The organism is Sagittula sp. (genome assembly GCF_052825245.1).
Genome location: NZ_JBRBWD010000055.1, coordinates 55,964 through 111,316, shown reverse-complemented (window position 1 = coordinate 111,316; position 55,353 = coordinate 55,964). Strand labels below are relative to the sequence as shown.

Annotated in this window: 54 protein-coding genes and 1 tRNA gene (1 of these 55 running past the window's edge); 16 read left to right on the top strand and 39 right to left on the bottom strand. The window is 66.2% G+C overall.

The features are described from left to right. Positions 1-239, top strand: partial view of a transcriptional repressor LexA gene (lexA, locus tag ACU0DV_RS22575; protein ID WP_446242992.1) — the end only. It extends 457 nt beyond the left edge of the window; 239 of the gene's 696 nt are visible here — the last part of the coding sequence; its start codon lies off the left edge, out of view; it ends in the stop codon at positions 237-239. Here lexA and ACU0DV_RS22570 read toward each other — a convergent pair. Then, positions 233-2,323, bottom strand: a complete 2,091-nt coding sequence (locus tag ACU0DV_RS22570; RefSeq protein WP_446242991.1) for a ComEC/Rec2 family competence protein — start codon at positions 2,321-2,323, stop codon at positions 233-235. The two genes, lexA and ACU0DV_RS22570, sit on opposite strands and share 7 nt — an antisense overlap. 93 nt (positions 2,324-2,416) lie before the next feature. Between ACU0DV_RS22570 and gltX the strand changes: the two genes are divergently transcribed. Continuing rightward, positions 2,417-3,838, top strand: coding sequence for a glutamate--tRNA ligase (gene gltX / locus ACU0DV_RS22565; protein ID WP_446242990.1), 1,422 nt, complete (start codon positions 2,417-2,419; stop codon positions 3,836-3,838). Between the two features lie 83 nt (positions 3,839-3,921). After that, positions 3,922-5,217, top strand: coding sequence for a citrate synthase (gene gltA, locus ACU0DV_RS22560; protein WP_100930773.1), 1,296 nt, complete (start codon positions 3,922-3,924; stop codon positions 5,215-5,217). Between the two features lie 87 nt (positions 5,218-5,304). On the opposite strand, the gene ACU0DV_RS22555 is transcribed toward gltA, so the two are convergent. From ACU0DV_RS22555 to ACU0DV_RS22535, 5 genes are all read right to left on the bottom strand, one after another. Next, positions 5,305-6,081 (bottom strand): enoyl-CoA hydratase-related protein, encoded by a 777-nt coding sequence (locus tag ACU0DV_RS22555; protein ID WP_446242989.1) that lies wholly within the window; start codon positions 6,079-6,081, stop codon positions 5,305-5,307. 257 nt (positions 6,082-6,338) lie between these two features. Next, entirely contained in the window at positions 6,339-6,791 is a 453-nt protein-coding gene (locus ACU0DV_RS22550; RefSeq protein WP_446243060.1) for a cytochrome c-type biogenesis protein, read from the bottom strand. Between the two features lie 38 nt (positions 6,792-6,829). Next, complete coding sequence (locus ACU0DV_RS22545) at positions 6,830-8,797, bottom strand: heme lyase CcmF/NrfE family subunit (protein ID WP_100930776.1); 1,968 nt, start codon at positions 8,795-8,797, stop codon at positions 6,830-6,832. Between the two features lie 194 nt (positions 8,798-8,991). Continuing rightward, positions 8,992-9,552 carry a holin family protein gene (locus ACU0DV_RS22540; protein ID WP_446242988.1) on the bottom strand — a complete coding sequence of 187 codons (561 nt, stop codon included), beginning with the start codon at positions 9,550-9,552 and terminating at the stop codon, positions 8,992-8,994. Further along, positions 9,543-10,163 (bottom strand): holin-associated N-acetylmuramidase, encoded by a 621-nt coding sequence (locus ACU0DV_RS22535; protein ID WP_446242987.1) that lies wholly within the window; start codon positions 10,161-10,163, stop codon positions 9,543-9,545. The genes ACU0DV_RS22540 and ACU0DV_RS22535 overlap by 10 nt, the downstream gene beginning before the upstream one ends. 85 nt (positions 10,164-10,248) lie before the next feature. Between ACU0DV_RS22535 and ACU0DV_RS22530 the strand changes: the two genes are divergently transcribed. Next, on the top strand, positions 10,249-10,680 hold the full coding sequence (locus ACU0DV_RS22530; protein ID WP_446242986.1) for a cupin domain-containing protein: 432 nt from the start codon (positions 10,249-10,251) through the stop codon (positions 10,678-10,680). Between the two features lie 102 nt (positions 10,681-10,782). Here the strand turns inward: ACU0DV_RS22530 and ACU0DV_RS22525 are convergent, their stop codons facing one another. The 4 genes from ACU0DV_RS22525 to zwf form a co-directional block, all read right to left on the bottom strand. Next, positions 10,783-11,655, bottom strand: a complete 873-nt coding sequence (locus ACU0DV_RS22525; protein ID WP_446242985.1) for a PRC-barrel domain-containing protein — start codon at positions 11,653-11,655, stop codon at positions 10,783-10,785. A 140-nt stretch (positions 11,656-11,795) separates the two neighbouring features. Beyond that, positions 11,796-13,376: a glucose-6-phosphate isomerase gene (pgi, locus tag ACU0DV_RS22520; RefSeq protein ID WP_446242984.1), complete on the bottom strand. Its 1,581-nt coding sequence runs from the start codon at positions 13,374-13,376 to the stop codon at positions 11,796-11,798. Positions 13,377-13,454: 78 nt separating this feature from the next. Continuing rightward, positions 13,455-14,132, bottom strand: a complete 678-nt coding sequence (pgl, locus tag ACU0DV_RS22515; protein WP_370311293.1) for a 6-phosphogluconolactonase — start codon at positions 14,130-14,132, stop codon at positions 13,455-13,457. A gap of 156 nt (positions 14,133-14,288) precedes the next feature. After that, complete coding sequence (zwf, locus tag ACU0DV_RS22510) at positions 14,289-15,743, bottom strand: glucose-6-phosphate dehydrogenase (RefSeq protein WP_100926851.1); 1,455 nt, start codon at positions 15,741-15,743, stop codon at positions 14,289-14,291. A 184-nt stretch (positions 15,744-15,927) separates the two neighbouring features. On the opposite strand from zwf, the gene ACU0DV_RS22505 reads away from it, so the two are divergent. The 5 genes from ACU0DV_RS22505 to ACU0DV_RS22485 all read left to right on the top strand — a co-directional run bounded on the left by ACU0DV_RS22505 (position 15,928) and on the right by ACU0DV_RS22485 (position 20,951). Continuing rightward, positions 15,928-16,875, top strand: a complete 948-nt coding sequence (locus tag ACU0DV_RS22505) for a radical SAM protein (RefSeq protein WP_446242983.1) — start codon at positions 15,928-15,930, stop codon at positions 16,873-16,875. A gap of 150 nt (positions 16,876-17,025) precedes the next feature. After that, positions 17,026-17,970: a nucleoside hydrolase gene (locus tag ACU0DV_RS22500; protein ID WP_446242982.1), complete on the top strand. Its 945-nt coding sequence runs from the start codon at positions 17,026-17,028 to the stop codon at positions 17,968-17,970. Between the two features lie 8 nt (positions 17,971-17,978). Further along, a complete protein-coding gene (locus ACU0DV_RS22495; protein ID WP_446242981.1) occupies positions 17,979-18,965 on the top strand; it encodes a restriction endonuclease in 987 nt (328 codons plus the stop codon). Then, positions 18,962-19,408 carry a GNAT family N-acetyltransferase gene (locus ACU0DV_RS22490; protein ID WP_100930777.1) on the top strand — a complete coding sequence of 149 codons (447 nt, stop codon included), beginning with the start codon at positions 18,962-18,964 and terminating at the stop codon, positions 19,406-19,408. Before ACU0DV_RS22495 ends, ACU0DV_RS22490 begins: the two co-directional genes overlap by 4 nt. A gap of 115 nt (positions 19,409-19,523) precedes the next feature. Next, complete coding sequence (locus ACU0DV_RS22485) at positions 19,524-20,951, top strand: protein adenylyltransferase SelO (protein ID WP_446242980.1); 1,428 nt, start codon at positions 19,524-19,526, stop codon at positions 20,949-20,951. A gap of 328 nt (positions 20,952-21,279) precedes the next feature. Here ACU0DV_RS22485 and ACU0DV_RS22480 read toward each other — a convergent pair whose 3' ends face one another. Further along, positions 21,280-22,197: a DMT family transporter gene (locus ACU0DV_RS22480; protein ID WP_446242979.1), complete on the bottom strand. Its 918-nt coding sequence runs from the start codon at positions 22,195-22,197 to the stop codon at positions 21,280-21,282. A 204-nt stretch (positions 22,198-22,401) separates the two neighbouring features. On the opposite strand from ACU0DV_RS22480, the gene ACU0DV_RS22475 reads away from it, so the two are divergent. Then, positions 22,402-22,818, top strand: coding sequence for a Fur family transcriptional regulator (locus ACU0DV_RS22475; protein WP_005861016.1), 417 nt, complete (start codon positions 22,402-22,404; stop codon positions 22,816-22,818). Positions 22,819-22,910: 92 nt separating this feature from the next. Here the strand turns inward: ACU0DV_RS22475 and ACU0DV_RS22470 are convergent, their stop codons facing one another. Genes ACU0DV_RS22470 through ACU0DV_RS22445 form a run of 6 tightly spaced genes read right to left on the bottom strand, consistent with a single transcriptional unit; the run spans position 22,911 to position 29,948 of the window. Next, a complete protein-coding gene (locus ACU0DV_RS22470; RefSeq protein ID WP_446242978.1) occupies positions 22,911-23,627 on the bottom strand; it encodes an alanyl-tRNA editing protein in 717 nt (238 codons plus the stop codon). Next, entirely contained in the window at positions 23,628-26,084 is a 2,457-nt protein-coding gene (locus ACU0DV_RS22465) for a DUF3772 domain-containing protein (protein WP_446269988.1), read from the bottom strand. After that, positions 26,081-27,109 (bottom strand): cysteine synthase A, encoded by a 1,029-nt coding sequence (locus ACU0DV_RS22460; protein ID WP_283983153.1) that lies wholly within the window; start codon positions 27,107-27,109, stop codon positions 26,081-26,083. Before ACU0DV_RS22460 ends, ACU0DV_RS22465 begins: the two co-directional genes overlap by 4 nt. A gap of 60 nt (positions 27,110-27,169) precedes the next feature. Next, positions 27,170-28,291 carry an NUDIX domain-containing protein gene (locus tag ACU0DV_RS22455; RefSeq protein ID WP_446242976.1) on the bottom strand — a complete coding sequence of 374 codons (1,122 nt, stop codon included), beginning with the start codon at positions 28,289-28,291 and terminating at the stop codon, positions 27,170-27,172. 4 nt (positions 28,292-28,295) lie between these two features. Further along, complete coding sequence (locus ACU0DV_RS22450) at positions 28,296-28,736, bottom strand: TrgA family protein (protein ID WP_446242974.1); 441 nt, start codon at positions 28,734-28,736, stop codon at positions 28,296-28,298. 3 nt (positions 28,737-28,739) lie between these two features. Then, positions 28,740-29,948, bottom strand: a complete 1,209-nt coding sequence (locus ACU0DV_RS22445) for an SAM-dependent methyltransferase (protein WP_100926861.1) — start codon at positions 29,946-29,948, stop codon at positions 28,740-28,742. A gap of 145 nt (positions 29,949-30,093) precedes the next feature. Between ACU0DV_RS22445 and ACU0DV_RS22440 the strand changes: the two genes are divergently transcribed. After that, on the top strand, positions 30,094-30,510 hold the full coding sequence (locus ACU0DV_RS22440; RefSeq protein ID WP_157814877.1) for a hypothetical protein: 417 nt from the start codon (positions 30,094-30,096) through the stop codon (positions 30,508-30,510). A 117-nt stretch (positions 30,511-30,627) separates the two neighbouring features. On the opposite strand, the gene ACU0DV_RS22435 is transcribed toward ACU0DV_RS22440, so the two are convergent. From ACU0DV_RS22435 to ACU0DV_RS22355, 17 genes are all read right to left on the bottom strand, one after another. Beyond that, positions 30,628-32,046 (bottom strand): cryptochrome/photolyase family protein, encoded by a 1,419-nt coding sequence (locus ACU0DV_RS22435; protein ID WP_446242973.1) that lies wholly within the window; start codon positions 32,044-32,046, stop codon positions 30,628-30,630. Positions 32,047-32,113: 67 nt separating this feature from the next. After that, positions 32,114-32,527: a hypothetical protein gene (locus tag ACU0DV_RS22430; protein WP_446242972.1), complete on the bottom strand. Its 414-nt coding sequence runs from the start codon at positions 32,525-32,527 to the stop codon at positions 32,114-32,116. After that, positions 32,520-33,515 (bottom strand): acryloyl-CoA reductase, encoded by a 996-nt coding sequence (gene acuI, locus ACU0DV_RS22425; protein WP_446242971.1) that lies wholly within the window; start codon positions 33,513-33,515, stop codon positions 32,520-32,522. Before acuI ends, ACU0DV_RS22430 begins: the two co-directional genes overlap by 8 nt. Positions 33,516-33,573: 58 nt before the next feature. Beyond that, positions 33,574-34,092: a DinB family protein gene (locus tag ACU0DV_RS22420; protein ID WP_446269987.1), complete on the bottom strand. Its 519-nt coding sequence runs from the start codon at positions 34,090-34,092 to the stop codon at positions 33,574-33,576. A gap of 395 nt (positions 34,093-34,487) precedes the next feature. Continuing rightward, positions 34,488-34,564, bottom strand: a tRNA-Arg gene (locus tag ACU0DV_RS22415). Positions 34,565-34,633: 69 nt separating this feature from the next. Then, positions 34,634-35,854, bottom strand: coding sequence for a cysteine desulfurase (locus ACU0DV_RS22410; protein ID WP_446242969.1), 1,221 nt, complete (start codon positions 35,852-35,854; stop codon positions 34,634-34,636). Beyond that, positions 35,847-36,437 carry a YIP1 family protein gene (locus tag ACU0DV_RS22405; RefSeq protein WP_446242968.1) on the bottom strand — a complete coding sequence of 197 codons (591 nt, stop codon included), beginning with the start codon at positions 36,435-36,437 and terminating at the stop codon, positions 35,847-35,849. The genes ACU0DV_RS22410 and ACU0DV_RS22405 overlap by 8 nt, the downstream gene beginning before the upstream one ends. Then, the gene (locus tag ACU0DV_RS22400) at positions 36,434-36,964 is read right to left on the bottom strand and encodes a YIP1 family protein (RefSeq protein WP_446242967.1); all 531 of its coding nucleotides are present in this window, start codon (positions 36,962-36,964) and stop codon (positions 36,434-36,436) included. Before ACU0DV_RS22400 ends, ACU0DV_RS22405 begins: the two co-directional genes overlap by 4 nt. A 3-nt stretch (positions 36,965-36,967) precedes the next feature. Further along, on the bottom strand, positions 36,968-38,245 hold the full coding sequence (locus ACU0DV_RS22395) for a SufB/SufD family protein (RefSeq protein ID WP_446242966.1): 1,278 nt from the start codon (positions 38,243-38,245) through the stop codon (positions 36,968-36,970). Beyond that, on the bottom strand, positions 38,245-39,000 hold the full coding sequence (gene sufC, locus ACU0DV_RS22390; protein WP_100926871.1) for a Fe-S cluster assembly ATPase SufC: 756 nt from the start codon (positions 38,998-39,000) through the stop codon (positions 38,245-38,247). Before sufC ends, ACU0DV_RS22395 begins: the two co-directional genes overlap by 1 nt. Positions 39,001-39,145: 145 nt before the next feature. After that, on the bottom strand, positions 39,146-39,748 hold the full coding sequence (locus tag ACU0DV_RS22385) for a hypothetical protein (protein ID WP_100926872.1): 603 nt from the start codon (positions 39,746-39,748) through the stop codon (positions 39,146-39,148). Between the two features lie 71 nt (positions 39,749-39,819). Next, the gene (locus ACU0DV_RS22380) at positions 39,820-40,131 is read right to left on the bottom strand and encodes a heavy metal-binding domain-containing protein (RefSeq protein ID WP_100926873.1); all 312 of its coding nucleotides are present in this window, start codon (positions 40,129-40,131) and stop codon (positions 39,820-39,822) included. Next, positions 40,128-40,331 (bottom strand): hypothetical protein, encoded by a 204-nt coding sequence (locus ACU0DV_RS22375; protein ID WP_446273601.1) that lies wholly within the window; start codon positions 40,329-40,331, stop codon positions 40,128-40,130. The genes ACU0DV_RS22380 and ACU0DV_RS22375 overlap by 4 nt, the downstream gene beginning before the upstream one ends. Then, positions 40,331-40,531 carry a hypothetical protein gene (locus ACU0DV_RS22370; RefSeq protein WP_100926875.1) on the bottom strand — a complete coding sequence of 67 codons (201 nt, stop codon included), beginning with the start codon at positions 40,529-40,531 and terminating at the stop codon, positions 40,331-40,333. Before ACU0DV_RS22370 ends, ACU0DV_RS22375 begins: the two co-directional genes overlap by 1 nt. Before the next feature lie 66 nt (positions 40,532-40,597). Then, complete coding sequence (gene sufB / locus ACU0DV_RS22365; protein ID WP_100926876.1) at positions 40,598-42,130, bottom strand: Fe-S cluster assembly protein SufB; 1,533 nt, start codon at positions 42,128-42,130, stop codon at positions 40,598-40,600. A 14-nt stretch (positions 42,131-42,144) separates the two neighbouring features. Beyond that, positions 42,145-43,188, bottom strand: a complete 1,044-nt coding sequence (locus ACU0DV_RS22360; protein ID WP_446242965.1) for a cysteine desulfurase family protein — start codon at positions 43,186-43,188, stop codon at positions 42,145-42,147. Positions 43,189-43,260: 72 nt separating this feature from the next. Then, positions 43,261-43,725, bottom strand: a complete 465-nt coding sequence (locus tag ACU0DV_RS22355; RefSeq protein ID WP_100926878.1) for an Rrf2 family transcriptional regulator — start codon at positions 43,723-43,725, stop codon at positions 43,261-43,263. Positions 43,726-43,941: 216 nt separating this feature from the next. Between ACU0DV_RS22355 and ACU0DV_RS22350 the strand changes: the two genes are divergently transcribed. The 3 genes from ACU0DV_RS22350 to ACU0DV_RS22340 all read left to right on the top strand — a co-directional run bounded on the left by ACU0DV_RS22350 (position 43,942) and on the right by ACU0DV_RS22340 (position 45,689). After that, positions 43,942-44,595: an alpha/beta hydrolase gene (locus ACU0DV_RS22350; protein WP_100926879.1), complete on the top strand. Its 654-nt coding sequence runs from the start codon at positions 43,942-43,944 to the stop codon at positions 44,593-44,595. A 52-nt stretch (positions 44,596-44,647) separates the two neighbouring features. Further along, entirely contained in the window at positions 44,648-44,929 is a 282-nt protein-coding gene (locus ACU0DV_RS22345; protein ID WP_446242964.1) for a hypothetical protein, read from the top strand. A 145-nt stretch (positions 44,930-45,074) separates the two neighbouring features. After that, entirely contained in the window at positions 45,075-45,689 is a 615-nt protein-coding gene (locus ACU0DV_RS22340; protein ID WP_446242963.1) for an HD domain-containing protein, read from the top strand. Positions 45,690-45,713: 24 nt separating this feature from the next. On the opposite strand, the gene lpdA is transcribed toward ACU0DV_RS22340, so the two are convergent. The 5 genes from lpdA to ACU0DV_RS22315 form a co-directional block, all read right to left on the bottom strand. Continuing rightward, positions 45,714-47,093: a dihydrolipoyl dehydrogenase gene (gene lpdA, locus ACU0DV_RS22335; RefSeq protein ID WP_446242962.1), complete on the bottom strand. Its 1,380-nt coding sequence runs from the start codon at positions 47,091-47,093 to the stop codon at positions 45,714-45,716. A 106-nt stretch (positions 47,094-47,199) separates the two neighbouring features. Then, the gene (locus ACU0DV_RS22330; protein WP_100926883.1) at positions 47,200-47,787 is read right to left on the bottom strand and encodes a DUF924 family protein; all 588 of its coding nucleotides are present in this window, start codon (positions 47,785-47,787) and stop codon (positions 47,200-47,202) included. Positions 47,788-47,903: 116 nt separating this feature from the next. Further along, positions 47,904-49,151 (bottom strand): MFS transporter, encoded by a 1,248-nt coding sequence (locus tag ACU0DV_RS22325; RefSeq protein ID WP_100926884.1) that lies wholly within the window; start codon positions 49,149-49,151, stop codon positions 47,904-47,906. 157 nt (positions 49,152-49,308) lie between these two features. After that, positions 49,309-50,373, bottom strand: coding sequence for a tRNA preQ1(34) S-adenosylmethionine ribosyltransferase-isomerase QueA (queA, locus tag ACU0DV_RS22320; RefSeq protein ID WP_446242961.1), 1,065 nt, complete (start codon positions 50,371-50,373; stop codon positions 49,309-49,311). 32 nt (positions 50,374-50,405) lie between these two features. Continuing rightward, positions 50,406-53,633 (bottom strand): YhdP family protein, encoded by a 3,228-nt coding sequence (locus ACU0DV_RS22315; RefSeq protein WP_446242960.1) that lies wholly within the window; start codon positions 53,631-53,633, stop codon positions 50,406-50,408. Positions 53,634-53,774: 141 nt separating this feature from the next. On the opposite strand from ACU0DV_RS22315, the gene ACU0DV_RS22310 reads away from it, so the two are divergent. Then, positions 53,775-54,224: a peroxiredoxin gene (locus tag ACU0DV_RS22310; RefSeq protein ID WP_446242959.1), complete on the top strand. Its 450-nt coding sequence runs from the start codon at positions 53,775-53,777 to the stop codon at positions 54,222-54,224. Positions 54,225-54,361: 137 nt separating this feature from the next. Beyond that, a complete protein-coding gene (locus tag ACU0DV_RS22305) occupies positions 54,362-55,186 on the top strand; it encodes a ferritin-like domain-containing protein (RefSeq protein ID WP_446242958.1) in 825 nt (274 codons plus the stop codon). Positions 55,187-55,353 lie beyond the last annotated feature (167 nt).

Genomic DNA, 55,353 nt, shown 5'->3' with positions numbered 1-55,353 from the left:
TGATCGACGCGGGCATCAACGACGGCGACGTGGTTGTGATCCGAGAAACCGGCGATGCGGCGGATGGCGACATCGTCGTTGCCCAGATCGAAGGCTACGAGGCGACGCTGAAACGCTTCCGCCGGAAGGGTGATATGATCGTTCTCGAAGCGGCCAATCCGGCGTATGAGCCGCGCGTGCTGCCCCGGGGAGCGGTCAGCGTGCAAGGCCGTCTGGTCGGACTGATCCGAACCTACTGAGCTGACGGGAAACGGAAAAGCGCCAGCCTGGGCCGCGCAGGGCTGGCGCCAAGCCACAGGCGTTGCCCGGCGCGCTCCCTCGCCGTCTCCACCCGCAATCCGTCCGACGTGCTCCAAAGCGCGACGGACCCGGTAACACCGAGCATGACAGGATCGAAGACGCGGCATTCGCCGGTGATGGCGATCTCGACGCTGCTGACGACAATCTGGCCGGCCTCGCAGCCGGTCAGCAATTCGGCCGCGCGTTTGCCCTGAACGTGGATCATCGGGCCGACATCGCTCGCCGCTTCTGCCAGCCTATTGGCGACCGCACCCGGCCACCGCTGCGCCGCATCCGCCTGCGTGCCACCGCGTCCGTCGTTCTCTAGCCAGTTGTCAGCGATGAAGCCCGCCCCCTGATCGCGCGACAGGCCCCGGCCCTCAACCGTCATGACACCGACCAGCGTGCCGTTGTCGGCGATCAGCACATCCGGCCTCTGGGTTTGGGACCAGAGCGCGACGGCCACCGCCATGGGGATCAGCCCGGCGAGCCGCGCCCGCCCCCGCCACAGGCAGAGGAACAGCCCGCCCGCCGCGATCATCGGCAGAACCGCCGGGCCGGGCGCCACGACAGGGCGCACCGATCCGGGCCAGTCCGCGACGACACGCGCGACCCCGAGGATCCAGTCCAGCCCAAGCGCCATGACATGCAACGCCAACCAGTCCAGACCGAACGGCATCAGCAGCCCCGCGACCACGCCCAGTGGCACGACGGCCACGCCCATCACCGGCACCGACACGAGGTTCGCCAGCAGTCCGTAGACCGACGCCTGGTTGAAATGCGCCATGCCGACCGGTGCCGTCGCCGCGCCCGCGACGGCGGACGAGACGATGACGGACAGCACCGGGCCCAGCCAGCCGGGCCATTTCCTGCCCGCGCGCGCCGCGCTCAGCCGTTCGAAGACCGCAACCAGCGCCGTCGTCGCGGCAAAGGACATCTGGAAACCCGGCCCCAGCAACGCCTCGGGCTGCAGGATCAGCACCACCAGCGCCGCGATGGCGACGGAGCGCAGCGATAATGCCCGCCGGTCCAGCAGCAGCGCGGTCAGTGCGGCGGCCACCATGATGAAGGCGCGCTCGGTCGCGACATTGCCGCCCGAGAGCGCGAGGTAGGCCGCCGCAGCCACAAGCGCACCGACAGCAGCGATCTTCTTGACGGGCCAGTGGTGGCGCGCGCGGGGCACCAGCAACAGCACGAGGCGCAGTGTGCCAAAGACGAAGCCCGCCAGCAGCCCCATGTGCAGCCCGGAAATAGCCAGCAGATGTGCGAGGTTGGTGTCCCGCAGGTCCTGCAGCGTCTCCTTTCCCATGCCCGCACGATCCCCGGTCATGATCGCGGCGGCAAAGGCGCCGGTCTCCCCCTCCAGAACGGATTGCACATGCGCCGACAGCGCCATGCGCGCCCGGGTGATGGGCAGGCCGGAGTGCAGCCCTTCGGGTGGCGGTTCCAGCATCAGGACCGGCGTGCGCGTGTAACCCACGGCTCCGATCTGCTGAAACCAGGCATGGCGGCGGAAATCGAAGCCACCGGGCTCCACCGCGCCGCCGGGCGCACCGAGATGACCGGTCAGGATCACCGTCATGCCGGGCAGCGGATCCAGCGGTTGCAGGTCGCCATGCAGGGACACCCGGACATGGCGCGGCACGTCACCGGGGTCCATCCGCTCCAGCACCACCTGGTCCAGCGTCAGGCGCATGGCGTCGGAGGCGGAGCGGTCGATCTCCACCACGCGGCCTTGGATGGCGCCGTAGTAACGGAAGTCGATTACCGGGCCGGCAACAGCATGGGCGCGCAGCCAGGCGAGGCCGAATCCCACACAGATCAGCCCAAAGGCCGCCAGCAGCGGGCCGGCCACCTCGCCCCTTGCGTGCAGCACGATCAGCCCGCCCGGCAGGAACGCCAGCCACAACATGAGGACCGGCGGTTCCCACTTGATCTGGAAGTAGAGGCCGATCCCACAGCCCAGCATGACCGGCACCCATGGAAAGAGGCAGCCGCGCTGCGCCCCCATCGCTTCGGCGAACCGGCGGAAAAACCACGTCATCGGCAGGCAGACCCCTGCTTGCCCCGGCACCGGGGGCCGGGTTAGGTACGCGCAAACTCTATTCCCGCCATCCTTAGGATAAGGTTAACCAAGATGTCCGCCGCTCCGTCCCGGGTCGTCACCCGCTTTGCCCCTTCGCCCACCGGTTTCCTTCACATCGGTGGAGCGCGCACGGCCCTGTTCAACTGGCTCTACGCGCGTGGGCGGGACGGTTTGTTCCTGCTGCGGATCGAGGACACGGACCGCGCCCGCTCCACCCCCGAGGCGACGGAGGCAATCCTGAAGGGGCTGGCCTGGCTCGGCCTCGACCACGACGGCGAGCTCATCAGCCAGTTCGAGCGCGCCGACCGCCACGCCGAGGTCGCGCATGAGCTGCTGGCGAAAGGCGCGGCCTACAAGTGCTTCTCCACGCAGGAAGAGATCGAGGCCTTCCGCGAGGCCGCCCGCGCCGAAGGACGCTCCACCCTGTTCCAGAGCCCGTGGCGCGACGCCGATCCCGCCACGCACCCGGATCTCCCCTATGTCGTCCGCCTGAAGACCCCGCAGGAGGGTGAGACCGTGATCCGCGACGAGGTGCAGGGCACGGTGAAGATCCGCAACGACCAGCTCGACGACATGGTGCTGCTGCGGTCCGACGGCACGCCGGTCTACATGCTGGCGGTAGTGGTCGACGATCACGACATGGGCGTGACCCACGTGATCCGCGGCGACGACCACCTCAACAACGCCGCGCGCCAGATGGGCATCTACACCGCGATGGGATGGGACCTGCCCGTCTATGCGCACATCCCGCTGATCCACGGACCGGACGGCAAGAAGCTCTCGAAGCGGCACGGCGCGCTTGGCGCGGACGAATACCAGAAGATGGGCTACCCGGCCGCAGGTATGCGCAATTACCTCGCCCGGCTCGGTTGGAGCCACGGCGACGACGAATTCTTTACCGACGATCAGGCAAAAGAATGGTTCGATCTGAATGGAATCGGCAAGTCGCCTGCACGTTTCGACTTCAAGAAACTCGAAAACCTGTGCGGTCAGCATATCGCCGTCGCGGAGGATGCCGCGTTGCTGCAAGAAATCGAGGCTTTCCTCGACGCAACCGGGCGTGAACCGCTGTCCACGGAACAGCACGACGGCCTGCTGCGCGGCATGTACAGCCTGAAAGAGCGCGCAAAGTCCTTCCCGGAACTTCTTGAAAAAGCGGAATTTATCCTTGCATCCCGGCCCATTTCGCCGGACGAGAAGGCAGAGAAGGCGCTCGACACGGTATCCCGTGGTATACTGGGCAAGTTGACGCCGCACTTGCAAAATGCTAGCTGGACGCGAGATGAATTGGAGGCGGAGATGAACCGCTTCTGCGAAGAACAAGGGACCAAGTTCGGCAAGCTTGCAGCGCCGCTTCGCGCGGCCTTGGCGGGCCGGTCCGTGACTCCTTCGGTCTTCGACATGATGCTGGTCCTGGGACAGGAGGAGAGCCTCGCCCGTCTTCAGGACCAGGCGGCCGACGGGGGCGCGTAACGCGCACCTCGGCCATGTGAGACCTACCCGGTCGGGCCGTCCGATGCGGCCCGGCTCCACCATTTAAGGCAAGGATGACAAGCATGGCTGACGCCCAGAAGACTGCGACTCTGACCCTGGAGGGCAAGAGCTACGAGTTGCCCGTCCACTCCCCGACCGCCGGCCCCGATGTCATCGACATCCGCAAGCTCTACGGTCAGGCCGGTGTGTTCACCTACGATCCGGGTTTCACTTCCACCGCTTCCTGCGATTCCACCATCACCTTCATCGACGGTGAGAAGGGCGAATTGCTGCACCGCGGCTATCCCATCGACCAGCTCGCCAGCAAGTCGCACTACCTCGAAGTCTGCTTCCTGCTGCTCTACGGCTACCTGCCGAAGGCCGAGGAGCTGGAGCATTTCGAAAGCACCATCACCCGCCACACGATGCTGCACGAGCAGATGCAGTACTTCTTCCGCGGCTTCCGCCGTGACGCGCACCCGATGGCGGTCATGGTGGGCGTGGTCGGTGCCATGGCGGCCTTCTACCACGACTCGACCGACATCAACGACGAGCGGGAGCGCGAGATCGCCTCGCACCGCCTGATCGCCAAGATGCCGACCATCGCGGCTTGGGCCTACAAGTACTCGATCGGCCAGCCCTTCGTGTACCCGCGCAACGACCTCGATTACGCGGCGAACTTCCTGCACATGTGTTTCTCCGTCCCGGCGGAACGCTATGACGTCGACCCGATCCTGTCGCGCGCGATGGACCGGATCTTCACGCTGCACGCCGACCACGAACAGAACGCCTCCACCTCCACGGTGCGCCTGGCGTCCTCGTCCGGGGCCAACCCCTTCGCCTGCATCGCCGCCGGTGTGGCCTGCCTCTGGGGTCCGGCCCACGGTGGCGCCAACCAGGCCTGCCTCGAGATGCTCAAGGAAATCGGCAGCCCGGAGAAGATCCCGGAATACATCGCCCGCGCCAAGGACAAGAGCGACCCGTTCCGCCTGATGGGCTTCGGCCACCGCGTCTACAAGAACTTCGACCCGCGCGCGACGGTGATGAAGCAGTCCGCCGACGAGGTGCTGGACCTGCTGGGCGTGGAGAACAACCCGATCCTCGCCACCGCGAAGGAGCTCGAACAGCAGGCGCTGGCCGACCCCTACTTCGCCGAGAAGAAGCTGTTCCCCAACGTCGACTTCTATTCGGGCATCATTCTCGAGGCGATGGGCTTCCCGACCTCCATGTTCACCCCGATCTTCGCGCTGTCGCGCACCGTCGGCTGGGTGTCCCAGTGGAAGGAAATGCTGGCCGATCCGCAGAACAAGATCGGCCGTCCGCGTCAGCTCTACCTCGGCGAAACCGCACGCGACTACGTCGATATCGAGAACCGCTGACATCGGTCAGATCAACAAGAAACCCCCGGAGCCTGCGCTCCGGGGGTTTTGCTTTGCAGTCGTCAGCGTGCCGTCAGGCCGCCCGGATCAGCGCCCTTCGTAGACCGCGGGCCGCTTCTCCATGAAGGCCACGACACCTTCCTTGAAGTCCCGCGTCTTGCCGCATTCCCCCTGCAGGCGCGACTCGACCGCAAGCTGCTCTTCCAGCGTGTTGTCCGTGGCGGCATAGAGCGCCTGCTTGACCCGCGCATAGGCCGCCGTCGGCCCCTTGGCGAGCGCTGCGGCACGTTGGGCCACGTGGTCGCGGAACGCGTCGTCCGGCACGGCCTCCCAGATCATGCCCCATTGGTCGGCCTGCGTGGCGGTCACCTTCTCGGCGAACAGCGCGGCGCCCATGGCCTTGGCCAGACCGATCTGGCGCGGCAGGAACCACGTCCCCCCCGCATCCGGAATCAATCCGATCTTGGTGAAGGCCTGCATGAAGAAGGCGGACTCGGTGGCGATCACAACGTCGGCGGCCAGCGCGAGGTTGGCCCCTGCCCCCGCCGCCGCGCCGTTCACCGCGCAGATCGTCGGCACCGGGCAGTCGTAGATCGACTTCAGCATCGGCACGTATTCGTCGCGCAGCACCCGTTCCAGATCGAGGTTGGCTGCCGTCTCCCGGTCGCCGAGGTCCTGGCCAGAGCAGAACGCCCGCCCCTCGCCGGTCATCACGACCACACGCGCCTCGCGACCGCCCGCACCGAAGGCGTCGGCAATCTCGGCACGCATCTGGGTGTTGAGCGCGTTCATGACCTCGGGCCGGTTCAGCGTGATCGTCGCGATATCGTCCTGAACGGCGTAATTGATCGTTTCGTATATCATCGGGCATCTCCTCTGTCGGAGCGCATCAAACACCGGGGCGTGGGGATTGGCAAAGTGAAACGCCACGTCCCGAAGTCAGGATTTTCATGCGTGTTTGCCGCCCGGCTTGGCCTGAGCGTTGAAGGCGATGAGGACGACCGAACAGGGGCCGGTTTGATCGGATGAAGTACCCGGACAGTCCGATACCCAAGGGCGCCTGCAAACACGGCTCAGACATGGGCGTGGCACGCCCGCACTCCACGTCAGCCGCAGTTACGTCAGTTGTCCAGCAGTTCTTCCAGCCGCCGTCGCTCGTCGTCAGACAGCCCGTCCTGAACGGTTTCGGGGGCCTGCGACCGACGCCGGATATAGGCCACGCCCATCCCCATGGCGATCAGGAACATCAGAGGTCCGGCGGCCCAGAGCAGCCAGTTCCACCCGCCCGTTGTGGGCTTCAGCAGCACGAACTCGCCATAGCGGTCGACGATGAAGTCCACGGCTTCGGCATCGGTATCGCCCGCCACAAGCCGTTCGCGCACCAGCAGCCGCAGGTCCCGCGCGAGCGAGGCGTTGCTGTCGTCGATGCTTTCGTTCTGGCAGACGAGACACCGCAGACCGGCCGAAATCTCACGGGCGCGGGCCTCAAGCGCCGGATCGTCCAGGACCTCGTCCGGTTGCACCGCAAGCGCCACGCTGGCGACAAGGGCGAAGACCATGGCCAGCAGACCCAGCGGGACCGTGAGCCGCAGCTTGATGCCAGACACCACGCTCATTCTGCCGGAACGCCCTGAATGCGCGCCGTCTTGCGGGCGCCTGCCGCAACGCGGTACCGCCGGTCGCTCAGGCTCAGCAGGCCGCCGATGGCCATCAGGATGCACCCGCCCCAGATCCAGTTCGCCAGGGGCTTGATGTACGACCGCATGACCCAGCCGCCGTTGTCCTGCGGATCGCCGATCACGACGTAGACGTCACGCAGGAAACGGTAGTCGATGGCCGCTTCGGTGGTGGGCATCTGCTGCACCGGGTAGGTCCGCTTTTCGGGGAAGAGGCGCGCGACCTCGGTGCCGTCCTGCGACAGGATCACCTCGCCCGTCGTGGACATGTAGTTCGGCCCCTGCACGCGCTGCACGTCCGCCAGTTCGAGGGTGTAGGCGCCGACCTCGAAGGGCTCGCCCACCTGTGCGACACGGATGTCCTCCTGCTGCCAGGCCAGAAGGCCCGAGACGCCGAGGATCGTGATGCCAAGCCCCGCATGGGCTACGGTCTTGCCCCAGTCGGCGCGCGGCAGACGCAGAAGGCGGCTGACTTCCCGCTTCTGCCCCGTGCGGCTCCAGAGGTCCGTCAGAGCACCGGCAATGACCCATGTGCCGAGGAAGACCCCCACCGGGCCAAGCAGGGTGCGTCCGGTCTGCATCGACCAGACGAGCCCTGCCAGCGCCACGGCAAGCACGAAGGCCGGGACCAGTTGCCGCGTGACACGGCTGAGCGACCCGCGCTTCCATGCCAGCATCGAGCCCACCGGCAGGATCAGCCCCAGCACGATCATGAACGGGGTAAAGGCCATCTCGAAGAACGGCGCGCCGACCGACAGCTTCCGGCCGAATGCCATCTCCGCGACCAGCGGCCACATCGTGCCCACGAAGACCACGAAGGAAGACACCGCCAGCAGAATATTGTTCGCCACCAGCGCGGATTCCCGGCTGACGACGCCGAAGATGCCCTTCGCGTCCATGGTCGATGCGCGCGCCGCGAACAGCGTCAGCGCCCCGCCGGTAAAGAACACGAGGATGCCAAGGATGAAGACCCCGCGTTCGGGATCGTTGGCAAAGGCGTGCACGGAGGTCAGGACCCCCGACCGCACGATGAACGTCCCGATCAGCGAGAACCCGAAGGCCAGGATCGCCAGCAGCACCGTCCAGCTTTTCAGGGCCTCGCGCTTCTCGACCACGATGGCCGAATGCAGCAGCGCCGCCGCGAAGAGCCAGGGCATGAAGGAGGCGTTCTCGACCGGGTCCCAGAACCAGAATCCGCCCCAGCCCAGCTCGTAATAGGCCCACCACGATCCCAGCGCGATGCCGATGGTCAGGAAGACCCATGCGGCCAGCGTCCACGGCCTCACCCAGCGACCCCAAGCGGCATCCACGCGCCCCTCGATCAGGGCGGCGACGGCGAAGCTGAAGCAGATCGAAAGACCCACGTAGCCGAGGTAGAGGAACGGCGGATGGAAGGCGAGCCCGGGGTCCTGCAGGAGCGGGTTCAGGTCCTGCCCGTCCAAGGGCGGTATCGCCATGCGCAGGAAGGGGTTGGAGGTAAACAGGATGAAGGCGAAGAAGGCCGCGGCGATCAGCGACTGGATGGCCAGCACCCGCGCACGGAGCGTCGGCGGCAGGTTGCCCCCGAACCACGCGGCCATCGCTCCGAAGAGCGCCAGGATCAGCACCCACAGCAGCATGGAGCCCTCGTGGTTGCCCCAGACGCCGGAGAACTTGTAGAGCAGCGGCTTGGCCGAATGGCTGTTCAGCACCACGAGCCGCAGCGAGAAGTCGGACACCACGAAGGAATAGGTCAACGCTGCGAACGACCCCGCCACCAGCAGGAACTGCGCGGTCGCGGCGGGTTCGGCCACGGCCATCCATCCCGGCCACCTTCGATGCGCCCCGATCAGCGGCACGGTCGCCTGCACGAGGCTGACGAGAAAGGCGAGGATGAGGGCGAAGTGTCCGAGCTCTGCAATCATACCGCCGGTTATAGGAGGCGGGCCAAGCCGGGCCAAATGAAATCGCGCGGATCGGGCGTTCACTTTGTCGCGGGGGCCCATCACCCTCCGCCTGTCCGCCGTCGCAAACAGGTGCCCCGCCAACACGGAAACAGGCGCCGGACCGCAGCCGACGCCTGTCACGTTTCTATCCGCTGGGACGGCAAAGGGCGCCGTCAGGACGCCTGTCGCCAATCGTTCAAGGCGGCGTTGTCGCCGGGGGTCTCGAACGCTTCGGGCTCTTCGGCACCGGCGTTCACCTGCGCCCCGCCCCTCAGGGCCTCCACGTCGCGCACGGTCTGCACCACCTGCGGCACGGCGGCCATGGTCACCGCGATCTCGCGCTGGAACTCCTGTCCCTTCGCCTGATGGCGGGCGCCGAAATAGAAGCTGACGATCGCCCCCAAAAGCCACCACAGCGGCTCCGGCACCAGTGCGATCCCGGCCATCCGCGCCGCGAACCACACCGGATCGACCATCGCCGCCACGAAAAGCCCCATGGTGCCAAGCGCCATGGCGGGGCGCGGGATGCGGTTCAGCGCATCCATCAGGCGGTCGAACCAGCCGCGATCCGCAACCCGGAACTCCGTCCCGAACTGGCCGAGCGCGGCCTGCTGGGCGACCGCCTCGCGCACCGCGTCCTTCTCCGCGTTCACCCGGAAGACCTCGGCGGTGTCGGCGATCACGTTGCGGCCGCTGCCGAACAGCGTCGCCAGAAGGCCCTGCACTATCCCCATGCCGCCACCCGCGCCTGAAACTCGGCATCCGTCATGTGATAACGGGCCGAGATGAACTCCTCCGCGCGGCGGATCCAGCCGCCCTTCCCGCCTGCGCGGGTCCTCGCGTACTTTCGCGACGCCGGCCGCTGGTCCGCCAGGCGGAAGTAGTAGTTCCGCCGGGCGATCCCGTAGGCATCGGCCATGTGGTGCGGCGCCTTCGCAAAGGCGCGCGCGCAGGCGGCGATTGTTTGCGGACCAATGGCGCCGTCGACGCCCACCCGTTCGCCCATCTCCGCCAATAGCCGCTGCAGGATGCGCACCGCGTTGGCCCCGGCGTTGACATACATGTCAAAGACCGTCGCCTGCAGCGCCTCGGGCAGCTCCGCGATCCGCGGGCGCAGGAAATAGTGGTCGAGGTAGATTTCCACCGCCTGCGCCCGGGTGATGCGCTTGACGTCTTCGGCATCGACCGTGCCGTCCCGCGTCAAATCGAGACCCAGCCGGCGCATCGTGTGCACCGTTACCCCGTGTTTCGTCGCGCCGCCCGGATCGTCCGGGTCGTTGACATAACCACCCTCGCGCGCGACGATTTGCTCGGCCATCTGCCGGACATGCCGTGCTGTTGCCATCGTTCTTGCCTCCTCATGAGAGCCACTCGATGCGGCAACCCTGCTGCGGTTTGGTTAACAGCCTTTGAGAGGAGCGCGCGCCGCCATGACGGAACTCACCGCCGAAGACATCATCGCGCGACTGGATCTCGCACCACACCCCGAGGGCGGGCATTTCCGGCAGACGTGGATCGCCGCGGCGGAGGATGGGACACGGCCCGCCGGCACCTGCATCTACTTCCTGCTCGGTCCCGACGAGAAGAGCCATTGGCACGCGGTCGATGCGACAGAGATCTGGCATTTCTACGCGGGCACGCCGCTGGTCCTGTCGGTGTCGGCCACAAAACAGGGACCGCGCCAGGACATCCTTCTGGGACCGGACCTGCTGAACGGCGAAACGCCTCAGGCGATCGTTCCCGAAGGGCATTGGCAGGCCGCGCGGGCGGGGGCCGGCTGGGCGCTCGTGGGCTGCACGGTATCGCCGGGCTTCCGTTTCGAGGGCTTCGAACTGGCGCCGCCGGACTTCGACATTCCCTGACCGCCCCGGCCTGCGAATACGGGTTCATGGATCACGGACACATTCCGGAATCGAAACGACCCGGGACAATGCCCGGGCCGTTCCTTGACCTGTGAAAGGCGGTTACTGCATCTGCGTCGTTTCGTACGCCTGCATCTCCGTCAGCTGGTCGTTGGAGTACCAGGTCACGACGTCGTAGCCACCACCTTCGAGCGGCACGAGCTTGGCTTCGCCGGACTCGAGCAGCACGAACTTGTCGCCGATGCCGAGGAAACCGCCGACTTCTGCAACGATACCGGCGATGCCGCCGTCATCGCTGATGACGATGTCCTGCACGGAACCCACGCGGGTCCAGTCTTCGGCCACGGTGTTGAAGGACGCGGTCTTGTCCCATTCGCCTTCGATCACGTAGACGCGGTTGCCGATGATGGCCTTGGCCGACACGTCGCCGGTCACGCCGAGACCCTCTTCGCCCGAGGCCATCTCGCTGGACATGTCCGCGTCACCGGCCATCGAGTCGGTGCCTTCAGCGGCTTCCATGGTGTCGGACTCTTCCGCCATCGGATCGGCTGCGTCAGCCGTGTCGGTCGCGTCTTCTTCCTCTGCCATCGGGTCGGCTGCGTCGGCGGTATCCGTCGCGTCCTCTACCTCTGCCATCGGGTCGGCTGCATCGGCGGTGTCCGTCGCATCCTCTTCCTCGGCGGCCGGGTCGGCTGCATCGGCAGAGGCGGTTGCGTCTGCATCGGCGTCAGCCGCGTCGGTGTCGGCTTCGGCATCGGCGGTCGCTTCACCTTCGACGGAGGTGGATTCGTCGGAGGTCGAGTCCACCATGTTCTGGCTGTCGGCATCGGACTCTTCGTTCGTCGCCTGATCCGTCTGATCGGTCTGCTGCGCCTGGTCCTGCGGCAGGATCGTGGTGCTGTCGCTGTCCTGCTGCGCAATGGCGAAGGCAGGAATGAGGGCGGCGGCCGCGGTCGTCAAAAGAAAGCGTTTCATAGGAATTCTCCTTATCCCATCCAGATGACCAGAAAACGCCACCTCCCCCTTTCTGTTCCGCCCAATATTTTCGCATCGGCGCGGAACATTCCGCGCACACCTGCGTTTCACGCCGCTCTCAGCGATGTTTCACGCCGCTCTCAACCCTGATTTGCATGCACAAATCGCAGCAATTGTTCGGTCGAGCCGTCCTTTCCGGCAATCGGCGCGTCTCCGCTCACCAGCGGGCCAAGCGCCGTCGCCAGTTCCTTGCCCAGCTCCACGCCCCACTGGTCGTAGGAGTTGATCCCGAGGATCACCCCCTCCACGAACACCCGGTGCTCGTACAGTGCCACGATCTTGCCCAGTGTCTCCGGGTCCAGCGTCTCGTACATCAGCGTGGTCGAGGGCCGGTTGCCCGGGAACACGCGGTGCCGCGCCTGCCGTTCCAGTTCCTCGCCCTCGAACTTGCCCGCGACCTTGCCGCGCGCCTCGTCCAGGCTGCGGCCCCGCATCAGCGCCTCCGATTGCGCAAGGCAGTTGGCCACCAGCAACTGGTGGTGATGCGCCAGCTCCGGCTCGTGTCCCTTCGCGGCGACCATGAACTCGCAGGGGATGACCCGCGTGCCCTGGTGGATCAGCTGATAAAAGGCATGCTGGCCGTTGGTGCCCGGCTCGCCCCACACGACCGGACCGCTGTCATAGGGCAGATCGGCGCCGTCCATGCTGACGCCCTTGCCGTTGCTCTCCATCTCAAGCTGCTGGAGGTAGGCCGGCAGGCGCATCAGCCGGTTGTCGTAGGGCAGCACCGCACGCGTGGCATGACCCAGCCCCTGGTTGTGCCAGATCCCCACCAGCGCCAGCATCACCGGCAGGTTCGCCGACCATTCCGCCTCGCGGAAGTGCATGTCCATCGCGCGCGCGCCCGACAGGAAGGCACGGAAGTCCTCCGGCCCGACAGCGATCATCACCGACAGCCCGATCGGCCCCCACATGGAATAGCGCCCGCCGACCCAGTCCGCGAAGCCGAAGACCCGCTCCTCCGGAATGCCGAAGGCGCCGGCCTTCTCAGCGTTCGACGACAGCGCGATGAACTTTCCCTCGTCCGACACGCCATGACCTGCGAGCCAGTCCTTGGCCGATTGCGCGTTGGTCATGGTCTCGATGGTGGTGAAGGTCTTCGACGCGACGATGAACACGGTCGTCGCCGGGTCGAGCCCCTTCAGCGTGTCGGCGATGTCCGCCCCGTCGACGTTCGACACGAAGTGGCAGCGCGGCCCGTCATGGTAGGGCGCCAGCGCCAGCGTCGCCATCACCGGACCCAAGTCGGAGCCGCCGATGCCGATGTTCACCACGTCGGTCACGTCCGAGGCCCGCAGTTCACGGGCCAGAGCCTCCATCCGGCCGAGCGTTTCCAGCACCTCCGGCATCACGTCCTCGCCGTCGACCAACACCGGGTCGCCGTCGAGGTTCCTGAGGGCGGTGTGCAAGACCGCGCGCCCTTCCGTCTCGTTGATCTTCGCGCCGGTGAGCATCGCCTCGCGCCGGTCCGCGACCTTGGCCGCGTCGACAAGCGCCAGCAGCGCCGCCTCGACCTCCGCGTCGATCTGCGTCTTCGAATAGTCGAAGAGCATCCCAAGGGCGGTCACGCTGAACCGTTCGGCCCGCCCCGTTTCGGAGAACAGATCCTCGATCCGGCGATCCCCGATGCGCGCTGCCTGCGCCTTTACAGCCTCGAACATTCCCGCTTCTCCGCTCATCGCCGCACGTCCGCGTCCGGCCTTTGAAATTCTTTCAACCCTAACCCCGCGCGTGGCGGGTCAGAGCGCCCAATGCACCTTGGCCTCGTCGAGAACCGCGTTGATCGGCGCCTCGATTCCCGGCTTGCCGCGGGCGCCCTCAAGCACCGCGCGCTTTTCCTCGCCGAAGATCAGGACGTGTTTCGACATGGCCCCGTTCAGCACGTGCGCCGACAGGGTGATCCGCGGCTCCGGCGCGCCGGGTGCGCGCATCGCCATCAGGATCGGCGCGTCGGGCTTCAGTGCCTCTTCGAGGCGGTCGGCCTCAGGGAAGATCGACGCCGTGTGCATGTCGGTGCCCATCCCCAGCAGCACCACGGCCAGGGGAAGTACCTCCGCGATGGGTTTGCTCAGTTCCTCAAGCGCGTCTTCCGGCGCATCGAAGGGGGCGTACAGGGGCAGAAAACGGGCCTTTGCCGCACGCTCGACCAGCAGACGCGACTTTACCAGCGCGGTGTTGGACCGCGGGCTGTCTTCGGGCACCCAGCGTTCGTCGCCCAAAAGAACGTCCACCCGGCTCCAGTCCAGGTCGGCGGCGCAGAGATCGTCGAAGATCGGCCCGGGCGACGTTCCGCCCGGCACCACAAGCGCCGCGCGCTCCTCGTGCTGCAGAGCGGAGCGCAGGTCGCCCGCCAGCCGCTGCGCCAGTTCGATCGACAGCATTTCGCGATCCGGATACTCGATGAATTCGTAGGTCAAACCGTTTGTCCTTCCTCGGTCTGTCCACGGCGCACCGGCTTCCGACGCGCCGCACGTCACTAGTGGCAAAGACCGTTTGCCGCCGCCCAACGCGGCAAAGGCACCTGACCGTGGTCAGGTCCTTTGCCGGGAAAATGCGTCATCGGGCACCATGCCTCAAGACTTGATCTCGCGCCACTTGCGGCCATCGCGGTGCATCAGCATCAGCGCATCCTCGGGTCCGCTCGACCCAGGATCGTAGGGCTTGGGCACGTCGCCGCGCCGCTTCCAGCCCGCAATGATCGGATCGGTCCAGGCCCATGCCGCCTCCACCTCGTCGCCGCGCATGAACAGCGTCTGGTTGCCCCGGATCACGTCCATGATCAGACGTTCATAGGCATCGGGCACCTCTTCGGCGTCCGGTCCAAGGGCTTCGGCAAACGACATATCCAGCGGCACGTCCACCAGACGCATCCCGCCCGGTCCCGGCTCCTTGATGGTGACGCCCAGCGTCATCCCCTCGTTCGGCTGCAACCGGATCGACAACACGTTGCGGTGCGTTCCGGCCTCCGGACCAAAGATCGAATGCGGCGCGTCCTTGAACACCACGGCGATCTCGGACGTGCGCGACCGCAGCATCTTGCCGGTACGCAGGTAGAACGGCGTGCCCGCCCACCGCCAGTTGGAGATGTGGCACTTAAGGGCGACGAAGCTTTCGGTGGTGGAGCGCAGGTCGTCCACATGCGTCCGGTACCCCGGCTGCGTATCGTCCGCGTCGTATTGGCCGCGCACGATCTGATGATGATCGACCGGGTCCAGCGCCCGGATGACCTTCAGCTTCTCGTCGCGCACCGCATCCGGGTTGAACCGTGCGGGCGGCTCCATCGCGATCAGGCACAGAAGCTGCATCAGGTGATTCTGCACCATGTCCCGCATCGCGCCCGACTTGTCGTAGTAGGAACCCCGGCCCGCCACGCTCACCGTCTCGGCCACGGTAATCTGGATGTGGTCGACGTATTGCGCGTTCCACAGCGGCTCGAACAGCATGTTGCCGAAGCGGACGGCCATGAGGTTCTGGACCGTCTCCTTCCCGAGGTAATGGTCGATCCGGTAGATCTGCGTCTCGTCGAAATGCTCGGCCAGCGTGGCGTTCAGCTTCTTCGCCGTCTCGAGGTCCTTGCCGAAGGGCTTCTCGACCACCACGCGGCTGTCATCGTCGGCCAGGCCGAAACTGCGCAGCCGTTCCGCAAGCGCGCCGAACAGCGACGGCGCGACCGAGAAATAGAAGGCGCGGATCACACCGTCCCTCAGCCGCCCTTTCAGCGTCTCCCAGCCGGTCTCGCCCATGGCGTCGACATGCTCGTAGCCGACCCGCTCCAGGAAGGCATCGACCTGCGCCTTGTCGGCCCTGTGTGCGCCGCCGAACTCGCGGATCGCCTCGGCGACCGTGTCGCGAAACGCCGCGTCGTCCATCTCGGACCGGGCGGCACCGATGATGCGGGCATCCTCCGGCATCTGACCCGCGCAGAAACGGCGGAAGAGGCCGGGCAGAATCTTGCGGCGCGCCAGGTCGCCTGTGCCGCCAAAGATCACGAGGTCGAAGCCATCCACCGGAATGACACGAGACACCATGGCATTACATCCTTTCAGTTCCGCGGCGCAGTTAGCGCTAACGACATATCGATGACGACGTACCCCATCTGTTGCACGGAGTCTAACAGCGATGTTGCCCTTCACAAAGGCGTGGGACCAAATTGTGTTGCCCCGCCAAGAGATGCATCATCTTCCGGCACGGCCGCACAGCACGGAGAGCCAGATGAAAGACGCAAGCCTCGCCAACGAGGGCAAGTTCCGCGACCCGCACGTCACCGCGAAGGGCGAACCGCGGGCACGCGTCGCGTTGTCTGACCCTCAGACGCTCTGGTTCAACACCGGCACGCTTTGCAACATCACCTGCGCCAATTGCTACATCGAAAGCTCGCCCGAGAACGACAGCCTCGTCTACATCACCGCAGCCGAGGTCGAGAGCTACCTCGACCAGCTCGAAGACCGCGACTGGCGCGTGCGCGAGATCGGCTATACCGGCGGCGAACCCTTCATGAACCCCGAGATGATCGCCATGACCCGCGCCGCGCTCGACCGCGGTTACGAGGTGCTGATCCTCACCAACGCCATGCGCCCGATGATGCGCCCCCGCGTGCAGCGCGGCCTGAAGGACCTGCAGGCGAAACACGGCGACCGGCTGACCCTGCGCGTCTCGCTCGACCACTATTCGGCCAGCCAGCACGACGCCGAACGCGGCATCGGCAGCTTCGCCCGGACCATCGAAGGCATGCGTTGGCTGCGCGACGAGGGCATCCGCATGGCCGTCGCCGGCCGCACGCTCTGGCACGAATCCGATGCGGAGGCGCGGCAGGGCTTTGCCGCGCTCTTCTCCCGCGAAGGCTTCGACATCGACGCGGCCGACCCCGGCCAGACCGTCCTCTTCCCCGAGATGGACGAGACCGTCGAAGTGCCGGAGATCACCACCGCCTGCTGGGACATCCTGGGCAAGCACCCTTCCTCGGTGATGTGTTCGTCTTCGCGCATGGTCGTCAAACGCAAGGGCGCCGACCGTCCCGCCGTCCTCGCCTGCACCCTCCTGCCCGACGATGCGGAGTTCGAGCTGGGCGCCACCCTGGCGGAGGCGGAGGGCGAGGTCGCCCTCAATCACCCCCATTGCGCCAAGTTCTGCGTCCTCGGCGGGGCAAGCTGCTCTGCCTGATACGCGCATATAACGCGCTGCAATTCACCGGAAACCGGAAAACCGACCACGGGTAAACCGGATCGGCAGGCCAATGCCTGCCGGATTTCTTTCGACACTTGCAGCACCCCGCCCCGCGTGTCACCAAACCCCCGCACGAGGAGACGCGCCATGACCACGCCCCGCAAGATCATCATCGACACCGACCCCGGGCAGGACGACGCCGTCGCGATTCTGCTTGCCCTCGCCTCTCCCGAAGAGATCGAGGTGCTGGGCATCACCACCGTCGCTGGCAACGTGCCGTTGCACCTGACCACCCGCAACGCACGGATCGTCTGCGAACTGGCGGGCAGGCCCGACACCCGGATCTTCGCGGGCTGCGATGCGCCGCTGGCCCGTCCGCTCGTCACAGCCGAACACGTCCACGGCAAAACCGGCCTCGACGGCCCGGTGCTGCCGGAACCGACGATGCCGGTGGCCGACCTGCATGCGGTGGACTTCATCATCGACACCCTGCGCGCCGAGGCACCGGGCAGCGTCACGCTCTGCCCGCTCGGCCCGCTCACCAACATCGCGACCGCGCTGGAAAAGGCGCCCGACATCGCCTGCCGCATCGCCGAGATCGTGCTGATGGGCGGCGCCTATTTCGAGGTCGGCAACATCACGCCCGCCGCCGAATTCAACATCTATGTCGACCCGGAAGCGGCGAAGGTCGTCTTTGCCTGCGGCGCGCCGATCACCGTCATGCCGCTCGACGTGACCCACAAGGCGCTGGTGACAAAACCCCGCAACGACGCCTTCCGCGCGCTCGGCACCCCCGCAGGCCACGCCGTGGCCGAGATGACCGACTTCTTCGAACGCTTCGACAAAGAGAAATACGGCTCCCTCGGCGCGCCGCTGCACGACCCCTGCGTGACCGCCTACCTGATCGCGCCGGACCTCTTCGAGGGACGGCACATCAACGTCGAGATCGAGACCGCCTCCGACCTAACCCTCGGCATGACCGTCGCCGACTGGTGGCGCGTCACCGGGCGCGCCCCGAACGCCACCTTCATGGGGGCAATCGACGACGACGGCTTCTTCGCCCTGCTGACCGAACGGCTGGGCCGGCTATGACAATGTGGATGGTCCGCGCAGAGCGCAAAGGCGTCTTGTTTGACAGTTTTATCGAAGGCGAAATCGTAGCAATCGGCTGGTCGGAGATCGGTGATTTCACCGCATCCCCCAACTTGGAAAGAATGATTGCCGCATGCCAGCGTGCATTTCCCGAGAACACTGACTTCACCAACAAGGTCGCCGCCGGACAAGTTTACCGCTTCATCACGGAATTGGCAGAAGGCGACCATGTCGTCACGTACGACCCTTCCCGACGCGTCTACGCCGTGGGCGTGATCACCGGGTCTGCGTCCTACAGGATTGGACATCTCGCAGACGGAGAACACAGCTGGCCCAATGTGCGCCCCGTCAAATGGATCGACGAGGTGAAGCGCGATGATCTAAGCCAGCCCGCACGTAACACACTCGGCTCATTGCTCACCCTTTTCCAGCTAAAACCTTCTGTCGAATCCGAAATCCTCAGCCGCCTCAAGGGAACCCCTGTACCTTCTGAACCGGCAGACGATGATCCGGAAGCAGCCGGCACCGAAATCGACATGGAAGAGCGTAGCATTGAGTTCATCTCCGATATGGTCGCCCGTCTGTCTCCCAATCAGATGGAGGAATTCGTTGCCGGTCTCTTGCGTGCCATGGGGTACGCCACGCGAATATCTCCACCGGGCCCGGATCGCGGGGAGGACATTCGTGCAACCCCGGATGCACTCGGCTTGCAGGACCCCCGCATCATCGTCGAAGTCAAACACCGCGCGGGTGCGATTGGTGCGCCCGACCTTCGCGGTTTTCTCGGAGGCAGGCACAGCAACGATAAAGGGCTGTACGTTTCGACAGGCGGTTTCACCAAAGACGCCCGCTATGAAGCGGCGCGCGCAAATATCCCTCTACAGCTTTTGACACTCGAAGATCTCGTCGAACTGGTCGTCCAGTATTATGACCGCCTGGATGTCGAAACCCGCGCCATGGTTCCTCTCAAACGCATTTATTGGCCGATACTATGAAATCCCTCCACCTCGCCACTGTCGAAGACCTCCCGAAACTCCTGCCCATGGTGGCGGGGTTCCATGGCGAGATGGGCTTCGGCACCGACGCCGAGCACCACAGGGCGGCGATCCAGCCGCTGCTGGACGGCTCTCCGCATGGCGCGATCTGGCTGATCGGTCCGCGCCGCGCGCCGGTGGGCTATATCGCCATCACCTTCGGCTGGTCGGTGGAATTCGGCGGGCTCGACGCCATCGTGGACGAGATCTACATCCGGCCCGCCGTCCGCGGCCGGGGCATGGGCGGAGAGGCGGTGCACGGCATCGCCATGGCGCTGAAGGACGCGGGCGTCCGCGCCCTGCACCTCGAGGTCGACCGCGAAGACGACAAGACCCAGACATTCTACGCCCGCAACAAGTTCAAGGCGCGCGACGGTTACATCTTCATGTCGCGCGTTCTCTGACTGCCCGCCAGACCGATTTCGCCTCAGACATCCCCGCGGCGCACATCGCGGGCCCTCAGGCGGTGCCCCGTTTGGCCCCCTGTCAAGCCGTCGCCTCCCCGCCTATATTGAAGCCATGACCCTGCACATCCCGTTCGACAACAGCTACGCCCGTCTTCCCGAAGGTTTTGCGGCCCACCTGCCTCCGACGCGGGTGGCGCGCCCCAGCCTGATCGCCTTCAACCACCCGCTTGCGGAAAGCCTCGGGATCACCGGGACGCGCGACATGGCCGACGACGACCTTGCCGCTCTGTTCTCCGGCAATGCGCTGCCCGATGGCGCAGAGCCTTTGGCCCAAGTCTACGCCGGTCATCAGTTCGGCGGCTATTCCCCGCAACTGGGCGACGGGCGCGCGCACCTTCTGGGCGAAGTGCTGGCCCCGGACGGCCGCCGCGTGGACATTCAGTTGAAGGGCTCGGGTCCGACGCCCTTTTCGCGCCGTGGCGACGGGCGCGCATGGGTCGGTCCGGTCATCCGCGAATACGTCGTGTCAGAGGCCATGCATGCACTGGGAATACCCACGACCCGCGCGCTGGCCGCCTGCCGCACCGGGGAAGAGATCATCCGTGAGCGCCCCCTGCCCGGCGCCGTCTTCACCCGCGTCGCGTCGAGCCATATCCGCGTCGGCACCTTCCAGTATTTCGCCAACCTGCAGGACCGCACGGGGCTGCAAACGCTTTTCAACTATACCGTGGATCGCCACTACCCGGACGCCGAATCGCCCACCGACCTGCTCCGCGCCGTGATCCGCAGGCAGGCCGCGCTGGTCATGCAATGGATGTCCGTGGGCTTCATCCATGGGGTGATGAACACCGACAACTGTACCCTGTCGGGCGAGACCATCGACTACGGCCCCTGCGCCTTCCTCGACGCCTATGACCCCCGCAAGGTGTTCAGCTCGATCGACACCTTCGGGCGCTACGCCTATGCGGCGCAGGCGGATATCATCGTCTGGAACATGGCGCAGCTGGCGACCGCCCTGATCCCGCTGATGCCGGACCGGGAGGCGGCGGTGGAGAGCTTCACGAAGGAAGTCCATGCCATGCCCGAGCTGCTCCAGGCGGAGTGGCTGGCACGTTTCGCGGCGAAACTCGGGATCTCGGACCCCCGGGAGGATGACGGTGCGCTGATCGGAGAGCTTCTGCAGCTGATGCAGGCGGGTGGGTCCGATTTTACCAATACCTTTGCGGCGCTGACGCGAGGGTCCGCGCGGGACGAGATCGCAGATCGCAGCGCATATGACGACTGGCACCGGCGGTGGCAGAGCCGCCTGACGGAGGAGGACGCCCCGCAGGCCGTGCTCTCTGCCGCGAACCCCTTGGTCATCCCGCGCAACCATCGGATCGAAGAGGCCATTCAGGCGGCGACCGATGGGGACGACAGCCTTTTCAACAGGTTGCGCGACGCTCTTGCCACACCGTATGAGCTGGCAGAGAAGAACCAGTGGCTCGCGCGGCCGCCGAAAGAGGACGAAGTTGTCACCGCGACCTTCTGCGGTACCTGACGGATTGGTGCGCACCCACCGGGCCCCGTGGTTGCCAAACGGCCTTGGTGTACGATGGCAGACCGGCAGTCTGACGGGCTCGGAAAATGGCCGTCGGCGTTTCCGCTGCAGACGCACAAGACGTGGAAAACCGGTTTCCGGTCCGGTGGGACCATGGCTGTCCATTGAGGCGGAAGGGATCGGATGGACCTGCAGTTCTTAACGACTTGGCAAAGTTTTCTGGTTCAATCCGATGCGGTTCGACTTGTCCAAGCCGCCCAATTTGGACCGTCTCTCCGGCTTTCCAGCTCCGTCCGGCGCCCTGCCAAACGGCAGCGGCGCCCAACCCTCAGTCGGACTTCGGAGACCCGGCCTCGCGCCCGGCGGAGGCGAGGCCCTCGGGACCGGCGGGTTCAGCCAGCGGCGAGGGGCTCTTGCGGCGGTTGATCAGGACGATCCCCACCGCCACGAGGCCGAGCGCCACGATGAACTGCGGGCCGACCGGCTCAGCGAAGATCAGCCAGCCGAACACCACCGCCAGCACCGGCGACAGGAAGCTGAAAGAGGCGATGTCCGAGGCCGGGTAGATGGTCATCAGCCAGAGCCAGAACAGGAACCCCATGCTCGCCACCAGCACGCCATAGCCGAGGGCCGCGTAGCTGATCCAGTCCGGCGTCCGGATCAGCGGCCCGGCGAATGGGGCGACGCACAGCAGGATCACGCTCGACACCGCAAGCTGCCAGAACAGTTGCCCTTCGGCGGGGAGTTCCGAGATACGCGTCAGGCGTACGGTCAGGGCGATCCCGGCCCAGCACCAGCATGCGCCAAGCGCCAGCAGGTCGCCGCGAAGATCGCCGGCCGCCCGGCTTTGCGGATCGACAAGCGCCCATGCCACCCCGGCCATCGCCAGCCCCAGACCGGCGGTGCGCCGCAGAGACAGCCGTTCGCCGGGAAGCGTCAGGTGGGCCACCACCGCCAGCCAGACCGGCATGGAGTAGAACAGGATCGACGCACGCGACACGGTCGTGAGGTCCAGTGCCTTGAAGAGCAGGATGAATTCGACTCCGAACAGCCCGCCGAGCAGCAGACCGGGACCAAGCGTCGCGCCGAGGTTGCCGAAGCGACGACGGCGGATCACCACCCAGAGGGCCAGCGCCGCCAGTGCGAGGATCGACCTTAGACCGGCACCGAACACGGGCCCGAATCCGGTGTTCGTCAGCTTGATCACGACCTGATTGAAGGCGAGCGCCACGGCGAAGGCCGTCATGCCGGCCGCCCCTGGCAAATCCATAGAGCTCTTGCGTTCCATGCCTTTTCCAGACACCCGAAAAGACGCCGGGTCAATCCCCGGGAGATGCCGGATCGCGCGCGGCGCGCGGTTCCCGCCGCGTGAGCGAGGCCCGCCTCTTGGCCTTGGCCCCGTGATTGCCTACAACGGAGGACACGCAGATTTAACCTCGCCGGACCGCACATGCCCGACACCATTACAGAGCGTTGCGCTGCGCAGGGTCTGCGCATGACAGGCCAACGGCGCACCATCGCGGAAGTGCTTGAAGACGCGACCGATCATCCGGATGTCGAAGAGCTGTATGCGCGCGCCTCAACCCGCGATCCGAACATCTCCATCGCCACGGTCTATCGCACCGTGAAGCTGTTCGAAGAAGCGGGGATCCTCGAGAAGGTCGATTTCGGCGATGGCCGTGCGCGCTACGAGGATGCCGACCGGGAACACCACGATCACCTGATCGACCTGACCACCGGCGCGGTGATCGAATTCGTCGACGAGGAGATCGAGGCGCTGCAGGAAAAGATCGCCGAGAAGCTGGGGTACCGGCTGAAGGGTCACCGGATGGAGCTTTACGGCACGCCCATCAAGAAGCGGAAGTGACCGGGTTTCCCCGGTGGTCGGCCCCTCGATTTTCCGGGATAACTGGCGGGCGCAAGCGGTGACGCGTTGCGCCCCGCCGGTTCGCCCTGCGGTCAGGCGAGGGTGATGTTCACCCGGCGGTTCTGCTTGCCCTTGTTCTCGATCTTGCCGAGTCTCACGGCGCCGATCTCTCCGGTGCGGGCGACGTGTGTGCCGCCGCAGGGCTGGAGGTCGACCTGTTCGGTGCCGGTGCCGATGCGGACGAGACGGATGCGCCCTGACCCGCGCGGTGGCTGGACGGACATGGTCTTCACCAGTTCCGGGCGCGCGTCGAGCTCATCCTCGGAAATCCAGCCGTCCGTCACCTCAAGGTCGCGGTCGACGAGGTGGACCAGCGCCTGTTCGATCCCGTCGCGGTCGGAGGGCGGTTCCGGCATGAGGAAGTCGAGCCGCCCGGTCCCTGCGCCGATCTGCCCGCCGGTGACGGGCAGCGGAATGACCACGCTCAGCAGGTGCAGCGCGGTGTGCACGCGCATGTACTTGTGGCGCAACTCCCAGTCGAGGATCTGCACCACATGGGCGCCAAGCGGCGGCAGAGGCGCGGGTTCGGCGGGGACGAGGATGCTGCTGTCGCCCTCGCCCTTGACGGTTGTGGCGATGGCAAGCGAGCGGCCGTCCCATTCGAGCCAGCCGCTGTCGCCCGGCTGGCCGCCGCCCTTCGGGTAGAAGAGCGCCGGTTCGACGACGACACCGCCCTCGGGCGTGTGGGCGACCACGACACCGGGCGCATCGCGCCGGTAGGTGTCCTCGCGGTACAAGAAGTCCGTCATCTACCTGTCTCCTTCTCCGGTGTCGCCCGAGGCTTCGCCGTCGTTGCCCGGCGGCTCTGCCCCGGCGGCGGTGCCCGGCCCGCCCTTCTGTTCCGGAATTGAGGGGGCCTCCTGCGGCGGGTCCTCGGGCTTCTGCCTGCCGACGCCGGTCAGGACCTCCGGGTTGCGCAGCCAGATGTCGCGCTGCGCGAACGGCACCTCGATCCCGGCTTCCTTGAAGGCCTCCATGATCTGGTGGCGCATGTCGGTGCCTACCACCAGCACCTGCCCCACGTCGCGCAGGATCACCCGGATCTCGAAGTCGAGGGAGTCGGCGCCGAAGCCCGCGAAATTGATGAACGGTTCGGGGTTCATCAGCACCATGTCGTGACGGCGCGCGATGTCGAGCAGGATCTTCTCGACCTTGCGGGTGTCGGTGCCGTAGGCCACGCCGACCGACACGATGAGCCGCCCGAGCGAGTTGCCCCGCGTGTAGTTCGACACGGTGCCCGAGATCAGGTCGGCGTTGGGCACGATCAGGTCGAACTTGTCGAAAGTCTCGATCCGGGTGGAGCGGACGGAGATGTCCTTGACGATGCCGTGGGTGCCGTTGACCTCGATCCAGTCGCCCTCGGAGATCGGGCGTTCGACCAGCAGGATGATGCCCGAGACGAAGTTGGACACGATGGTCTGCAGGCCGAAACCGATCCCGACGGAGAGCGCACCGGCGACGATGGCGAGCGACGAGAGGTCGAGCCCGCCGGCGGTGATCGCGACGACACCGGCGAGGAAGATGCCGATGTAGCCGACGCCGGAGGTGATCGCCGTCTGCCCGCCCTTGTCGATCTTGGTCTTCGGCAGGACGGAGGACTTGAGCGCCCCCTGCAGGAGCCGCGTGAGCATGAAGCCCGCGACGAAGACGATGATGACCATGAGGAAGTCGGTGGGCGATATCCGCGTCTCGCCGAAGACGAAACCTTCGCGGAAGCGGGTCCAGATCTCCGACAGGTCGGCGCTGCGCGCGCCCCAGATCAGGGCGAGGAACGGCAGCGCGGCGGCGCTCAGCAGGAAGCCCGCGAGGACCGGGATCAGGCCGTCGCCATCCGACTGGGGCGTTCCGTTGATCAGCTCCGACAGGTCGAAGATGAACCGCTGCAGGAGGAGGACGATGAACACCAGCGCCAGCGTCGCGATGTAGGGGTAGACCATGACCTCGCCGAAGCGGAAGTAGCCGATGGCCGCCATGAAGGTGCCCACGACCGCCACGACCATGGCCATCCGGCCAAGCAGCCTCTGGAAACGCAGGCGGAAGGCGGTGCGGTCCTCGTTCTCCGCCATCTCGGCATTGCCGTCGAGGCTTATGATGCGGCCCAGCCGGAACAGCGCCAGGCTGGCGATCACGAGCACCGGGAACTTCACCACGGCTGCGGATTCGGCGGAGTAGCTGTCGAGATCGCCGAGCGCCACGACCATCTCGGCAAAGACGTAGACGAAGGCCAGCGCGTTGGCGAGGCGGCGGGCCTCCCAGCGGGGATTGTCCTTCAGCGGGATCGTCGCACGGTCGCTGTCCTCGTGGAAGGTCTGGTCGGCCAGCCAGCGCGTGCCCAGCATGAGCGCCGCCCAGTACTGCAGCTCGCCCAGGAGGAATTCCCAGCGCGTGCCGGAAAAGCCTGTGGCCTCGATGGCCTCGACGATGGCGTAGATGCCGAGGTACGGCAGCAGGATCTGGCCGAGGGAGATCAGGAACCGGAAGACTCCGGTGCCGCGCCGGGCCTTGCCGCGGACCTGTTCGACCCCCATCAGCGCCCAGCGTTTGCCCCGCGCGATGAGCATCACGCCGACCACCATCAGCAGGAGCACGAGCGGCAGGTTGCGCCGCGCCTCCGCCTGGTAGGAGGGCGAGGTGACGTTGTCCTTGATCTCCTGCCAGGCGCCCTGCCACGAATCCAGCAGATCGGTGGCTGCCTTTGCCCAGTTGGCCGGATTGAGCGGGCTCGGCCCGAGCGCCAGCACCTCGCGCGCCTGGCGGTCGCGGATGATGCCGTCGATCTGGGCGATGATGCCGTCGGCGCGGGTGTAGGCCTCTTCGGCCTGCAGCACCGGGGCGCGCAGCTCGGCCAGTTGGTCGTTCAGCGCCTCGCGCCGCGCGGCGATGTCATCGGGCTCGCTCGCCCCTTCCTCCGGCGCCGGTCCCAGCGAGTCGATCTGGGCGCGCACCGTGGCGATGCGCGCCTCGTTCGTGCTTTGAGCGGCAAGGAACTGTGAGCGCCAGTCGGCGATGCGCGCACGCATGGTCTCCAGCTCGGACACGGCCGCGGTGCCGAGGTCGAGCTTCACCTCGTCGGCGCGCGCCCGCAAATCCCATTCCGTGTAGTCCGGCTGCGCCACGTCCTGCGCGGACACCTCGCCCGCGATCATGGCAAGACAAAGCAGCCCTGCGATCAGGACCCGAGATAATGCCCGCGTGAGATGTTTCATGCGTCTTCGAACACGCCCGGGATGCTGGCCGGTGCCCGGTTCATCCACGGCGGGACCGGCAGGCCCTTGTCCTTGAGGAAGTCGACATTGAACAGCTTCGACTGGTAACGGTTGCCGTAGTCGCAGAGTACGGTGACGATGGTATGACCCGGCCCCATTTCTTTGGCGAGGCGGACTGCGCCCGCCACGTTGACGCCGGAGGACCCGCCAAGGCAGAGCCCCTCGTCCTGCAGCAAGTCGAAGACCACCGGCAGCGCCTCGTCATCGGGCACGCGCCAGCAGAAGTCGGGGGTAAAGCCTTCGAGATTGGCGGTGATCCGGCCCTGCCCGATGCCTTCGGTGATCGAGTTCCCGGGGTTTTCCTCGCCGGTGTAGATCTTGTAGAGGCCCGCGCCCTCCGGATCGGCAAGACCGATCTTCACGCCCTTGGGTTGCAGCGCCATGCCGACACCGGCCAGCGTGCCGCCGGAGCCCACCGCGCAGACGAACCCGTCCACCTTGCCGCCGGTCTGTTCCCAGATCTCCGGGCCGGTTGTCTCGATATGCGCCAGCCGGTTGGCGACGTTGTCGAACTGGTTGGCCCAGATCGCGCCCTTCGCCTCGGTCTTGGCGAGTTCCTCGGCCAGGCGGCCGGAGTAGCGGACGTAGTTGTTGGGATTGGAATAAGGGGCGGCGGGCACCAGGACCAGCTCGGCCCCGGCCAGCCGCAGCATGTCCTTCTTTTCCTGGCTCTGCGTCTCGGGCATGACGATGACCGTCTTGAACCCCATGGAGGCGCCCACCAGGGCAAGGCCGATGCCGGTGTTGCCCGCGGTGCCCTCGACGATGGTGCCGCCCGGTGCCAGCAGGCCCTTCTCCACCGCGTCCTTGATGATGTAGAGCGCGGCCCGGTCCTTCACGGACTGGCCCGGGTTCATGAATTCCGCCTTTCCGAGGATTTCGCACCCGGTCATCTCGGAGGCTTTCCTGAGCTTGATCAGCGGCGTGTTCCCAACGGCCTGGGAGAGATCGGCGGCGATGTGCATCAGGTGTCCTTTCGGCTCGCGTGGTCTGGCCCCATGGTTTAGGCGCGCCCCTCCGGGAACTCAAGCATCCGCGCGCAATTCCGGGCGCCGTGCCATCAGCGCAAAGAGCAGCATCTGGAGCGGGACGGCATTGATCTCGCCGGTCTCGATCAGGCGCATGGCGTCGTCGAACCTGAGGACATGGTTACGGATGTCCTCGTGTTCCTCGTCGAGCCCGCCCGAGAAGCGCGCCGCGCTCTCGGAGAGATCACACAGTCCGATGAAATTGTGATAGAACTCCGTACTGTATCCGGGCGAGGCGTAACCGCCGGAGACCCGGATCAGACGGGTGAGGTCGAGCCGCGCTTCCTCGCGCGTTTCGCGCAGGGCGGCCTCTTCGGGGGTTTCGCCCGCGTCCACCATGCCGGCCACCACCTCCAGCACCCACGGGACCGGGTCGCCCCGGTGGATCGGGCCGAAGCGGAGCTGTTCGACCAGCAGGACGCAATCGGTCACCGGGTCGTAAGGCAGGACCAGAGACACGTCGTAGGCCACGAAGCATTCGCGCCGCAGCTCCTCGCTCATGCCGCCGTCGAAGGTGGGATAGCGCAGGTGGAAGGGTTTCAGACGGAAGAACCCGTCGTAGCCGCCCTCGGCCGGTCTCATTTCGATGTCGGCCACGGTGCGCGAGGTGCGCAGTGTCTGCGGCGCGCCTTCGGCCGCGATCACCTGCGCCCAAGCACGGTTGCGGAAGAACGGCAGGAGCGCGCGCACCGATTCCCCCGACTGCTGGCCGTAACGTCCCATCGCCTCGGCGGCGGCGCGGCGCGACACCTCGCCCCAGCGGTCCTGCCAAGCGTCGAGCGACCATGCCTCGCCCTCCGGCCAGCGGCCCACCGGCGGCATGTAGACCAGCGCGTCCGCCGCGCCTTCGTCCGTATCCACCGTCACCGACACCAGCGCGTAGTCGAAGGCGCCTTCGTAGAAGTCGAGCCGGGCTATGTCGTTGTCGCTGAGGTCGCGCACGAGGATGCCATCCGCGGTTGCGTTGTCCCGGGCGATGAGCAGCGGGAAGGACTGGCCCAATGCCTCCACCACGGCGTGGTCCGGCAGCTGTGCGGGCGTCGCAGCAGCAGTGCGGCCAAGGACGATCTCCAGGAGCCGGACATCCCGGAGCGTGCCGTAGAAGAAAAGATCGGTCATGGGGTCACTTCCAGCGCTGGCCGGCGATTTCCGCAACGATGCCGGCGAGAATGCCACCGACCAGCAGGATGGCGATCACCGTGGGGTCGAGCATCTTATGCCCATACTCAAGGCCGATCTCGAAGATCGCCCCGATGGCTTCGAACGGGCTGTCGTAGAAACGACGGAAGGAGCGGTCGACCATCTCGTTCGTGGCCTGCACGAAGAGCGCCCAGAACGTCAGCGCGATGACGCTGGTGAACCCGTTGGAGATGCCCGAGGCATAGCCCCGCCCGCTGCGCGATCCGAGGATGAACCAGCCCACCAGCACGCCGAGGACCACGTTCACCATGTTGAAGGACCCGAAGTCGGTGCCTTCGGGGAAAAGCGGTTTGACCGCCTCCGATGCAAACCACGCAACGGCCGCCAGGCAGATTGCGGCGACCAGTCTTGCGGCAGTGGGCATGGATCAGGCGGGCCTTTTGATCGTGATCTGGGTCACGTCACAGTTACCGCTGCGGAACGTGGCGGCGCAAGAGGCGAGATAGAAATTCCACATCCGCCGGAACCGGTCGTCGAAGCCGAGCGAGGCGACCTCGTCCCAGCGGTCGTTGAAGACGTCGTGCCAGCGACGCAGGGTCGTGCTGTAGCTTTCGCCGAATTCGATGGATTTCACCACCTGCAGTCCGGCGCGCTCCACCTCGCGGCGCAACACCTCGGGGCTGGGCAGCATGCCGCCCGGGAAGATGTACTTCTGGATGAAGTCGACCCCCTTGCGGTAGACCTCCCACCGCTTGTGCTGGACGGTGATGACCTGAAGCGAGGCGTTGGCACCGGGGCGCAGCCGCCCGCGCACGCTGTCGAAATAGACCGGCCAGTACTTCTCGCCCACAGCCTCGAACATCTCGATGGAGGCGATGCCGTCGTATACCCCGCGCTCGTCGCGATAGTCCTGCAGCTTGATCTCCACGCGGTCCGCCAGACCCGCACGCTGCACCCGGGCCTGGGCGTAGTCGAGCTGCTCCTTCGACAGGGTCAGGCCGGTGATGCGCAGCCCGCGCTCCTTGGCGGCGTATTCCGCGAAACCGCCCCAGCCGCAGCCGATCTCGAGCACGTGGTCGCCCGGCTTGGCTTCCATAGCGTCTACAAGCGCCGCGTACTTGGCGATCTGGGCGCTCTCGAGGCTTTCCTGCCCTGTCTCGAACAGCGCCGAGGAATAGGTCATCGTCTCGTCGAGCCAGAGGCCGTAGAAGTCGTTCCCGAGATCGTAGTGGTGCGCGATGTTCTTGCGCGCCTGCCGTTTCGAATTCCGGACCATCCAGAAGCGGAACTTCTCCCACGCGCGGACCATGCCCTGCCCCGGGAAACCGTCGAAGAGCGAGTCCTCGTTGGCATGCACGAGGTCGAGGAAGGCCATGAGGTCCGGCGTCGACCAGCCTTCGTCCAGGTAGGCCTCGCAGAAACCGAGGTCGCCCTCGCGGATCAGCCGGGCGAAGATGTCGGGATCGTTGAGCTGGACCTCCGCCACCGGCCCCGGTTCCGCGCCCTCCGCCCGGAACCTCCGGCCGTCCGGCAGGATCATGTCCAGCCGCCCGCGTTCCATTCCCTGCGCCATGTCGAAGACGTGGCTGAAGTATCGGGGCAGTCCGGTCTGGTTCGCAAGTGAGGTCAGGGCCATGTGCAGCTTTCGATTTTCATTTATTTCGAAGGAGTTTATGCTGGAGAAACAACCCGGCAAGGCTTCGGGCTTGGGATTTCGCGGAAAGTGATGTTTTCTGGGTACCAGGATGCCCGAGTGAATTGAAAACAGGAGATACAGGGGCGTGAGACGAAAGATTCTGATGGCGTGTTTGCTGGCCGCGGGGCTCGCATCATGCGGGCAGGTGCGGCAGGTGGTCCAGCCTGGAGCCCAGCCGTCACCGCGGACAGACGGCCCGATCACCCTTTCGGGCTCCACCACGTTGTCCAGTCCGGCCCCCGGCCAGCCGACCGCCACGCCGGCCACCCAGAACTGGCGCCGCGACCTGCCGCGCAACATCGCCTATTTCAACATGGGCAGCGACGCGGTGTCGATCTACAGCGAGGCCGAGCGCACCACCGCCACGGGCACGCTGCTGCCTGGCGAGGGCGGATACATCCAGACCTGCGACGACGCGAAGCCGGTGTGCAAGATGAACTTCGGCAACGGGCGCACCGGGTGGGTCGCCATGGGGTCCATGGCCGGGGTGTCGAACGGCTGACGCGGTTTGCGGACCCTGCGGGTCCGCCAGCGGGAAGGGCTCTGCCCTCCCCGAACCCCTCCCGAGGTATTTCCCCCAAGATGAAGGTGGCGGTCAGCGCGTTCGGGCGCAGGGCTCTCAGAAGTCGCGGTTCTGGTAGGCCTCGAGTGCGGCTTCGCGGCCTTCCTTCGGCCCGACGATCGCATCGGGATAGGCGTCGCCCGGTGTCATCGGCCAGCTTTCGGGGATGGCGTCGAAATAGCTGAGCGCGGTGTCCGAGGGCGTCCTGCGGCCTTCGGCAATCCAGCGGTTCACGTAGGCGCAGTCCGGATCGAACTTCTCGCGCTGGGTGACAGGGTTGAAGACGCGGAAATAAGGTGTGGCGTCGGGACCGGAACCCGCAGACCATTGCCAGCCCATGGCGTTCGAGGCCGGGTCCCAGTCGATCAGGCAGTCCTCGAACCAGGCCATCCCGATCTTCCAGTGGCACATCAGGTGCTTGGTGAGGTAGCTCGCCACGATCATGCGGGCGCGGTTGTGCATCCGTCCGGTGACGTAGAGCTCACGCATGGCGGCGTCGACGAAGGGAATGCCGGTGCGCCCCTGCTTCCAGGCCTTGACCTCGCGCAGGCGCTCGTCGGTCTTCCACGGGAAGGCGTCCCATTCCTCGCGCCAGTTGCCGGTCAGCAGGCGCGGCGTGTGCCACATCAGGTGATAGGCGAACTCGCGCCAGACCAGCTCCTTGAGGAAGCTCCGGGCGCCGGACTTGCCGTCCTCCATCGCGCGGCGGCCGGCGTGCCAGCATTGGGCCGGGCTGATCTCGCCCAGCGAAAGGTTCTCGCTGAGGCAGGAGGTGCCGTCCTTCGAGACCTCGTCGCGGGTCGTGCCGTAGTCCGCCACCTTGTCGCGCATGAAGACCCCGAGCCGGGTCTGCGCGGCCTGTTCGCCAAGCCGGACGTAGGGACGCACCACATCGGCGCCGCGGCGCATGCCCTGGCCCAGGTTCCAGTCGGCGAGGGTTTCGCTGTCGGGCCAGGTGGCGGGCGCCTTCAGGTCGGAGGGCGAGGAAAAGGGCGCGGGCACGTCGCGGTCGCACACGGCTTTCCAGAAGGGTGTGTAGACCTTGTAGAAGCCGCCCTGCCCCGTCTCGACCGTCCAGGGTTCGAACATCAGGTGGCCGGTGAAGCTTTGCGCGTCGATGCCCTTGTCCTTCAGCACCTCCTTCACGCGGGTGTCGCGCTCCACGCTGTCGGGATCGTAGGCGCGGCTCCAGTAGACAGCCCGGGCGCCGGTTTCCTCGACCAGCTCCGACAGGACTTCGGGCGCGGGACCGGACCGCAGGATCAGCCGGCTGCCCTTGTCCTTCAGCGCATCGGCGAAGGCCCCGAGCCCCAGGCCGAGCCGCCATTGAGGGGCGGTGCCGAGGCCCTCTACCAGCGCGTCGCGGATGAAGACCGGGATCACCGGGCCGCGTTTCACGGCTTCGGTCAGCGCGGCATGGTCGGAGAGGCGCAGGTCCCGGCGGAACCAGACGAGGGTCGGCGGCGTGTCGGTCATCGGTCATCTTTCCTTGCTTTGCCCGGACGTAGCCCGTCCGGGCGCAAGGCAAGGGCCATCTCCGCCGTCAGAGCCGCCCGGTGACCCACATGACAATCAGCACGATGGACTGCACCGCGATGACGAGGGAGACGATCATCGCAACCCAGCGCCAGCCACCCGCCTGTCGGGCTTTTGGCGCCACGGCGAACACGGCGCGGGTGACGGCGAGTGTCCAGCCGAGCTGGAGCAGATAGAACGCCAGCACCAGCAGCCACGGGAGGCTCCACGGCACGAGGCCGTCGCCCTCTGCGGCCATGGCGGGCACCATCACGAGGATCCAGAGCGGCATGGCGATCAGCTGGACGCCGACGTAGCCGCCCCAGAAGGTCTCTCCGAGCGACAGCCGACCGCGTGCCAGGTCCGCGAACCACGCGGGGCGGAAAATCCCCGCGCGGTCCCTGCGGATTTCGGCAATCTCCGCCTCTGACGGATCAGGCATTCACGTCCACCACGACGCGGCCCTTCACCTTCCCCTTGAGGATGTCGCGGCCAAGCTGCGGCAGGTCCGACAGACCGGCCGGGTGGATCATCTCCTCGAGCTTTGCCATGGGCAGGTCGGCGGCGATACGGTCCCACGCGCGGACACGGTTGGCGTAGGGCTGCATGACGCTGTCGATCCCCAAGAGGTTCACGCCGCGCAGGATGAACGGCGTGATAAGCGCGCCGTCGATGGCGGCGCCGCCGGCGAGGCCGATGGCGGCGACCGACGAGCCGTATTTCATCTGCTTCAGCACGCGGCCCAGCATGACCCCCGCGACGGCATCGACGCAGCCCGACCAGCGCTCGCTTTCCAGCGGCTTCTTGGTGACCTCGGTCAGTTCTTCGCGCGGCACGATTTCCGTGGCGCCGAGGCCGCGCAGGTAGGATTCCTGTTCCGGGCGCCCGGTGACGGCCGCCACCTCATGCCCGAGGTTGGCCAGGATCGCCGTCGCCACGGAGCCCACGCCGCCCGCAGCCCCCGTCACCAGGACGGGGCCGTGGCCGGGTTCAAGCCCGTGATCTTCCAGCGCCATGACCGCCAGCATCGCGGTCAGGCCCGCCGTGCCCACGGCCATCGCCGCGCGCGTGTCCAGCCCGTCGGGCAGCGGCACCAGCCAGTCTGCCTTCACCCGCGCCTTCTGGCTGTAGCCGCCCCAATGCGCCTCTCCGACGCGCCATCCGGTCAGCACGACCTTGTCGCCCGGCTTGTAGCGGTCGTCGGAGCTCTCCTCCACGACACCGGCGAAGTCGATGCCCGGGACATGCGGCCACTTGCGCACCAGCCCGCCACCGGAGCCGAGGCACAGCCCGTCCTTGTAGTTCACGGTCGAATAGTCGACGGCGACGGTCACCTCGCCGTCCGGCAGGTCGCCCGGCGACAGCTCCTTCACCGACGCGGAGGTCTTGCCGCTATCTTCGTCCTTCTCCACCACGAGTGCCTTGAACATGTCGCTCTCCTTCATGACGCTACGCCGTTTGTCCCTGAGCCGCAGCCGGAGCGCAACCCTAGAGCCAGGGACCCTCCTGTGGCATGAAGACGAGATCGCTTGTCGGCGCCTTCTGCCCGGCGGCCGTCAGCATTGCGTGGATCTGGCCCCGGTGATGGGTCTGGTGGTTGAACATATGCGCGACGCAGAGCGAGACGGGCTTCACCATGTCGGCCCCGACGGCGCCGGAGTACCAGCGCAGGTCGCCCGCCAGATCAATGGCCCGCAGGCGCTCCGCCCAGAGAAGCATGTCGCCGTCCAGCCGGAAGCGCGCGATTTCCCAGTCTTCCCGGGATTTCGTCATGGCAGTGCTCTCGCCTATGCCGCCTTCGGGCCGGGGGAGGTTCGTCAACCGCGACATCCAGATCATGTCGCCCCAGAGCAGATGATTCGCGGTGGCGAGGATCGATCCGAAGAAGCCGCCCCTGTCCTGCTCCAGCTCCGCCTTGTCCATCTTCTCGAAACAGGCCTTCAACTGCTTGTTCTGCCACGCATTGTAGCGCGCCATCGTCAGGCAGTACTGGGTCGAGATCATCATGTCGTGCGCCCTCTCTCGGTACGGCAGATCGCGGGATGCTGCACGGACACGCGCGGTGGCCTGCCATGGCGCAAAGTCGCTCCGCTTTGCGCCACGGGGCCGCCTGTCCCGGTCGCCCGCCGGTCATTCCGCCTGCATGATGGCAAAACCGTCCGTCCCGCACCAGAGCGGTCAGGCGTCGCACATACGAGATGCGGGCACAGGCTGAGGAAGTTGCGCAGGAGGTCGGCAGTCGGCCTGAATCCGGCGGTATGTGGGGGTGAAGGGTCGCTCCGGCCCGCTGTCGGGGAAGCCGCAAGACGGTGGCAAACCGCAGCCTCCGGACATCGCATACTGCATGGCATTGGCTCATGGACCGAAAACAGCCGCGTCGTCACGATGTCACGAGATGAGGATGGCGCACCTGAGAGGATTCGAACCTCTGGCCTCTGCCTTCGGAGGGCAGCGCTCTATCCAGCTGAGCTACAGGTGCCTGAGGGGCCGTATAGCCCCTGCCCCGGACCGCTGCAACACCTGATCTGCGGCCCGGATCGCGGTTTTCTCAGCCGAACAGATCGTGCGCCAGTTCGAGCGCGTCGACCAGCGCGTCGACCTCTGCCTCGGTGTTGTAGAGGCCGAAGGAAGCCCGGCAGGTCGCCGTCACGCCGAGGTGATCCATGAGCGGCCCGGCGCAGTGATGCCCGGCGCGCACCGCCACCCCTTTCTTGTCGAGGATGGTCGAGATGTCGTGCGCGTGGGCCGCACCTTCCATGGTGAACGAAATGATCGCGGCCTTGTCGGGTGTCGTGCCCTGCACGTTCAGCCAGTTCAGTCCGCCCAGCCGGGTCATGGCGTAGGCCCGCAGGCTGGCCTCGTGGGCGGCGATGTTGTCCATCCCCAGCCCCATCATGTAGTCCAGCGCCACGCCCAGGCCGATCTGCTGGACGATGCCGGGGGTGCCGGCCTCGAACTTCATCGGCGGGTCGTTGTAGGTGACCGCGTCCTTCGACACTTCCTTGATCATGTCGCCGCCGCCCATGAAGGGGCGCATCTCCGCCATGCGGTCGGAGCGGATCCAGATGGCACCGGAGGCGGACGGACCATAGAGTTTGTGGCCGGTGATGGCGTAGAAATCGCAGCCCATCTCCTCAACGTTGACGGGCATGTGCACCGCACCCTGGGAGCCGTCCACCAGGACGGGCACGCCCTTGGCGCGCGCGCCGTCGCAGATCGCCTTCACGTCGACCACGGTGCCCAGCACGTTCGAGACCTGCGTGACCGCCACGAGCTTCGTCTTGGGTCCGATGGCGTCGATCACCTTCTGCGGGTCGAGGGCGCCGGTGGCATCCACGTCCACCCATTTCAGCACCACCCCCTGACGTTCGCGCAGGAAGTGCCAGGGCACGATGTTGGCGTGATGCTCCATCACCGACAGGACGATCTCGTCGCCCGGCTCCATCCGCGGCATCGCCCAGCCGTAGGCCACGAGGTTGATGCCCATGGTGGTGCCGGTGGTATAGACGATCTCCTCCGGGTCCTTCGCGCCAAGGAACTTCGCGATGATCCCGCGCACGCCCTCGTATTTCTCGGTGGCGAGGTTCGACAGGAAATGCAGGCCGCGGTGGACGTTGGCATATTCCTCGGCGTAGCCCTTCGTCACCGCGTCGATCACAACCTGCGGCTTCTGCGCCGAAGCGCCGTTGTCGAGGTAGACGAGCGGTTTGCCATTCACTTCGCGTGAGAGGATGGGGAAGTCCGCGCGGACCGCGTTCACATCATACATTTCCCATGATCCCTTCCGGGGAGACCCCTGCAAAGACAAGTAGAAGCGACAAGGTGAACCCAAGCGCCAAAAGGCCCAGCAACACGATGGCCAGCGCGCGGCCCAGACCGGGCAGCCCGTGCGCCTCGGCCACGAAGTTCACCAGGATCCAGATGCCGACGCCCGACGACACGAGCACGACGAGGCCGACCATCGCCTCGGACACCGGGATGAGCGCGATGGTGAACACCTGCACCAGCACGTTGAGGATCTGCAGCCAAATCATCAGAAGCGCCACGTCGGCCAGACGCCCGCTGCCGCCCAGCACCCGGCCCATGATCGTGAAGGCAAGGATCGTGCCGCCCAGCGTCACCGTCTCGGCCGCGAGGAACCCCGTGGGCGACGCAAGGAAGAACGGCACGTTCTCCGACGCGGGCGCCATCAGCAGTGTCACCCCGAAGACCAGCGTGTTCAGAACGATGGTCAGCGCAAAGGCCGTCAGGATCGCTTCCCGGTTCATGTTGATCGACATGAGCAGGCGCGCGACCTCGCGCGGGGCCGTGATGCTCTCGACGGCCAGATTGAAGAACCCTTTGGGGGTCATGCGGTCACTCCTGCCTCGCGGTGCGCCTCCCGCACCCCGGTGCCCACGAACCACAAAACCACCCCGAACCACAAGGCACCCACGATGGTCAATCCGATACCCGGGCCGACAAATCCGGCGACAAGGCCGTTCAGCAGTGCCAGGGGCGTTGCCGCCAGGAGCGACCAGAACAGGATCAGCCGCCCGTCGAAGGCCGCCAAGCGTTTGCCCGCCACCCGCGAGAGCAGCGAAAGCATCAGCGCCAGCACGTAGAAGATGAGCGGCAGGAAGATCACGGCCCCCAGAAGGGCGCCGCCGATCTCCGGCTGCACGGCCTGCTGGAAGGCGCCCCCTTCGGTGTTGAAGCGGGCCGGGTCGGTTTCCCAGACGCGGCGGGCGATGGCGGGCCACTGCGCCACGAACATGATGACGCAGGCCCCCATCAGGTACGCCAGCGCGCGCGGTTCGCTTTGCGCGCGCGACAAGAGCCGCCGCCACACCGGCGCCGGCCCCCGATACATCGCGACGATATCGGTCGAGACCGCCAAGTCTCAGCCCCTGCGCCGCAACAGCCAGGCCTCGACCCGTTCGACCAGTTCCTCGCGCAGGGACTCGTCCTCGATCTCTTGCATCGCCTCGGCGATGAAGGCGATGGTCATCATGTCCTCGGCATTGCCGCGCGGCACGCCGCGGGCACGCAGGTAGAAGAGCGAATCCTCGTCGATCCCGCCAGAAGTGGACCCATGCGAACAGGCCACGTCGTCGGCGTAGATCTCCAGCTCCGGCTTGGCGAGGAACTGGCTGTCCTCGTCCAGAAGCAGCGACTGGCTGATCTGGTAGCCATCGGTCTTCTGCGCGTCCGGCTTCACGAGGATCTTGCCCTGGAAGACACCGATCGCGCCGTTGCGCAGCACCTTCTTGAAGACCTGACGGCTTTCGCAGTTCACCGCGTCATGGGTGATGAAAACAGTGTCGTCGTGGTGGAATGCTCCGTCGCCCATGCAGGCGCCGGCGACATGCGCCACGGCGTCGTCGCCGGTGAACTCGATCACGCACTCGTTGCGGGTCAGCACGCCGTTCACCGTAAGCGTGAAACTCTTGAACGTGCTTTCGACGCCGAGGCGCGCGAAGACATGCGTGACGGCGCGACGGTCATGGTCCCGGCCCTGCGCACGCACGTGGTGCAGCGCGCCCTTGTCGGCGATCTCCACCTCCATCACGTGGTTGAACCGTGCCGCGGCGGGCCCGTTCTCGAGGATGGTCAGGTCGGCGCCGGGATCGACCTTCACCACGTGGTGCAGGATCGCGTCGGAGGTCTCGCCTTCGTGGACGTAGTTGATGTGGATCGGCTTTGCGGCCTTGCCGGTGACGTGGATCAGCAGGCCGTCCGTGGCAAACGCCGTGTTCAGCACCGCGAAGGGGCGCTGCACCGGGGTCTGGCCGCGGGTTTCGAGCACGCCGTAGACGTCCTTTGCCCAGTGGATGTCGCGCACCTCGGCGAGGCGTTCGATGCTCACCCCCTCCATCGCCAGATCGTCGGAGGCCTCGGCGTCGAAGACCCCGTCTACAAAGACGATCTGCAGGCGGTCGCGTTCTCCGAACAGCGGCGCTTCATGCGCGTGCAGCGCCGGTGCCGCCGGTGCATCGACGGCGTTCAGCGTGTCCGGCCGGGTGTACTTCCAGTATTCGTCGCGCGCACCCGGCAGGCCCATGGTCTGCAGACGGTTGAGCGCGTCCTTGCGCGCCGCGTCCGACCAGCCGCCTTCTGGCAGGGTCAGCGACGCGAGGCGCGCTTCGGTCGTGTCCTGTTTTGCCTGGGGAAGTGCCATTACGCCTCCTCCGCCAGGATGTCCGCGTAACCGTTGTGCTCGACTTCCAGCGCCAGCTCGGGGCCGCCGGTCTTCACGATGCGGCCGTTCGCCATGATGTGCACGACATCGGGGGCGATGTGGTCCAGCAGGCGCTGATAGTGGGTGATGACGAGGAAGCCGCGGCCTGCGTCGCGCAGCGCGTTCACGCCATCTGCCACCAGCTTCATCGCGTCCACGTCGAGCCCGGAGTCGGTCTCGTCGAGGATGCACATCTTCGGCTCGAGCATGGCCATCTGCAGGATCTCGTTGCGCTTCTTCTCGCCGCCGGAGAAACCGACGTTGACCGGGCGCTTCAGCATCTCGGCGTCGATCTTGAGGCTCTTGGCCTTCTCGCGGATCACCTTCAGGAACTCGGCAGAGGACATCTCTTCCTGCCCGCGCGCCTTGCGCTGCGCGTTCACCGCGGTGCGCAGGAAGGTCATGTTGCCGACGCCGGGTATCTCGACCGGGTACTGGAACGCGAGGAACAGACCGGCGGCGGCGCGGTCCTCGACTTCCATCTCAAGCAGGTCCTCGCCTTCGAGCGTGGCGGTGCCCTCGGTGATCTCGTACCCGTCGCGGCCCGAGAGGACGTAGGACAGGGTCGACTTGCCGGAGCCGTTCGGCCCCATGATCGCGTGCACCTTGCCGGCCTCGACGGTCAGGTCGACACCCTTGAGGATCTGCTTGTCCTCTTCCTCGAGCTTCACGTGCAGGTTCCTGATTTCCAACATCTCTGTCATCCTCTCGTTTTGGGTGCCCCGCCGCCGTGTGGCCGCTGGAGGGCTGGTTCATGTGCCCGGCGGCCTGGCGACTGCTGGAGGGCGGGTTCTGGGCCCTGTCGCCTTTCGGCGGCTTCTGGGCGGGTTCGTCTGCCGGTCAGGGGTTCTGCATCAGCCTGATGATCCACATCAGGCGTTCCGGCGGGATGGGTCGGGGGGTCACATGGAAATGCGCCATGCGCCCGGTGATCTGCGGCGGACCGAGGATCTCCTCGACCTTGTGGTAGTGTCTGCGCTGTACATAGTCGTCGAAGTACAGGTCCAAAGGGACCCCGGACAGGAAGGCGCAGGCCAGCGCGCAGCCCTGCCGGAACCGGCCGTCGACCAGCACCACCTGCGGCTGGCGGAACTCCGGCAGGGACCAGACCTCCAGCGGGTAGCGCGCGAAGCGCTGCCACTCGGTGTGATCGACAGGGTGACCCCATTCCTTCGTCGCGCCGATGTCCGACCAGATGACATCCACCTTGGTGCCCTCGGCGGGCGGGTTGCCGGCGAACCAGCCGCGCATCATCTGCGCCCAGTCCTTGTCCGACTCGACGGTGAAGACCGTCTTGCCCGGCATCTCGGCCGCCATCACGGTGGACCCGCCGGACCCGTATTCGAGGATCACGGACGCGCGCCCGTAGGCCTCGCGCAGCAGCGCGGCCTCCGCCTCCGGCAGGGTCAGCTCGGGCCGGACGATGCGGGCCGGGGCGCTCATGAACGACCCTCCGACCGCAGTCCGGCCGTGCAGGCCGCCGTGATATGAAATCCGGGCCGCATCACGTTCCGTCAGCCGAGCACCACCGCGGTGCCCGAAGCGGAGACCATCAGCATGTTGTTGATGACCTCGTAATCCAGATCGACGCCGACGACCGCGTTGGCGCCAAGCGCCGCCGCGCGCGCCTCCAGCTCGTTCAGCGCCGTCTCGCGCGCCTCGCCCAGCGATGCCTCATAGGCACCGGAGCGACCGCCGATGATGTCGGTGATCCCGGCAAAGATATCGCGGAAGACGTTTGCGCCGAGGATGGCCTCGCCCACGACGATGCCCTTGTATTCGGCGATCAGGTGGCCTTCGACGGAGGGGGTAGTGGTGACAATCATGACGCGTCTCCAAGGGGTTGCACAAGGTAGTTCATGTTGACGGCAAAGCGGCGCGCGACGCAGCGATTTCGGAAGGCGACGAAGCTGGCTTTGGCGACCATGACGGGCAGCGGCTGGTGGACACGGGCGGCGGTCCTATCCCGACCGCTCACCATCGCCTTACCCGCACGTTCCAGATCAAGGTTCGCCACGCCCGTCATCAGGTCATACCCACGACAAGCCGCAGCACCGCCGCCAAGGTCCACGCACCCATGCCGGCGACAAGCGCCGTGTAGACAACGCTGTCGTTCAGCAGCCGCACCTTCTTGCCGGAGCGCCGCATGATGAACATCATGATCAGCACACCGAGGAACGTGCCCACGCCCACTCCGGCGGACTGGTGGATCGCCATGGCCAACATCAACTCTGTCCTTTCGGGCCGGCGGGATGCGGCGCGGACACATGGCCGCGCCCCACCCCACTCACGTCAGCCAACCGAGCCTTCGAGCGAGATCGCCACAAGCTGCTGCGCTTCCATGGCAAACTCCATCGGCAGGGCTTGCAGAACCTCGCGGCAGAAGCCGTTGACCACGAGCGCGACGGCCTCCTCCTCGTCCATGCCGCGCTGGCGGCAGTAGAATAGTTGATCGTCGTCGACCTTCGATGTGGTCGCCTCGTGTTCGCACCGGGACGAATTGTTCTTCACCTCGATGTAGGGAACCGTGTGCGCCCCGCACTTGTCACCGATCAGCAGAGAGTCGCACTGGGTATAGTTGCGCGAGTTCTTTGCCTTCGGGTGCATCGACACGAGCCCGCGATAGGTGTTCTGGGCCACGCCCGCGGAGATGCCCTTCGACACGATGCGCGACTTCGTATCGCGGCCGAGGTGGATCATCTTGGTGCCGGTGTCGGCCTGCTGGTGGTTGTTCGCGATGGCGATGGAGTAGAACTCGCCCTGCGACTCATTCCCCCGCAGGATGCAGGACGGGTACTTCCATGTGACGGCGGAGCCGGTCTCGACCTGCGTCCACATCACCTTCGCCCGGTCACCGCGGCAGTCCGCGCGCTTGGTCACGAAGTTGTAGATGCCGCCCTTGCCGTTCTCGTCGCCCGGGTACCAGTTCTGCACGGTGGAGTATTTCACCTCCGCGTCTTCCTCCACGATTATCTCGACAACCGCCGCGTGAAGCTGCGCGGTGTCGCGCTGGGGTGCGGTGCAGCCTTCGAGGTAGGACACGAAAGAGCCCTTGTCGGCGATGATCAGCGTCCGTTCGAACTGGCCGGTGTTCTCGGCGTTGATGCGGAAGTAGGTCGACAGCTCCATCGGGCAGCGCACACCCGGCGGCACGTAGACAAAGGAGCCGTCCGAAAAGACCGCCGAGTTCAGCGTGGCGTAGAAGTTGTCAGAGACCGGCACGACCGATCCGAGGTACTTCTTCACCAGTTCGGGATGCTCGCGGATCGCCTCGGAGATCGAGCAGAAGATGACGCCAGCCGCCTTCAGCTCCTTCTGGAAGGTGGTGCCCACCGACACGGAGTCGAACACGGCGTCCACCGCCACGCGGCGCTCGCCTTCCTTGGCTTCCGCGGGCGTGTCCGGGGCGCCCTCGACACCGGCGAGGATCATCTGCTCCTTCAGCGGAATGCCCAGCTTGGCGTAGGTTTCTAGGAGCTTCGGGTCGACGTCGTCCAGCGACTTCGGCTTCTCCGCCATGCTTTTCGGGCGGGCGTAGTAATACTGTTCCTGGAAGTCGATCTTCGGGTAGTCGACCATCGCCCAGGTCGGTTCGGTCTTCTGAAGCCAGCGTTCATAGGCCTGCAGACGCCATTCGGTCATCCACTCCGGCTCTTCGTTCTTCTCGGAGATCAGGCGCACGATGTCCGGCGTCAGCCCCTTCGGCGCGTATTCCATCTCGATGTCGGTGTTCCAACCGTGCTTGTAGGTCGACACCTCGCGGACGGCATCCACTGTCTGCTGGTCGACACCTTCCTTGACGGCTACATCTTCGGTCATGGACATGCGTCTATCCTTTCTCAGGCGGCCCGTTCGCGGAACCGCTGGTGTTTCTTCAGCCACGCCTCGGCGAAGCGCACCACATCCTCTTCGGTCGTCTCCGGCCCCAGGCTGACCCTGATGGCACTCGACGCGACCGTGTCGTCGTATCCCATGGCCCGCAGCACCCGGCTGGCGCGGACCTTTCCGCTTGAGCAGGCGCTGCCCGCACTGATCGCGAATCCGGACAGGTCCATCTGCATCACCTGCGTCTCGCCTTTCCAGCCCGGAGTGGCAAAACAGGAGGTATTCGGCAGACGGTCCGCGCCTTTCCCGACAAAAATAGTGTCTTCGGCGCCGGTCGCAATCAAATTCTCTAGAATCGTTCTAAGGTTTTCGACATTTGACCAGACGCCGTCGGACAGATCGCGCGTGGCGGCTTCGGCGGCGGCGCCGAACCCGGCGATGCCGATCACGTTCTCCGTGCCGGACCGGCGGCCCATCTCCTGCCCGCCGCCCTTGATCTGCGAGGCGATGTCCGTGCCGCGCTTCATCACCAGCGCGCCGATGCCCTTTGGTCCACCCAGCTTGTGGGCCGAGACCATGGCCATCCGGCATCCCAGCCAGTTGAACGCCACCGGCAGCTTGCCGAAGGCCTGCGTGGCATCGACCACCGCCAGACCATCGGGCAGCGTCTGGATCACGCCGGTTTCCGAGTTCGCCAGTTGCAGTGCGGTCATCGCCGGATCGTCCACCGTCACGCGACCGTCCCGGTCGACGGGCAGCACCGGATCGATCCATGCGGCGACGGCGTCATGCTCCACGTCCGCGCCCACCAGCCCGCGACCGGCACAGGCCAGGGCCGCCGCTTCGGTCGCTCCCGAGACAAAGACGACATCGGCGCCGTCCGCGCCGAAGGCCGTCGCCACCTGGGCGCGCGCCTTTTCGACGAGTGCCTTGGCCGCCCTGCCCTCACCATGCACCGAGGACGGGTTACCGCACAGGTCCATCGCGGCGATCATCGCCGCGCGCGCCTCCGGCCGCAGAGGCGCCGTGGCATTGTGATCGAGGTAGACGCGGGTCACGGGCGCCGCAAAGTCTTCGACGAAGACTTTGCCCCCGGCAGACAGAGTTTTCCGTGAAAACTCTGCATCTCCTCACCCCTCATCTTCGACAACCGCGAACAGCGCCGGCACCGCCGGACAGGGCGCCAGGCCTCGCTCGACCACATCCGACAGGCGGGTCTGGTGCAGGAAGACGTAGACATGCGCCGAAAGCGACTGCCACAGCATGTTCGACAGCGACTGGGCCTTCGACCCGGAAATACCGCCCGAGGCGCCCGCGCCCTTATGCATCGCGTCCACGGTCTCATCGACCGCGGCGAGGATGTCGACCACGCGGATATCGCTCGGGGATTTGGCAAGGCGGTAACCGCCGCCCGGGCCGCGCACCGACTCGACCAGCCCGGCCCGCCGGAGCTTCACGAAGAGCTGCTCCAGGTACGGCAGGGACAGGTCCTGTCGCTTCGACACATCGCCCAGCGTCACGAGGTCGTCACGGCCCTGCAGGGCAATGTCCACCAGCGCGACCATTGCGTAACGCCCTTTTGTGCTCAGCTTCATCCTTGCCCCTTTGCTACGGCTCCGGACAACAGACAGGACATGCCGCGCGTGCCGATTGACCTTGCGCGCGCGATTGCCTATCTGCTTCGGAGCCCTGACCGGCCCCGCACCGGTTTAGAACCTTTCTAAAGAGTCCGAGTGAAGTCGTCAAGAATTCTGGCGCATCACCCAAGATCGCGTCGTCGACGCCCACCAACAAGGAGCCTGCGCCCGTACATGCCCGAGGTCATCTTCCCAGGACCCGAAGGCCGCCTCGAAGGCCGCTACCATCCGCAAAAAGACCGCGATGCGCCGATCGCCATCGTTCTTCATCCCCACCCGCAGTTCGGCGGGACGATGAACAACAAGGTGGTCTACAACCTGCATTACGCGTTCTACAACATGGGCTTCACCGTCCTGCGGTTCAATTTCCGCGGCGTCGGACGCAGCCAGGGCGAATACGACCAGGGTGTGGGCGAGCTTTCGGACGCGGCCTCCGCGCTCGACTACCTGCAGTCGATGAACCAGAACTCCAAGCACTGCTGGGTCGCCGGGTTCTCGTTCGGGGCGTGGATCGGGATGCAGTTGCTGATGCGGCGGCCGGAGATCACCGGTTTCGTGTCTGCTTCTCCGCCCGCGAACATGTACGACTTCTCCTTCCTCGCGCCCTGCCCGTCCTCGGGCCTGATCATCAACGGCACGAACGACCGCGTCGCGCCGCCGGCGGACACCCGCTCGCTGGTGTCCAAGCTGCACGAGCAGAAGGGCATCACGATCACCCACGAGGAAATCGAAGGCTCCGGCCATTTCTTCGAGGAGCCGCACATGGAGACGATGATCGACAATGTCACCGGCTACGTGAAGCGGCGCCTGACCGAAAACACCCGCTGAACCGAAAGCCCGGGCCGACGCGCCCGGGCCTCCAAGCCCCAGGGAGCCAGTCATGGCCGTTGTCGACGACCTCGCAGACGCGCTCGCCCGCGACACGATCAAGGCGATGGACGCGCTCGGGGACGAGACCCTGCCGGATCAGGTCGCCGCTGTGCTGGGCGCATCCTCGCCCTCGTCCGAGGAGATCTTCCGCGCCGCCGTCCGCATTCGCCTCGCCGAACGCCGCGCCCGCGCCTTCCTGACGGACCACCTGCAACGCGCGCTGGAAGCCAAGAAGCGTGGCGAGGCGATCCCCACCGCGCTTGCGCCCGGCTCCGACAACGAGAACATCTGAGGCAGGTTTGCGTTCGGTCGCATACCGTAGATTCCCCGCTGCCTTGTTGACCCGTTCCGGACGCGCCCTGCGCCGGACCCAGCACTCCCGTCTTTGCCCGCGTCTTGATCTTGCGTCTCGTGGCGCCACGGTGCACCTCTCTGCCATGACGACAGATCCCGCCCCGACCCGCCTCGACGCCCAGATGGACTTCCTGATGGAAGCCGACCGGCTCAAGTCCGTCTCCCGCGCCACGCGGCTGGCCGACGGTTCGCGGTTCGAGAATTCCGCCGAACACAGCTGGCACATCGCGCTTTTCGCGCTGACGCTTTCCGAACACGCGCCCGCACAGATCGACCGGGGCAAGGTCATCGCGATGCTTCTGCTGCACGACCTGGTGGAGATCGACGCCGGTGACGCGCCGGTCTTCGGCACCCATGACACCACGGCCATCGAGGCTGCGGAGGCGCGCGCCGCCGACCGGATCTTCGGCCTCCTGCCCGAGGACCAGCGCCGGCAGTTCCGCGCGATCTGGGAGGAGTTCGAGGCCAACGAGACGCCGGAAGCACGATTTGCCAAGTCGCTCGACCGGTTCGCCCCACCCAACCTGAACATCGCCAACGGCGGCGGGTCGTGGGTCGATTACGATGTCGACTGGGGGACGTTCGAAACCAACGTTGGACGCAAGATCGACGCCGGCGCGCCGGTGCTATGGGACTGGATCCGTCCCCGCGCCCGCAAGGTGCTCGACCTGCTTGCACGGAAACGGCGGGAGGGCTGACCGCCCGCCCTCGCCCACCATCCGTCAGAAATGAATGGCGCGCCCCCAGGCGTCCAGAACGGATTCGTGCATCATCTCGCTCAGCGTCGGGTGCGGGAAGACGGTCTGCATCAGGTCCTCCTCCGTGGTTTCGAGCTGACGGCCCACCACGTATCCTTGGATCAGCTCCGTGACCTCTGCGCCGACCATGTGCGCGCCCAGCAATGCGCCCGTCTTGGCATCGAACACCGTTTTCACCATGCCCTCCGTCTCGCCGAGCGCGATGGCCTTGCCGTTGCCGATGAAGGGGAAGCGGCCGACCTTCACGTCGAAGCCCTGCTCCTTCGCCTTCGCCTCCGTCAGTCCGACCGAGGCGATCTGCGGGTGGCAATAGGTGCAGCCCGCGATGCTGCCCGGATCGACCGCGTGTGGGTGACCGCCGGCGATCAGCTCCGCCACCATGACGCCCTCGTGCGAGGCCTTGTGGGCCAGCCACGGCGCCCCGGCCACGTCTCCGATGGCATAGACGCCGTCGATTCCGGTGCGGCAGAAGGGGTCGGTCACGACGTGTGACCGCTCCACCCGCACGCCAAGGCCCTCCAGCCCCAGGTCTTCGACATTTCCGACAATGCCGACAGCCGAAATCACTGTATCGACGGAGATTTTCGACGTTTCCCCGCCCTTTTCCACATGCGCCACAACGCCGTTCGGGCCGCGATCCAAAGATTTGACCGAGGCGCCTTCGAGAATCGTCATTCCCTGCTTCTGGAACTGCTTCTTCGCGAAAGCGGCGATCTCTGCATCCTCGACCGGAAGGATGCGGTCCATCACCTCGACCACCGTGACCTCCGCGCCGAGGGTGTTGAAGAAACTCGCGAACTCGATCCCGATGGCGCCGGAGCCGATCACCAGCAGTTTCTTCGGCATCCGCTTCGGTTGCAGCGCGTGCTTGTAGGTCCAGACCCGGTCGCCATCGGCCTCCAGCCCCGGAAGCTCCCGCGCCCGCGCGCCGGTGGCCACGACGATATTCTTCGCCTCGAGCACGGTGTCGCCGACCCGGACCTTGCCGGGCGCCTCGATCTGCGCGGCGCCCATGACCACGTCGACCTTGTTCTTCTTCAGAAGATGCCCGACCCCGGAGTTCAGCTGCTTGGCGACGCCCCGCGAGCGTTTGACGACGGCGTCGAGGTCGAAGCCGATGCCCTCTGCCTTCAGGCCGAACTCCGCCGCGCGGTGCATGAGGTGGAAGACCTCGGCGGAACGCAGCAGCGCCTTTGTGGGAATGCAGCCCCAGTTGAGGCAGATGCCGCCCAGGTGCTCCCGCTCGACGATTGCCGTGCGCAGGCCAAGCTGGGCCCCCCTGATCGCGGCCACGTACCCGCCGGGTCCGGCCCCGATCACCACCATGTCGTAAGTTGCGCTCATCCGGCCCTCCCTGCCCGGGCCCCTGAAAGGGCCTGGTACAAGCTAGGCGCGCGGGCCGCCGGGGATCAAGACCGCTTGTGTCCCCGGCGCGCGCAAGTGGCCGAAATCATGCAGCTTCTGCTTCGGCCTGCATGTCGCGCAGGATCGCGCCATAACCGCCGTCGGAGATGAAGGCCTTCTCGGCCTCTGTGGTCTTCCGCGACAAAGCGTCGTTGCGATAGGGGAAGCGGCCGAACTGGCGGATGACCTCGCGGTGCACCTTGGCGTGCATCAGGTTGCTGTCGCCGGAGGCCGGCATCCGTTCCTTCATCAGTCGGACGCAACGGTCCTGATCGCAAAGGTTCTCCGAATGCATCAGCGGCAGGTAGAAGAACTGCCGGGACGGCTCGTCGATGCGCATGTCCCAGCCGCGGTGGATCGCCTGCTTGGCGGCGGCCAGCGCGATGCGGTCGGAGGCGAAGGCCGTGCCCTGCCCGCGGAACATGTTCCGCGGAAACTGGTCCGCCAGCACGATGTAGGCCAGCGTGCCGGAGGGATACGTCAGCCACAGGCCGTAACGTCCCTGCATCTGCCCCTCCCAGGCGGTCAGGAAGCGGTCGCGGATCTCCTGATCCAGCGCCTCGTCCTGCTTGTACCAACCGTCCGGTCCTACCTCGTCGAGCCAGAACGCAAGAATGTCTTCAGGCCGTGCCATGTGTTCCTCCTCATGGGCGCCGTCGAATACGTTAAAAAATTGTTACACATACCCGTGTCCACACGCCCAATCACATTTGTTGTCACTTTCTGACAAGTACATCAGGCGCACGAATGTCATTCCTCGTCCTCTTCGGAGCGTTCGATGAAATACTCCTGCGCGACTTCCATTGCCACGGGCGAAGCGGACGGCAGGACCGGGGCATAGGCGCCGGTCGTTTCCACCGCAGGTGCGGGACGCTGAGTCATCCGGTAGGCGGCATAAGCGGTCAGGGCGACCAGCAGCGCCGCGATCAGCACAAAGAACCCCGGCGGGCCCATGACCTGCATGACCCAGCCGATGACCAGCGGACCGGCGATCGCGCCCACGCCGTTGATGAACAGCAGACCGGCGGAGGCCGCGGCCATGTCCTCTGACTCGAGGAAGTCGTTGGTGTAGGCAATCAGAAGCGAATACAAGGGGTTGGAGCAGCCGCCGATGACGGCGGCGCATCCGACGATGACCCAGTAGCTTTCCGCCATGACGGCGACGATGGCCCCTGCCGCGCCCAGTGCCGCGACGATCATGATCAGGCCGCGCCGGTCGACCCGGTCGGAGATCCAGCCCAGCGGGTACTGCATGAAAAGCGCACCGACGTAGAAGGCCGCGACGAAGATGGAGATCTGCCCCAGCCGCATCCCGGCCTCGGTCGCATAGACCGCCGCCATGCCGAACTGCGCGGCAAAGACGCTGCCCAGCAGGAAGATGCCGACCATCCCCAGCGGGGACACGCCGTACAGCTCTCTCAGGGTCATCCGCTTGGTCGATTCAAAGGCTGGCGTCGGCGAAATCGACAGGAGGATCGGCGCGAAGGAGATCGAAACCAGCACCGACGGGATGACGAACAGCAGGAACCCGGACATGTCCGGCACGATCAGCAGGGCCTGTGCCGCGATGATGCCGAGCGTCTGCACGATCATGTAGGCCGACAGCGTCTGGCCGCGCGTCTCGTTCGTGGCGGTGTTGTTCAGCCAGCTTTCCGCCGTCACATAGACCCCGCAGAAGCAGAAGCCCAGCACCAGACGCCCCAGCACCCATGCGGCGGGGTGCTGCACGGCGGGGAACAGGATCAGCGCCGCGGAGATGAAGGAGCCGAGCGCGGCAAAGACCCGGACGTGGCCGACCCGGCGGATCATCTCCGGCACCATGCGCGACGCGAAGAGGAAACCGGCGAAGTAGGCCGACATCACGACTGCCATCGCGGTGGTCGAAAAGCCTGCCGCGCTGCCGCGCACACCCAGGAGGGAGCCCTGCAAGCCGTTCCCGACCATAAGCAGCAGCATTCCCAGCAGCAGCGGCCAGGATGTTCTCATCACGTAAAGCATTCTTCTTTCCTCGCTGCACCCTACCCTGACAGACTGCCGGGACGGGTGCCTTGTCTTGCTGCGACGCCATGCACGATTCGAAGTCGCTGTGCGACCCTTGATGGGCAGATCGTCGTAAACGTGGGGTTATTCGCCGATGCGGCCCGGCCCACGTGCGTCAGGGTGCCCCGGTGCGGGACGGGATCAGCAGGGATGCGTCGCCGTAGGAGAAGAACCGGTATTCCTCTGCCACCGCATGGGCATAGACCTCGCGGATGCAGTCCTGCCCCATGAGCGCCGAGACCAGCATCAGCAGCGTCGACTTCGGCAGGTGGAAGTTCGTCATCAGCGCGTCGGTCACGTAGAAGGTGAAGCCGGGATAGATGAAGATGTCGGTCACACCCCGGAAGGGCGCGATCTGTCCGCCCTTTGCGGCCGTTTCGATCAGGCGCAGTGCGGTGGTGCCGACCGGGATCACCCGTCCGCCTGCCGCGCGGGTCTCTGCGATCTCGGCGGCGGCTTCGGGCGTGACCTCGCCCCATTCGCCGTGCATCCGGTGGGTCGTCACGTCCTCGACCTTGACCGGCAGGAAGGTGCCGGCGCCTACGTGCAGCGTCACGTGCGTGAAGCTGACGCCCATGTCAGCGATGCGTTGGAGCAACGGTTCGTCGAAATGCAGGCTGGCGGTGGGGGCTGCGACGGCGCCGCGATTGCGCGCCCAGACGGTCTGATAATCCTCCTTGTCCTGCGCATCGGCAGGACGCCGGGCGGCGATGTAGGGCGGCAACGGCATGGCGCCTGCCGCGTTCAGCGCAGCGTCGAAATCCTCTGCCGACAGGTTGAACCGCAGGACAGCTTGCCCGTCCGCACGCGACATCAGCACGGCCTCCAGATCGTCCGAGAAACGGATGACTTCGCCGTCGCGCACCTTCTTCAGGGGTTTCAGCAGCGCCGACCAGCAGCCATCGGCGCGCGGCTCAAGCAGCGTCACCTCGATCTGCGCCTCGGTCTCGCCCGCCTCGCCGATCCGGCGACGGACACCCGACAGCCGCGCCGGGATCACCCGCGTGTCGTTCAGCACCAGCCGGTCGCCCGGACGCAGCCAGTCCGGCAGGTCGGCAACCGTCGCGTCGGAGATCGCCCCGCCGTCGCAGACCAGCAGCCGTGCGGATGTGCGTGGCCGTGCGGGCCGCGTGGCGATCAGCCGCTCGGGCAGGTCGAAATCGAAATCCGACAGCTTCATGTCTCAACCTCTTGGAATGTCTTGCTTGCCGCCTACTGCGACAGCTTCGGCGGCGGTCGGCGGAAAATGTCACGGAACATGCCCGGGGTGAAGACCGAGAGCGGATTGACCGCCACCCTCGGTGCGCCTGTCGTGCCCCGCAGGTTGAAGTTGAAGCCGATCAGCCCCTCTCCCTTGCGCGCGATCAGGCGGCCGATGGCGTTGACGGCGTAGATCGGCGAGAGCACGCCCTGGAAATCCATCTGTCCGCTGGCGAGGTCGTAATAGCCGTCCATCGAGATGCCCATCGACGGCCCCACCGCGCTCGATTCCGACACAATCACGCGGGAGGGCGTCAGCCGGAACCGCGCTTCCACGTCCGAAAAGAAGATCCCCGGCCCGTTCATCTGGTCGATGATGCCGACGATGCTGATTGCATCCAGAAGCGAGGCAATGGCCGGGGCCTTCTGCATCCGCGTCCCCTGTATGCGCATCAGCCCGTCGAAGCTGCCGGGCTGGCCGCTGACGGGGGCGAGGTCGAGGTTGAAGGTGCCGTCCTTCACCGTCTTCAGCAGCCCCGCCGCCTTCAGGATGTCGCCCGCGTCCTCGCCGCTGATCCGGAAGGCGCTGCCGCCTGCCTGCGGGATCACCTGCCCGGCCACCGGCGTGGCGCCGCCGAGTTGGCCGTCAAAGCGCCCCTCGAGCCCGCGCGCCAGGTCGAAGTTGCCGCGGAAGGCGCGCAGTTCGATGCTGTCGGTCACGCGCAGACTGTCGAGCGTCAGGGCCAGCGGACCGCCGCCCCCTCCACTGCCGCTTGTGCCGGAGGCGCCGAACGGCGCGCTGCGCAGGTCGACGCGGCCGGACGATATCTCGACCGCCGGGGCGCTGTTGCCGCCGCGCGCACGCAGGCGGCCCGACACGTCCAGCCAGTCGGCGACCGTCACCCGCGACAGGTCGAGCCTTTCGAAGGCACCGGACGTCGACAAAACCAGTTGCCCGGCCGCATCCATGCCGCCACCCTTCAGGGTCAGCTCGGCGTTCTGCAGCCCGGGCGACAGGTTGCCCGCGATGGTAAAGCGTCCCGTGGTGCCCGGCGCCAGCGACCAGCCGATCTGCGGGACGGCCAGCCCCAGCCCCGCCAGATCGCTTTCGAGTTCGAAGCGCGGCGGCGCGTTCGGCGGCAGATCGACCCGCAGCGCGCCCGTGCCCTGACCGCGCAACATGCCGTTCGGCAGCGAGACACCGAAATCCGCCAATGTCTTCGGACTGAGCGTGATGTCGGCCACGACCTCGGACCCACCGCCGCCGAAGGGCTGGGTCCAGCGCCCGTCGACCGGAACCCCGGACACGTTGGCCTGTCCCGCGATGGTGACGCCGCCGTTGTCGAGCTTCACCGACAGCCCGTCGCCGCGGATCGTCTTGCCCGGGATCGCCTTGGCGCTTTCGACGTCGCGGAGCGTCCCGGCGAAGGCCAGATCGATATCGTCGAAGGTCAGCCCGTCCGCCAGCGGCAGGACCAGCCGACCGCTGGCCGCGATCCGGCCGTCAGCAAGGGTCGCGTCCCGCCCGACCTTGCGCAGCACCCGCCACTGGTCGTTGTCGATATAGGCCAGCACCGCGCCCACCGGCCCGTCGATCTTCAGGTCGACCTCGCCCATCGAGGGCTTCTCCTTCAGGTCGGGGATGGTGAAGACCGAGCCGCCCACGTCGACGGTGCCCCGGTCCGTCACGATGTGACCTTCGTCGACCCGCAGGCCCAGCCGCCGCTGGTGAATGGTCAGCCGCCCGCGCCCGTCCTCGATCGGCGGCAGGCTGGGCGCCACGCCGACCAGCGCATCCTCGAACGACAGGTCGAAGAAGGTGGTGGGATGCTCTGCCCCGGCCTCCGCACGCAGGGCAAAGCTCGCATCGAAAAGCCTGCCTCCACGGACGTTGCGTCCGACCCAGTCGCGGGTCTGCGGCACGAGCTGGCCGGGCCAGAAGGCCATGACCTGCTCCGGCACCGTCTCGGCCACACGCGCATCGAGCGACATGCTCCACCCGGCGCGCGTCGCCTCCAGCCACCCGCGCGCGCTGATCGGCAGGGTCGGATCGGTGATCCGGAGGGAGCCCAGGTCGACACGAAACGGGTTGAGCTGCAGGCGGAAAGCGGTCTGCGCGCCCTCGACCATGACGGGCCGGTCCATCACAGCGCTTTGCGCGACCTCGACGTCATCGAGCCTGAACTGCGCCGTCAGCCCGGGCGGCAGGCCACCCTCCGGCGCCTCGTCCAGCATCGTGGTGCCCGAGGCGCGGACCCGCCCCATGGCAGACTCCACCCGGATCTCCTCGAAGCGCATCAGGCGTTCGTCGGGCACGTAGGTGAAGGCGGTGCGCGCGCCCTCAAAGGGGATCGGCCGCGCCTCCCGGTTGGGTTGCAGGACACCCTTGCCGATTTCCAGCGTGGCGCGCATTTCGCCAAGCGCGCCATCCGGTGCAAGGGTGGATTGCAGCGAGCCGGAGATCGGTGCCTCCAGCGCGTCCATCCATGCCAGCGCCGGGCTTTGCGTGGCGATATCGCCGGAGTCGAGATCCTGAAGGTTCATCCCGAAATCGAGCGATGTGTCGCCGATCCGGCTTTCGGCGCCGAGGGCGACGGTGGCGACGCCTGCCCCGCCCGACAGCAGCGCCACGTCGCCTGTCAGCTTCAGCGTGCCGTCTTCGCGCGTCAGCCGCAGCCGCCCGCCGTCCGCCGTCCAGCCGCGCCGGGCGCGCAGGTCCTCGTAGCGCAGGGTCAGGCTGTCCGCCTCGAAAAGGTCGAGCTTCGCAAGCCGCGGGTCCAGGGCGATGGCGTCGATCCGGGCGATGATCTGCGCGAGGTCTGGCACCTGTGTGCCCTCGGCAAAGGCATCCCCCAACGCGAGCCCCAGCTTGCCGTTGCGGTCGCGCTGCAATGTGACGAAGGCGCCGGAGACCTGCGCCTCCCGCAGTTCCCATTCGCGCCTGAGGAACGACACAGGTGCCACGCCCGCCTCGATATCCGACAACTGCGCCACGAGGACGCCCTGTTCGTTGGTGACCGTGACGTCCCACAACACGATCCGCGCCAGCCCCGTCTCGGTGATCAAGAGGCTCATTCGACCGAAGTCGATGGAGATGCCCTGCAGGTTCTCGGCGATCCGAGTCTCGATCCTCTCGCGCAGCCATGCGGGCGCATCGACCGGACGGCCCAGCATCGCCCAGATACCGCCGCCCAGACCCGCCACCAGCGCCAGCATCACACCGGCGCACCACAGCAGCACCTTCCGCCGCCGCCCCCGGGGGGCATCCGATTTTTCTGTTGCCTGCTGCATGCTCACTGGAAGACCGGCCTCGGTGCCATATGCTTGGGGTGTGTGGCCCTATGTGCCAACCATAAACGAAATCATTCCGGGAAGACACGCATGTCCGAAACAGCCCCCACCTTCACCCTGCCCGCCACCTCCGGCGAGGTGTCCTCCGACGCGCTGGCAGGCACGCCCTACGTGCTGTTCTTCTATCCGCGCGACGACACCTCCGGGTGCACGAAGGAGAACGAGGCCTTCACCGCGCTCCTGCCCGAGTTCGAGGCGGCGGGTGTGAAGGTGTTCGGGATCTCGAAGGATTCCATCGCCAGCCACGAGAAGTTCATGAAGAAGAAGGCGCTGACCGTGCCGCTGATCTCCGACGAAGAGGGCGACCTGTCCGAGCGTTACGGCGTGTGGAAGGAAAAATCCATGTACGGCAAGACCTTCATGGGCATCGAACGCTCCACCTTCCTGGTTGGTGCGGACGGCGCCATCGTGAAGGAATGGCGCAAGGTGAAGGTCCCCGGACACGCCGAGGAAGTGCTGGAGGCCGCGCGCGCCCTCTGACATCGGGGCCTCAGGCTTTGACAGACGGTCGGGCGGCGGCATGTCCCTTGCCCGACTGATACGCGGCCCGCACGAATTGCCCTTGCACGGTAAGAGGGGCGTTGTCCGGGCCGTCCGGGCATGGCAAACGGCGGGCCATGATGACACTTTCGGAAATGGCGGTGGATGTTCTGACCACCGCGGACGGTCGGCAGAAAACCGCGAAATCCCGCGCCTACGCCGCGGAGTGGTTCGCCGCGCGCGCCGCCGGGACGCCCATTGCCATCGGTCGCGCCGAGCCGCCTTTGCGTCCCGCCCGCCCCGACCGGCCCGAACTCCTTGATCCCCGTGACGTGCCCAAACGCAAGCCCGGCAGCCCGCAGGGCCGTATCGCGCTGCTGCACGCTGTGGCCCATATCGAGCTGAACGCCGTCGATCTGCACTGGGACATCATTCCGCGCTTCGCCGACACGCCGATGCCCACGGGCTTCTACGACGACTGGGTAAAGGCGGCCGACGAGGAATCGAAGCACTTCAACCTGATGTGCGACTGCCTCGAGGAGCTGGGCTCGCACTATGGCGCCCTGCCCGCCCACGCCGGGATGTGGCGCGCCGCCGAGGACACCGTGGCCGACTTCATGGGGCGGCTCGCGGTCGTGCCGATGGTGCTGGAGGCCCGTGGCCTGGACGTGACGCCTGGCATGATCGAGATCTTCCGCAAGGCCGGCGCGATCTCTGCCGTCGCCGCACTGGAAACGATCTATGCCGAGGAGGTCGGTCACGTCGCCTATGGCTCGAAGTGGTTCCACTTCCTGTGCGGCCGTCACGACCGGGACCCGAAGGACGCCTTCCACACGCTCGTCAGGACGTACTTCCACGGCGCGCTCAAGCCGCCGTTCAACGATGAAAAACGCGCCGAAGCCGGTCTTCCCCCTGATTTTTATTGGCCTCTCGCCGAAAACATCCCCAAGAGAACCCCTTGATCCGTCTAGGAATCGGCGAATTCTTGCCGGTTTGGCCGAGTTCCGCGCACGATACAGGTCGCCCAGCCCAAATTTGTTGCACGCCCGTGATGCCCCCGGTAAGCCCGAAAGCGAGGCTGGGTTGGGGGACCGAGGCTTCGAAATGGGGACAATATAGGGACGGTCAG

Excerpts from the sequence above, each read along its gene's own strand:
- ACU0DV_RS22570 (WP_446242991.1), bottom strand. The coding sequence starts at position 2,323 with ATGACGTGGTTTTTCCGCCGGTTCGCCGAAGCGATGGGGGCGCAGCGC.
- gltX (WP_446242990.1), top strand. The coding sequence starts at position 2,417 with ATGTCCGCCGCTCCGTCCCGGGTCGTCACCCGCTTTGCCCCTTCGCCC.
- gltA (WP_100930773.1), top strand. The coding sequence starts at position 3,922 with ATGGCTGACGCCCAGAAGACTGCGACTCTGACCCTGGAGGGCAAGAGC.
- ACU0DV_RS22555 (WP_446242989.1), bottom strand. The coding sequence starts at position 6,081 with ATGATATACGAAACGATCAATTACGCCGTTCAGGACGATATCGCGACG.
- ACU0DV_RS22545 (WP_100930776.1), bottom strand. The coding sequence starts at position 8,797 with ATGATTGCAGAGCTCGGACACTTCGCCCTCATCCTCGCCTTTCTCGTC.
- ACU0DV_RS22540 (WP_446242988.1), bottom strand. The coding sequence starts at position 9,552 with ATGGGGATAGTGCAGGGCCTTCTGGCGACGCTGTTCGGCAGCGGCCGC.
- ACU0DV_RS22535 (WP_446242987.1), bottom strand. The coding sequence starts at position 10,163 with ATGGCAACAGCACGGCATGTCCGGCAGATGGCCGAGCAAATCGTCGCG.
- ACU0DV_RS22530 (WP_446242986.1), top strand. The coding sequence starts at position 10,249 with ATGACGGAACTCACCGCCGAAGACATCATCGCGCGACTGGATCTCGCA.
- ACU0DV_RS22525 (WP_446242985.1), bottom strand. The coding sequence starts at position 11,655 with ATGAAACGCTTTCTTTTGACGACCGCGGCCGCCGCCCTCATTCCTGCC.
- pgi (WP_446242984.1), bottom strand. The coding sequence starts at position 13,376 with ATGTTCGAGGCTGTAAAGGCGCAGGCAGCGCGCATCGGGGATCGCCGG.
- zwf (WP_100926851.1), bottom strand. The coding sequence starts at position 15,743 with ATGGTGTCTCGTGTCATTCCGGTGGATGGCTTCGACCTCGTGATCTTT.
- ACU0DV_RS22505 (WP_446242983.1), top strand. The coding sequence starts at position 15,928 with ATGAAAGACGCAAGCCTCGCCAACGAGGGCAAGTTCCGCGACCCGCAC.
- ACU0DV_RS22500 (WP_446242982.1), top strand. The coding sequence starts at position 17,026 with ATGACCACGCCCCGCAAGATCATCATCGACACCGACCCCGGGCAGGAC.
- ACU0DV_RS22495 (WP_446242981.1), top strand. The coding sequence starts at position 17,979 with ATGGTCCGCGCAGAGCGCAAAGGCGTCTTGTTTGACAGTTTTATCGAA.
- ACU0DV_RS22490 (WP_100930777.1), top strand. The coding sequence starts at position 18,962 with ATGAAATCCCTCCACCTCGCCACTGTCGAAGACCTCCCGAAACTCCTG.
- ACU0DV_RS22485 (WP_446242980.1), top strand. The coding sequence starts at position 19,524 with ATGACCCTGCACATCCCGTTCGACAACAGCTACGCCCGTCTTCCCGAA.
- ACU0DV_RS22480 (WP_446242979.1), bottom strand. The coding sequence starts at position 22,197 with ATGACGGCCTTCGCCGTGGCGCTCGCCTTCAATCAGGTCGTGATCAAG.
- ACU0DV_RS22475 (WP_005861016.1), top strand. The coding sequence starts at position 22,402 with ATGCCCGACACCATTACAGAGCGTTGCGCTGCGCAGGGTCTGCGCATG.
- ACU0DV_RS22470 (WP_446242978.1), bottom strand. The coding sequence starts at position 23,627 with ATGACGGACTTCTTGTACCGCGAGGACACCTACCGGCGCGATGCGCCC.
- ACU0DV_RS22465 (WP_446269988.1), bottom strand. The coding sequence starts at position 26,084 with ATGAAACATCTCACGCGGGCATTATCTCGGGTCCTGATCGCAGGGCTG.
- ACU0DV_RS22460 (WP_283983153.1), bottom strand. The coding sequence starts at position 27,109 with ATGCACATCGCCGCCGATCTCTCCCAGGCCGTTGGGAACACGCCGCTG.
- ACU0DV_RS22455 (WP_446242976.1), bottom strand. The coding sequence starts at position 28,291 with ATGACCGATCTTTTCTTCTACGGCACGCTCCGGGATGTCCGGCTCCTG.
- ACU0DV_RS22450 (WP_446242974.1), bottom strand. The coding sequence starts at position 28,736 with ATGCCCACTGCCGCAAGACTGGTCGCCGCAATCTGCCTGGCGGCCGTT.
- ACU0DV_RS22445 (WP_100926861.1), bottom strand. The coding sequence starts at position 29,948 with ATGGCCCTGACCTCACTTGCGAACCAGACCGGACTGCCCCGATACTTC.
- ACU0DV_RS22435 (WP_446242973.1), bottom strand. The coding sequence starts at position 32,046 with ATGACCGACACGCCGCCGACCCTCGTCTGGTTCCGCCGGGACCTGCGC.
- ACU0DV_RS22430 (WP_446242972.1), bottom strand. The coding sequence starts at position 32,527 with ATGCCTGATCCGTCAGAGGCGGAGATTGCCGAAATCCGCAGGGACCGC.
- acuI (WP_446242971.1), bottom strand. The coding sequence starts at position 33,515 with ATGTTCAAGGCACTCGTGGTGGAGAAGGACGAAGATAGCGGCAAGACC.
- ACU0DV_RS22420 (WP_446269987.1), bottom strand. The coding sequence starts at position 34,092 with ATGATGATCTCGACCCAGTACTGCCTGACGATGGCGCGCTACAATGCG.
- ACU0DV_RS22410 (WP_446242969.1), bottom strand. The coding sequence starts at position 35,854 with ATGTATGATGTGAACGCGGTCCGCGCGGACTTCCCCATCCTCTCACGC.
- ACU0DV_RS22405 (WP_446242968.1), bottom strand. The coding sequence starts at position 36,437 with ATGACCCCCAAAGGGTTCTTCAATCTGGCCGTCGAGAGCATCACGGCC.
- ACU0DV_RS22395 (WP_446242966.1), bottom strand. The coding sequence starts at position 38,245 with ATGGCACTTCCCCAGGCAAAACAGGACACGACCGAAGCGCGCCTCGCG.
- sufC (WP_100926871.1), bottom strand. The coding sequence starts at position 39,000 with ATGTTGGAAATCAGGAACCTGCACGTGAAGCTCGAGGAAGAGGACAAG.
- ACU0DV_RS22385 (WP_100926872.1), bottom strand. The coding sequence starts at position 39,748 with ATGAGCGCCCCGGCCCGCATCGTCCGGCCCGAGCTGACCCTGCCGGAG.
- ACU0DV_RS22380 (WP_100926873.1), bottom strand. The coding sequence starts at position 40,131 with ATGATTGTCACCACTACCCCCTCCGTCGAAGGCCACCTGATCGCCGAA.
- ACU0DV_RS22375 (WP_446273601.1), bottom strand. The coding sequence starts at position 40,331 with ATGACGGGCGTGGCGAACCTTGATCTGGAACGTGCGGGTAAGGCGATG.
- ACU0DV_RS22370 (WP_100926875.1), bottom strand. The coding sequence starts at position 40,531 with ATGTTGGCCATGGCGATCCACCAGTCCGCCGGAGTGGGCGTGGGCACG.
- sufB (WP_100926876.1), bottom strand. The coding sequence starts at position 42,130 with ATGTCCATGACCGAAGATGTAGCCGTCAAGGAAGGTGTCGACCAGCAG.
- ACU0DV_RS22355 (WP_100926878.1), bottom strand. The coding sequence starts at position 43,725 with ATGAAGCTGAGCACAAAAGGGCGTTACGCAATGGTCGCGCTGGTGGAC.
- ACU0DV_RS22350 (WP_100926879.1), top strand. The coding sequence starts at position 43,942 with ATGCCCGAGGTCATCTTCCCAGGACCCGAAGGCCGCCTCGAAGGCCGC.
- ACU0DV_RS22345 (WP_446242964.1), top strand. The coding sequence starts at position 44,648 with ATGGCCGTTGTCGACGACCTCGCAGACGCGCTCGCCCGCGACACGATC.
- ACU0DV_RS22340 (WP_446242963.1), top strand. The coding sequence starts at position 45,075 with ATGACGACAGATCCCGCCCCGACCCGCCTCGACGCCCAGATGGACTTC.
- lpdA (WP_446242962.1), bottom strand. The coding sequence starts at position 47,093 with ATGAGCGCAACTTACGACATGGTGGTGATCGGGGCCGGACCCGGCGGG.
- ACU0DV_RS22330 (WP_100926883.1), bottom strand. The coding sequence starts at position 47,787 with ATGGCACGGCCTGAAGACATTCTTGCGTTCTGGCTCGACGAGGTAGGA.
- ACU0DV_RS22325 (WP_100926884.1), bottom strand. The coding sequence starts at position 49,151 with ATGCTTTACGTGATGAGAACATCCTGGCCGCTGCTGCTGGGAATGCTG.
- queA (WP_446242961.1), bottom strand. The coding sequence starts at position 50,373 with ATGAAGCTGTCGGATTTCGATTTCGACCTGCCCGAGCGGCTGATCGCC.
- ACU0DV_RS22310 (WP_446242959.1), top strand. The coding sequence starts at position 53,775 with ATGTCCGAAACAGCCCCCACCTTCACCCTGCCCGCCACCTCCGGCGAG.
- ACU0DV_RS22305 (WP_446242958.1), top strand. The coding sequence starts at position 54,362 with ATGATGACACTTTCGGAAATGGCGGTGGATGTTCTGACCACCGCGGAC.